General features: G+C 46.2%; 56 protein-coding genes and 1 riboswitch (2 of these 57 only partly in view). Of the genes, 29 read left to right on the top strand and 27 right to left on the bottom strand.

Going from position 1 to position 57339, the window contains the following annotated elements; translation table 11 throughout:
• The 3 genes from leuC to ACF8OV_RS09355 all read left to right on the top strand — a co-directional run.
• Positions 1-1366 carry the 3' portion of a 3-isopropylmalate dehydratase large subunit gene (gene leuC / locus ACF8OV_RS09345; RefSeq protein ID WP_005459505.1) on the top strand. 50 nt of this gene lie to the left of the window's left edge, so the window shows 1366 of its 1416 coding nt (coding positions 51-1416); its start codon lies off the left edge, out of view; its stop codon occupies positions 1364-1366.
• A gap of 11 nt (positions 1367-1377) precedes the next feature.
• On the top strand, positions 1378-1980 hold the full coding sequence (gene leuD, locus ACF8OV_RS09350) for a 3-isopropylmalate dehydratase small subunit (RefSeq protein ID WP_005480538.1): 603 nt from the start codon (positions 1378-1380) through the stop codon (positions 1978-1980).
• Between the two features lie 132 nt (positions 1981-2112).
• Positions 2113-2895: a DUF547 domain-containing protein gene (locus ACF8OV_RS09355; RefSeq protein ID WP_031815902.1), complete on the top strand. Its 783-nt coding sequence runs from the start codon at positions 2113-2115 to the stop codon at positions 2893-2895.
• Between the two features lie 110 nt (positions 2896-3005).
• On the opposite strand, the gene djlA is transcribed toward ACF8OV_RS09355, so the two are convergent.
• On the bottom strand, positions 3006-3860 hold the full coding sequence (gene djlA, locus ACF8OV_RS09360; protein WP_023584992.1) for a co-chaperone DjlA: 855 nt from the start codon (positions 3858-3860) through the stop codon (positions 3006-3008).
• Between the two features lie 267 nt (positions 3861-4127).
• On the opposite strand from djlA, the gene lptD reads away from it, so the two are divergent.
• The 6 genes from lptD to apaH all read left to right on the top strand — a co-directional run bounded on the left by lptD (position 4128) and on the right by apaH (position 10881).
• Positions 4128-6473 (top strand): LPS assembly protein LptD, encoded by a 2346-nt coding sequence (gene lptD / locus ACF8OV_RS09365; protein ID WP_005459627.1) that lies wholly within the window; start codon positions 4128-4130, stop codon positions 6471-6473.
• A gap of 61 nt (positions 6474-6534) precedes the next feature.
• The gene (gene surA, locus ACF8OV_RS09370; RefSeq protein ID WP_005459625.1) at positions 6535-7818 is read left to right on the top strand and encodes a peptidylprolyl isomerase SurA; all 1284 of its coding nucleotides are present in this window, start codon (positions 6535-6537) and stop codon (positions 7816-7818) included.
• On the top strand, positions 7808-8806 hold the full coding sequence (gene pdxA / locus ACF8OV_RS09375; RefSeq protein ID WP_005488414.1) for a 4-hydroxythreonine-4-phosphate dehydrogenase PdxA: 999 nt from the start codon (positions 7808-7810) through the stop codon (positions 8804-8806). The genes surA and pdxA overlap by 11 nt, the downstream gene beginning before the upstream one ends.
• A complete protein-coding gene (gene rsmA / locus ACF8OV_RS09380) occupies positions 8803-9612 on the top strand; it encodes a 16S rRNA (adenine(1518)-N(6)/adenine(1519)-N(6))-dimethyltransferase RsmA (protein ID WP_005459622.1) in 810 nt (269 codons plus the stop codon). The genes pdxA and rsmA overlap by 4 nt, the downstream gene beginning before the upstream one ends.
• A 65-nt stretch (positions 9613-9677) precedes the next feature.
• Positions 9678-10058, top strand: a complete 381-nt coding sequence (apaG, locus tag ACF8OV_RS09385; protein ID WP_005459620.1) for a Co2+/Mg2+ efflux protein ApaG — start codon at positions 9678-9680, stop codon at positions 10056-10058.
• A 16-nt stretch (positions 10059-10074) separates the two neighbouring features.
• Positions 10075-10881, top strand: coding sequence for a bis(5'-nucleosyl)-tetraphosphatase (symmetrical) ApaH (gene apaH, locus ACF8OV_RS09390; protein WP_005480531.1), 807 nt, complete (start codon positions 10075-10077; stop codon positions 10879-10881).
• Between the two features lie 80 nt (positions 10882-10961).
• Here apaH and folA read toward each other — a convergent pair whose 3' ends face one another.
• The 6 genes from folA to rplU form a co-directional block, all read right to left on the bottom strand.
• The gene (folA, locus tag ACF8OV_RS09395; RefSeq protein WP_203504600.1) at positions 10962-11444 is read right to left on the bottom strand and encodes a type 3 dihydrofolate reductase; all 483 of its coding nucleotides are present in this window, start codon (positions 11442-11444) and stop codon (positions 10962-10964) included.
• A gap of 9 nt (positions 11445-11453) precedes the next feature.
• Positions 11454-11927: a threonine/serine exporter family protein gene (locus tag ACF8OV_RS09400; RefSeq protein WP_005459611.1), complete on the bottom strand. Its 474-nt coding sequence runs from the start codon at positions 11925-11927 to the stop codon at positions 11454-11456.
• The gene (locus tag ACF8OV_RS09405; protein WP_021487175.1) at positions 11927-12727 is read right to left on the bottom strand and encodes a threonine/serine exporter family protein; all 801 of its coding nucleotides are present in this window, start codon (positions 12725-12727) and stop codon (positions 11927-11929) included. The genes ACF8OV_RS09400 and ACF8OV_RS09405 overlap by 1 nt, the downstream gene beginning before the upstream one ends.
• A 192-nt stretch (positions 12728-12919) precedes the next feature.
• Positions 12920-14092, bottom strand: coding sequence for an Obg family GTPase CgtA (cgtA, locus tag ACF8OV_RS09410; protein ID WP_005489537.1), 1173 nt, complete (start codon positions 14090-14092; stop codon positions 12920-12922).
• 210 nt (positions 14093-14302) lie between these two features.
• Entirely contained in the window at positions 14303-14560 is a 258-nt protein-coding gene (gene rpmA / locus ACF8OV_RS09415) for a 50S ribosomal protein L27 (protein WP_005383095.1), read from the bottom strand.
• A gap of 20 nt (positions 14561-14580) precedes the next feature.
• Positions 14581-14892, bottom strand: a complete 312-nt coding sequence (gene rplU, locus ACF8OV_RS09420; protein WP_005383096.1) for a 50S ribosomal protein L21 — start codon at positions 14890-14892, stop codon at positions 14581-14583.
• Between the two features lie 257 nt (positions 14893-15149).
• Between rplU and ispB the strand changes: the two genes are divergently transcribed.
• Positions 15150-16121: an octaprenyl diphosphate synthase gene (gene ispB, locus ACF8OV_RS09425; RefSeq protein ID WP_005479642.1), complete on the top strand. Its 972-nt coding sequence runs from the start codon at positions 15150-15152 to the stop codon at positions 16119-16121.
• A gap of 91 nt (positions 16122-16212) precedes the next feature.
• On the opposite strand, the gene ACF8OV_RS09430 is transcribed toward ispB, so the two are convergent.
• Both ACF8OV_RS09430 and mdh read right to left on the bottom strand, forming a co-directional pair.
• The gene (locus tag ACF8OV_RS09430; RefSeq protein ID WP_005479653.1) at positions 16213-16404 is read right to left on the bottom strand and encodes a hypothetical protein; all 192 of its coding nucleotides are present in this window, start codon (positions 16402-16404) and stop codon (positions 16213-16215) included.
• 114 nt (positions 16405-16518) lie between these two features.
• On the bottom strand, positions 16519-17454 hold the full coding sequence (gene mdh, locus ACF8OV_RS09435) for a malate dehydrogenase (protein ID WP_005454639.1): 936 nt from the start codon (positions 17452-17454) through the stop codon (positions 16519-16521).
• Between the two features lie 358 nt (positions 17455-17812).
• On the opposite strand from mdh, the gene argR reads away from it, so the two are divergent.
• The 4 genes from argR (at position 17813) to ACF8OV_RS09455 (ending at position 23016) form a co-directional block, all read left to right on the top strand.
• The gene (gene argR, locus ACF8OV_RS09440; protein ID WP_005430583.1) at positions 17813-18283 is read left to right on the top strand and encodes a transcriptional regulator ArgR; all 471 of its coding nucleotides are present in this window, start codon (positions 17813-17815) and stop codon (positions 18281-18283) included.
• A 405-nt stretch (positions 18284-18688) separates the two neighbouring features.
• Entirely contained in the window at positions 18689-19657 is a 969-nt protein-coding gene (locus ACF8OV_RS09445; protein WP_203504598.1) for a TAXI family TRAP transporter solute-binding subunit, read from the top strand.
• Positions 19658-19954: 297 nt separating this feature from the next.
• Positions 19955-22534, top strand: coding sequence for a TRAP transporter permease (locus tag ACF8OV_RS09450; protein WP_005496973.1), 2580 nt, complete (start codon positions 19955-19957; stop codon positions 22532-22534).
• 44 nt (positions 22535-22578) lie between these two features.
• On the top strand, positions 22579-23016 hold the full coding sequence (locus tag ACF8OV_RS09455) for a universal stress protein (RefSeq protein ID WP_005454686.1): 438 nt from the start codon (positions 22579-22581) through the stop codon (positions 23014-23016).
• 63 nt (positions 23017-23079) lie between these two features.
• Here ACF8OV_RS09455 and thiQ read toward each other — a convergent pair whose 3' ends face one another.
• The 5 genes from thiQ to mpl form a co-directional block, all read right to left on the bottom strand.
• Positions 23080-23784, bottom strand: a complete 705-nt coding sequence (gene thiQ, locus ACF8OV_RS09460) for a thiamine ABC transporter ATP-binding protein (protein ID WP_021450139.1) — start codon at positions 23782-23784, stop codon at positions 23080-23082.
• On the bottom strand, positions 23784-25370 hold the full coding sequence (thiP, locus tag ACF8OV_RS09465) for a thiamine/thiamine pyrophosphate ABC transporter permease ThiP (RefSeq protein ID WP_203504596.1): 1587 nt from the start codon (positions 25368-25370) through the stop codon (positions 23784-23786). The genes thiQ and thiP overlap by 1 nt, the downstream gene beginning before the upstream one ends.
• Before the next feature lie 41 nt (positions 25371-25411).
• Entirely contained in the window at positions 25412-26404 is a 993-nt protein-coding gene (gene thiB / locus ACF8OV_RS09470; protein WP_029844444.1) for a thiamine ABC transporter substrate binding subunit, read from the bottom strand.
• A 72-nt stretch (positions 26405-26476) separates the two neighbouring features.
• Positions 26477-26613: riboswitch (TPP riboswitch) on the bottom strand.
• A gap of 37 nt (positions 26614-26650) precedes the next feature.
• On the bottom strand, positions 26651-27286 hold the full coding sequence (locus tag ACF8OV_RS09475; protein WP_005392319.1) for a flavin prenyltransferase UbiX: 636 nt from the start codon (positions 27284-27286) through the stop codon (positions 26651-26653).
• Positions 27287-27290: 4 nt separating this feature from the next.
• The gene (gene mpl / locus ACF8OV_RS09480; RefSeq protein WP_203504594.1) at positions 27291-28649 is read right to left on the bottom strand and encodes a UDP-N-acetylmuramate:L-alanyl-gamma-D-glutamyl-meso-diaminopimelate ligase; all 1359 of its coding nucleotides are present in this window, start codon (positions 28647-28649) and stop codon (positions 27291-27293) included.
• A 312-nt stretch (positions 28650-28961) separates the two neighbouring features.
• Here mpl and fbp point away from each other — a divergent pair, with 312 nt between their 5' ends.
• Both fbp and ppa read left to right on the top strand, forming a co-directional pair.
• On the top strand, positions 28962-29978 hold the full coding sequence (gene fbp, locus ACF8OV_RS09485) for a class 1 fructose-bisphosphatase (RefSeq protein WP_005454699.1): 1017 nt from the start codon (positions 28962-28964) through the stop codon (positions 29976-29978).
• Between the two features lie 127 nt (positions 29979-30105).
• Entirely contained in the window at positions 30106-30636 is a 531-nt protein-coding gene (ppa, locus tag ACF8OV_RS09490; RefSeq protein ID WP_005454643.1) for an inorganic diphosphatase, read from the top strand.
• Positions 30637-30710: 74 nt separating this feature from the next.
• Here the strand turns inward: ppa and ACF8OV_RS09495 are convergent, their stop codons facing one another.
• The 4 genes from ACF8OV_RS09495 to ACF8OV_RS09510 form a co-directional block, all read right to left on the bottom strand.
• Positions 30711-31073 carry a DUF2799 domain-containing protein gene (locus tag ACF8OV_RS09495; RefSeq protein ID WP_015296185.1) on the bottom strand — a complete coding sequence of 121 codons (363 nt, stop codon included), beginning with the start codon at positions 31071-31073 and terminating at the stop codon, positions 30711-30713.
• Positions 31074-31169: 96 nt separating this feature from the next.
• Positions 31170-31517 carry a gamma-glutamylcyclotransferase gene (locus tag ACF8OV_RS09500; protein WP_005454676.1) on the bottom strand — a complete coding sequence of 116 codons (348 nt, stop codon included), beginning with the start codon at positions 31515-31517 and terminating at the stop codon, positions 31170-31172.
• Between the two features lie 44 nt (positions 31518-31561).
• Positions 31562-35329, bottom strand: coding sequence for a translocation/assembly module TamB domain-containing protein (locus ACF8OV_RS09505; RefSeq protein ID WP_392404343.1), 3768 nt, complete (start codon positions 35327-35329; stop codon positions 31562-31564).
• On the bottom strand, positions 35326-37038 hold the full coding sequence (locus tag ACF8OV_RS09510; RefSeq protein WP_005489530.1) for an autotransporter assembly complex family protein: 1713 nt from the start codon (positions 37036-37038) through the stop codon (positions 35326-35328). The genes ACF8OV_RS09505 and ACF8OV_RS09510 overlap by 4 nt, the downstream gene beginning before the upstream one ends.
• Positions 37039-37205: 167 nt before the next feature.
• Between ACF8OV_RS09510 and msrA the strand changes: the two genes are divergently transcribed.
• Entirely contained in the window at positions 37206-37844 is a 639-nt protein-coding gene (gene msrA / locus ACF8OV_RS09515; RefSeq protein ID WP_025629301.1) for a peptide-methionine (S)-S-oxide reductase MsrA, read from the top strand.
• A gap of 83 nt (positions 37845-37927) precedes the next feature.
• Here msrA and ACF8OV_RS09520 read toward each other — a convergent pair whose 3' ends face one another.
• Positions 37928-38128 carry a DUF1107 domain-containing protein gene (locus ACF8OV_RS09520; RefSeq protein WP_005454667.1) on the bottom strand — a complete coding sequence of 67 codons (201 nt, stop codon included), beginning with the start codon at positions 38126-38128 and terminating at the stop codon, positions 37928-37930.
• Between the two features lie 212 nt (positions 38129-38340).
• Here ACF8OV_RS09520 and ACF8OV_RS09525 point away from each other — a divergent pair, with 212 nt between their 5' ends.
• The 7 genes from ACF8OV_RS09525 to ACF8OV_RS09555 all read left to right on the top strand — a co-directional run bounded on the left by ACF8OV_RS09525 (position 38341) and on the right by ACF8OV_RS09555 (position 43877).
• On the top strand, positions 38341-38892 hold the full coding sequence (locus ACF8OV_RS09525) for a YtfJ family protein (RefSeq protein ID WP_005454650.1): 552 nt from the start codon (positions 38341-38343) through the stop codon (positions 38890-38892).
• Between the two features lie 159 nt (positions 38893-39051).
• Positions 39052-39351: a DUF2607 domain-containing protein gene (locus ACF8OV_RS09530; RefSeq protein ID WP_005454649.1), complete on the top strand. Its 300-nt coding sequence runs from the start codon at positions 39052-39054 to the stop codon at positions 39349-39351.
• A 128-nt stretch (positions 39352-39479) separates the two neighbouring features.
• The gene (locus ACF8OV_RS09535; RefSeq protein WP_203504589.1) at positions 39480-40109 is read left to right on the top strand and encodes a DUF2796 domain-containing protein; all 630 of its coding nucleotides are present in this window, start codon (positions 39480-39482) and stop codon (positions 40107-40109) included.
• A 63-nt stretch (positions 40110-40172) separates the two neighbouring features.
• A complete protein-coding gene (locus ACF8OV_RS09540; protein WP_020840014.1) occupies positions 40173-40901 on the top strand; it encodes an ABC transporter ATP-binding protein in 729 nt (242 codons plus the stop codon).
• The gene (locus tag ACF8OV_RS09545) at positions 40898-42157 is read left to right on the top strand and encodes an ABC transporter permease (protein ID WP_005454685.1); all 1260 of its coding nucleotides are present in this window, start codon (positions 40898-40900) and stop codon (positions 42155-42157) included. Before ACF8OV_RS09540 ends, ACF8OV_RS09545 begins: the two co-directional genes overlap by 4 nt.
• Before the next feature lie 2 nt (positions 42158-42159).
• Entirely contained in the window at positions 42160-42654 is a 495-nt protein-coding gene (locus ACF8OV_RS09550) for a DUF3299 domain-containing protein (RefSeq protein WP_029864355.1), read from the top strand.
• 317 nt (positions 42655-42971) lie between these two features.
• Complete coding sequence (locus ACF8OV_RS09555; protein ID WP_005454670.1) at positions 42972-43877, top strand: TIGR03899 family protein; 906 nt, start codon at positions 42972-42974, stop codon at positions 43875-43877.
• Between the two features lie 90 nt (positions 43878-43967).
• On the opposite strand, the gene cysC is transcribed toward ACF8OV_RS09555, so the two are convergent.
• The 5 genes from cysC to cobA all read right to left on the bottom strand — a co-directional run bounded on the left by cysC (position 43968) and on the right by cobA (position 49858).
• Entirely contained in the window at positions 43968-44585 is a 618-nt protein-coding gene (gene cysC / locus ACF8OV_RS09560) for an adenylyl-sulfate kinase (protein WP_005454655.1), read from the bottom strand.
• Between the two features lie 24 nt (positions 44586-44609).
• Complete coding sequence (locus ACF8OV_RS09565) at positions 44610-46334, bottom strand: SLC13 family permease (RefSeq protein ID WP_005454668.1); 1725 nt, start codon at positions 46332-46334, stop codon at positions 44610-44612.
• 231 nt (positions 46335-46565) lie between these two features.
• A complete protein-coding gene (cysN, locus tag ACF8OV_RS09570) occupies positions 46566-47996 on the bottom strand; it encodes a sulfate adenylyltransferase subunit CysN (RefSeq protein WP_005454657.1) in 1431 nt (476 codons plus the stop codon).
• Positions 47997-48014: 18 nt separating this feature from the next.
• Positions 48015-48923 carry a sulfate adenylyltransferase subunit CysD gene (gene cysD / locus ACF8OV_RS09575; protein WP_140352348.1) on the bottom strand — a complete coding sequence of 303 codons (909 nt, stop codon included), beginning with the start codon at positions 48921-48923 and terminating at the stop codon, positions 48015-48017.
• Positions 48924-48982: 59 nt separating this feature from the next.
• Positions 48983-49858, bottom strand: coding sequence for a uroporphyrinogen-III C-methyltransferase (gene cobA, locus ACF8OV_RS09580; RefSeq protein WP_031792278.1), 876 nt, complete (start codon positions 49856-49858; stop codon positions 48983-48985).
• Between the two features lie 266 nt (positions 49859-50124).
• Between cobA and cpdB the strand changes: the two genes are divergently transcribed.
• Positions 50125-52086, top strand: a complete 1962-nt coding sequence (cpdB, locus tag ACF8OV_RS09585) for a 2',3'-cyclic-nucleotide 2'-phosphodiesterase (protein WP_029833776.1) — start codon at positions 50125-50127, stop codon at positions 52084-52086.
• Positions 52087-52194: 108 nt separating this feature from the next.
• Positions 52195-52767: a Crp/Fnr family transcriptional regulator gene (locus ACF8OV_RS09590; protein WP_086677543.1), complete on the top strand. Its 573-nt coding sequence runs from the start codon at positions 52195-52197 to the stop codon at positions 52765-52767.
• A gap of 57 nt (positions 52768-52824) precedes the next feature.
• Here ACF8OV_RS09590 and dbpA read toward each other — a convergent pair whose 3' ends face one another.
• Positions 52825-54204, bottom strand: coding sequence for an ATP-dependent RNA helicase DbpA (gene dbpA / locus ACF8OV_RS09595; protein WP_005454697.1), 1380 nt, complete (start codon positions 54202-54204; stop codon positions 52825-52827).
• A gap of 146 nt (positions 54205-54350) precedes the next feature.
• Here dbpA and ACF8OV_RS09600 point away from each other — a divergent pair, with 146 nt between their 5' ends.
• Positions 54351-54812 (top strand): GNAT family N-acetyltransferase, encoded by a 462-nt coding sequence (locus ACF8OV_RS09600; protein WP_017449007.1) that lies wholly within the window; start codon positions 54351-54353, stop codon positions 54810-54812.
• 65 nt (positions 54813-54877) lie between these two features.
• Here ACF8OV_RS09600 and ACF8OV_RS09605 read toward each other — a convergent pair whose 3' ends face one another.
• Complete coding sequence (locus ACF8OV_RS09605; RefSeq protein WP_020904298.1) at positions 54878-55477, bottom strand: LysM-like peptidoglycan-binding domain-containing protein; 600 nt, start codon at positions 55475-55477, stop codon at positions 54878-54880.
• A gap of 232 nt (positions 55478-55709) precedes the next feature.
• Here ACF8OV_RS09605 and ACF8OV_RS09610 point away from each other — a divergent pair, with 232 nt between their 5' ends.
• Complete coding sequence (locus ACF8OV_RS09610) at positions 55710-56330, top strand: FKBP-type peptidyl-prolyl cis-trans isomerase (protein ID WP_005496936.1); 621 nt, start codon at positions 55710-55712, stop codon at positions 56328-56330.
• A 138-nt stretch (positions 56331-56468) separates the two neighbouring features.
• Positions 56469-56948 carry a DUF2780 domain-containing protein gene (locus ACF8OV_RS09615; RefSeq protein ID WP_031828272.1) on the top strand — a complete coding sequence of 160 codons (480 nt, stop codon included), beginning with the start codon at positions 56469-56471 and terminating at the stop codon, positions 56946-56948.
• A 138-nt stretch (positions 56949-57086) separates the two neighbouring features.
• Here ACF8OV_RS09615 and rplQ read toward each other — a convergent pair whose 3' ends face one another.
• On the bottom strand, positions 57087-57339 hold the 3' portion of the coding sequence (gene rplQ, locus ACF8OV_RS09620) for a 50S ribosomal protein L17 (protein WP_005383141.1). Its footprint extends 128 nt past the window's final position; the window shows 253 of its 381 coding nt (coding positions 129-381); its start codon lies beyond the right edge, outside the window — the gene reads right to left on this strand; the stop codon is at positions 57087-57089.

Consider the following 57339-nt stretch of genomic DNA (forward strand, 5'->3'; position numbering starts at 1 on the left):
GGCAGAAGGGGAAACCCCTATTCTTTATATTGATCGTCACTTGGTACACGAAGTGACCTCTCCACAAGCCTTTGATGGCTTGCGTGAAAAAGGTCGTAAAGTTCGTCAGGTTAGCAAAACGTTCGCCACGATGGATCACAACGTATCGACCACAACCAAAGACATCAACGCCTCTGGCGAGATGGCGCGTATCCAAATGGAAACGCTATCGAAAAACTGCGAAGAGTTCGGTGTTACCCTTTACGACCTAAACCACAAATATCAGGGCATCGTCCATGTTATGGGCCCAGAGCTAGGCATTACTCTACCGGGTATGACCATCGTTTGTGGTGACTCTCATACCGCAACACACGGGGCATTTGGCTCACTGGCTTTCGGTATCGGCACCTCTGAAGTTGAACACGTATTAGCGACTCAAACGCTAAAACAAGCACGTGCGAAAACAATGAAAATCGAAGTGAAAGGTAAAGTCGCACCGGGTATTACCGCGAAAGATATCGTTCTAGCGATCATCGGCAAAACAACGGCTGCGGGCGGTACTGGTTATGTGGTTGAATTCTGCGGTGAAGCGATTACTGACCTTTCTATGGAAGGCCGTATGACGGTATGTAATATGGCCATTGAATTGGGCGCAAAAGCAGGCCTAATTGCACCAGATGAAACCACGTTTGAATACATCAAAGGTCGTAAGTTCTCACCGCAAGGCGCAGATTTTGATGCCGCAGTAGAGTACTGGAAGACGTTAAAGACTGACGCAGATGCCGAATTTGATGCCGTTGTTACACTGAACGCTGCTGACATCAAACCACAAGTAACTTGGGGCACAAACCCAGGTCAGGTCATTGCCGTTGACCAACCGATTCCAGCACCAGAAAGCTTCACTGATCCAATCGAAAAAGCGTCTGCTGAAAAAGCATTGGCTTACATGGGCTTAGAAGCAGGCAAATCATTGTCTGATTACCAAGTAGATAAAGTGTTTGTTGGCTCTTGTACTAACTCTCGCATCGAAGACATGCGCGCTGCCGCCGTCGTGGCGAAAGGCCGTAAGGTCGCATCGCACGTTCAAGCATTGATTGTCCCGGGCTCAGAACAGGTGAAAGCACAAGCAGAAGCCGAAGGCTTGGATGTCATCTTTAAAGAAGCGGGCTTTGAATGGCGTCTACCAGGTTGTTCAATGTGTTTAGCAATGAACAATGACCGTTTGGGACCTCACGAGCGTTGTGCATCAACATCAAACCGTAACTTTGAAGGTCGTCAAGGCCGTGATGGTCGTACCCACTTGGTTAGCCCTGCAATGGCAGCCGCGGCAGCTATCGCTGGTCACTTTGTTGACATTCGTGAATTAACTTTTGATAAACAGGATTAGGGAGAACAATCATGTCAGGTTTTAAACAACATACTGGTTTGGTTGTGCCTCTAGATGCCGCCAACGTTGACACGGATGCCATTATTCCAAAGCAGTTTTTACAAAAAGTTTCTCGCCTAGGTTTCGGTAAGCATCTTTTCCATGACTGGCGCTTCCTTGATGATGCAGGCGAGCGACCAAACCCTGAGTTTGTAATGAATGCGCCACGTTACCAAGGCGCTTCTATCCTACTTGCGCGTGAAAACTTCGGCTGTGGCTCATCTCGTGAACACGCACCTTGGGCTTTGGCTGATTACGGCATTAAAGCGATGATCGCACCTAGTTTTGCGGACATTTTCTACGGCAACTCCATCAACAACCAAATGGTTCCGGTTCGTCTGACTGAGCAAGAAGTGGATGAACTGTTCCAATTCGTTGAAGCCAATGAAGGTGCGCAAATTGAAGTGGATCTGGAAGCCCTAAAAGTGCGCGCAAACGGCAAGGAGTATGACTTTGAAATCGACGAGTTTCGTCGTCACTGCCTGCTTAATGGCTTAGATAACATCGGTTTGACGCTTCAGCACGAAGACAAAATCGCTGAGTATGAAGCCAATATCCCGAGCTTCCTGCGTTAAAACGCATCCTTGAATACACAAATAACAGGCTGACCATTGTCAGCCTGTTTTGTTTTTATGCGTAGATTAAAGAAAGAAAACAACAACTAGACGGGTCTACACTAACAATCAAGTCTCACTAAAGGTATCTCTATGAAGCGTTTCTTATTGCTACTGTGTGCCCTACTCTCCTTTTCCGCTCTGGCCGCACCAAAAGCCGACTTATGGCCTTATTGGCAGCAGTCCAACGGGGTCAACCAAACCTCAATCTCTCATCTGGAGTGGCAACAGTTACTCGACAGCTATCTAGTTACCCGAGGTGACAACACTCTATTTCGTTACAACCAAGTCTCGTTCGCCGATAAAACAAAGTTAAAGCAGTACATTCAACGTCTCGCTAGTTTAAATCCATTGCAATACCGCCAAGCCGAGCAATACGCATATTGGGTAAACCTGTACAACGCGTTGACGGTTGACCTAATTTTGGATAACTACCCGATAACGTCGATCACCAAGTTAGGCGGGCTGTTTAGCTTTGGCCCATGGGATCAAGATGTCATCACCATTAACGGAAAAAGTCTGACCTTAAATGATATTGAGCACCGAATTTTACGACCAATCTGGCAAGACCCAAGAACGCACTACGCTGTCAATTGTGCAAGCCTAGGCTGCCCAAATCTTCAAACTCAAGCTTTTACCGCTGAGAATACTCAAACCTTGTTAGAGAGTGCCGCAAAGACCTTTATCAACAGCAAAAAAGGCGTCTCTATTGAAGGTAACACGGCGAAAATATCTTCAATTTATGAGTGGTTTGCCGTTGATTTTGGTGGTGAGAAAGAGGTGTTTAACCACATCAGAAAGTACGCGCCACAATACAACCATTTTTCAGGTCGGGTGAAGTACGACTACGATTGGAACTTGAACCAAGCCGACTGATTTATTCAGCTTTGTTCAGCTTGAGATGCTTTTAGCCACCGATAACCCAAAAGCTAAAAAAGGGCACCAAGTGCCCTTTTTACTTTCTAGTTTGCTTGCTAGATTTTGGCTTACTTAAAGCCTTTTACCTTTTTAATTAAATCGTAAGCGTTTTGAATTTCTTGCGATTTTTCTTTTGCGACGTTCATCATTTCTGGCGGTAAACCTTTGGCCATCAACTTATCAGGGTGGTGCTCATTCATTAACTTACGGTAAGCTCGTTTAACGGTTTTACCGTCCGCCTCTGGTGACACATCCAAAATTTTGTACGCATCGGCCAATTGATCCGCCTGTGAGGCTTGCTGCCAACCTGACGACTGGTATTGACCTTGTTGCTGGCCATGGAAACCACCTTGATGTTGGAAACGGAACGCCGCTTCTTGCATTTGCAGGCGACGCTCTAGTTGCTCAGATGAGAAACCTAAACCACGAGCAATTTTGTGCAGCACATTACGTTCGCTTGGATGGATAGCTCCATCAGCAAAGGCCGCGGAAATTTGCAGTTCAAGGAAGAATTGCAGCAAATCAAAACGGCCAGCGGTCGAGATTTTTACACGCACCAGCACATCTTCTAATGGGAAATCACTCTCTTTCCCTTCGCGGAACGCATCTTGCGCCGCACGGCGTTGTTCGCCATGCAAATTCATACGATCCATCATGGCAGTCGCAAGTTGGATCTCTTCTTTAGTGACCTGCCCTTTGGCTTTTGCCACGTGTCCCATTACTGCAAACGCCGATTTAAAGAATTCTTCCTGACGCTGTGCCTGACTTGGTCCTTTTCCAAAGCCGCCTGTAGAGAACCCAGCTTGACTTAAACGTCGGGCTTTATCGAATTGGTGACCAATAAATAAACCAAACAGCAAACCGAATGGACCACCCAGTAACAAGCCAAAAAAGGCACCCAGAATTTTGCCAAAAATATGCATTATGTGTTCTCTATCAATGAATTTTTATCGACGACGACGGTCTTATAGTGCCGGATGGAACGATTTCCTTTATGATAATGGAATTAGTTTTATTTCGGCTAGGCCATTTCGCCTGCTTATCTTTGCAGCTATTTTTGTCGTCATTATGCCATAGCAAATCAATACGCTGGGACAATTGCGACTATAGTTGATTCATTTGGCTATGACGCTAGGGTACAACAAGCCCTATAGCCATCGAGTAGTAGTGACACAGGAAAGTTCAATTCAATGCAACATTTCTCCCGCACATTTATAGCGGCCTCTATCAGCACCGCCTTGTTTGTACCCACCACTCAAGCTGAAGCGAATATAAATGATAGTGTGCAGGAAATGCCCGCCACAGATCAATGTTTGGTCGAAACAAGTGGCGAGGAGGACGCTCTTAATACCCCAGTAGTGGTAGAAGCGGACAACCTGCAAGCCATTAATGGTGACAAAGCACAATACTCTGGAAACGTCCAAGTAACGCAAGGTCCGAAGAAAATCACCGCAGATAGCGTAACACTGCACCAACAAGACAACGTGGTGGTGGCAGAAGGCAACGTGACCTTCAATGACGGACAAGTTAAAGCCCGCTCAGATCGTGTTACCAACGACATCAACCAAGATACCTTCTCGCTTGAAAACACCGAATACCAATTTCTTTGCCAACAAGGTCGTGGTACTGCTGCTTACATTGCGCGTACAGGTCAGTCTGTCTATGAACTAGAAGATGGCTCAATCACATCATGTCCGGAAGGCGATAATTCATGGCGTTTGGTTGCGTCTGGTATTGACGTAGACCAAGACGAAGAGACCGCCACGCTGCACCACCCTCGTTTTGAGATCATGGATGTGCCCGTGTTTTACGTGCCATACATGACTATGCCTATTGGCAATACGCGTAAAACCGGTTTCCTATTCCCTTCTCTTTCTTACGGTTCTAGTGACGGTATGGAAGTGGAAGTGCCATTTTACTGGAACATCGCACCTCAATACGACATGACACTCACTGCACTCTACATGCAGCAACGTGGCACCAAACTCGACACCGATTTCCGTTACCTAACCGATGGTTGGGGTGAAGGTAAACTGAAAGGCGAATACCTCAACAGCGATAAAAAATATCAAGATGATTCTCGCTGGGGTTACCAAGTTAAGCACGATGGTATTATCAATAAACAGTGGATTGTTAAAGTTGATTACTCACAAGTCAGTGACATTGATTACTTCCTAGATTTGGACTCTGACATCGGTAACCGTGAAGACGGCCAGTTAGTCCAAGAAGGACATGTGCAGTACCGTTCAGATTTCTGGGATGCGTCTTTAACCGTTCGAGATTTCCAAATCCTCTTGAAAGAAGAAAACCGTCCATATCGTTTGCTTCCTCAATTAGATTTGAACTACTACACGCCGTTGTGGGGTGATCACCTTAACTTCGACGTAAAAAGCCAAGTCAGCCGTTTTGACACTAGTGATACCGCTCGACCAAACGCGACTCGCGTTCACATAGAGCCGGGGCTAACCATGCCGCTGTCAAACTCTTGGGCCACTTGGACAACGGAAGCGCGCGTACTTTCAACTTACTACTCTCAAGACCTTACTGGCTTGACAGACGTGGACTTGAAAAACCAGCTTGATGAACAAGTTTCTCGTGTTATTCCTGAGTTCCGAACCCATGCTCAGATTTACTTAGAGCGTGACACCAGTTGGATCAAAGGCTACACACAAACGCTAGAACCACAGCTTCAGTACCTTTACGTACCAGAAGAAGATCAAACCAACATCTACAACTACGATACAACGCTGCTGCAAACAGACTATTACGGTCTATTCCGCAGTCGTAAGTACAGTGGTATTGATAAGATCGCATCGGCTAACCAGCTGAGCTACGGTGCAAGTACGCGCTTCTTTGATGATGACTACAAAGAACGTTTGAACGTGTCGTTTGGTCAGATCTACTACTTCGATAAGAAGACGAAAATCAGCAATAGCCCGAACATTCCAGACGAGACAACCAACTACTCTTCATGGGCAGTTGAAGCTGATTTCAACTACAACGACTACCTGTTCTATCACGGTGGCGTTCAGTACGACATCGACTTAAGCTCAATGCAGCTTGCCAACAGTACGTTGGAATATCAGTTTAACGGCGGCTTTATTCAAGGTAACTACCGCTATGTCACTCGCGAATACATCGAAGATACGATCATTCTCGAAAACCTCGACACCATTACTCGTAAAGGTATTTCACAAGCAGGTATCGTAGCGGCATACGAGTTCAACCGTAACTGGTCTGCAAGCGGTCAGTACTACTATGACCTAAATGAAAATACCGATATGGAATGGCTAGCAAGCCTGCGTTACCAATCTGATTGTTGGTACATTGGTTTGACATACTCTAACCAATTACTCGGTTGGGAAAATCAAGCCATCGGCAGTACGGGCTCCTCTCCTGAATACGAAAACAACTTTAGTGTTAACTTCGGTATTCAAGGCTTTGCGACAAATCAAAGCACCGGTACAGCAGTCAAAGAACTGGATGGTTCCGACAACGCGATTAAATACGGTCGCCCATTCTATTTGAACAATTAATCGAATTAAGCGTCTTACTCTAAATAAGACGCTTCTTCAAAAAATACTGACGGAATTTTAAATGAAAATTTGGAAATCAATCTTATTCACGACCCTACTCTCTTGTGGAGCAGTAGCAGCACCGGTAGAGCTTGATAAGGTTGCTGTCATCGTTAACGACGGTGTCATTCTACAAAGCGACATCAATACTGCGATGAAAACCCTACAAGCCAATGCTCGTCAAAGCGGAAAAAGTCTACCTTCGGCAAGCGTGCTCAAAGAGCAAGTGGTAGAAAAACTGATCATCGATACGCTGCAAGGCCAAGAAGCTGACCGTATTGGTGTACGCATCGACGATAACCGTCTAAACCAAGCCATCGCAGAAATCGCACGCAACAATAACCAAAGCGTGGAAGAACTGGCAGCATCCGTGCAAGCAGAAGGCCTAAGCTACCCAGAGTTCCGCGAGCAAATCCGTAAAGAAATTGCAGCGTCAGAAGCTCGTAATGCGCTAGTTCGTCGCCGAATCAATATCCTTCCAGCAGAAGTTGATAGCCTTGCAGACCAGCTAGCGAAAGAAACCAACGCAACCGTGCAATACAAAATCGGTCATATCCAACTGCGTTTCACCGACGGTCAAGATAAATCAGAAGTAGAAGCACAAGCGAAAGCCCTGGTTAAAAAACTGAATGACGGCGCAGACTTCACCGAAATGGCTTACACCTACTCTAAAGGTCCGAAAGCTCTCCAAGGTGGTGATTGGGGTTGGATGCGTAAAGAAGAAATGCCAACCATCTTTGCTGATCAAATCAAGATGCAGAACAAAGGCAGTATCATTGGTCCATTCCGTAGTGGCGTTGGTTTCCACATCCTAAAAATTGAAGATGTGAAGGGGCTAGAAACCGTTGCGGTGACGGAAGTTAACGCTCGCCATATTCTGATCAAACCAACCGTGATTCTTAGTGATGAAGGCGCTAAAAAGCAGTTAAATGAATTCGTTCGTCGCATCAAAGCTGGCGAAGCGACCTTTGCTCAATTGGCCTCACAATACAGCCAAGACCCAGGCTCTGCGGCTCAAGATGGTGAACTTGGTTACCAAACACCGGATCTTTATGTTCCTGAATTTAAACACCAAGTTGAAACACTACCAGTTGGCTCAATCAGTGAACCATTCAAAACGGTTCATGGCTGGCACATTGTTGAAGTGTTAGACCGACGCCAAGTCGACCGCACAGATTCGGCAATGAAGAATAAAGCTTACCGCATTCTATTCAATCGTAAGTTTAATGAAGAAGCAGGCGCATGGATGCAAGAGCTGCGTGCAAGTGCGTTTGTTGAAATCGTGGATGACAACAATGACAACTAATTCAATTCGCAGAATTGTCGTAACCGCAGGGGAACCTGCGGGCATCGGCCCTGACTTAGTGCTGGCTCTATCAAAAGAAGATTGGGCACACCAGATTGTCGTCTGCGCAGATAAAAACATGTTGCTGGAACGTGCCAAAATGCTTGGCATTGATGTCCAACTCTTTGATTACAATCCTGAAGAAGCACCTAAGGCGCAAAAAGCGGGCACACTTATCGTTGACCACGTTGAAATTTCGGAAAACGCGATTGCTGGTCAACTTAATGAAGCCAACGGCCACTACGTATTGAAAACGCTAGAAAGAGCCGCTTTGGGCTGTATGAATGATGAATTTGATGCTATTGTCACCGGCCCTGTTCACAAGGGGGTGATCAATCGCGCAGGTGTTGCATTTAGTGGTCATACTGAATTCTTTGCCGAGAAATCAAATACACCGTTAGTGGTGATGATGTTGGCAACAGAAGGACTGCGTGTCGCATTGGTTACCACACATATTCCATTGGCGTATGTGTCAAAAGCGGTCACCGAAGAGCGACTAGAGAAGATCATCGATATTCTTCATAAAGACCTCGTAGAAAAATTTGCCATCGCAGAGCCAAACATCTATGTTTGCGGGCTTAATCCTCATGCAGGTGAAGATGGCTGTTTAGGTCGTGAAGAGATCGAAACCATCACTCCGACACTGGAAAAGATTCAAAAAGAAAAAGGTATCAAGCTGATCGGCCCACTGCCGGCAGATACCATTTTCAATGAAAAATATTTAAACGATGCAGATGCTGTTTTAGGCATGTACCACGACCAAGTATTGCCAGTATTAAAATACAAAGGCTTTGGGCGTTCAGTAAACATTACTCTTGGTCTACCTTTTATTAGAACCTCGGTAGATCACGGTACTGCATTAGAACTGGCAGGGACAGGTCAAGCGGATACAGGGAGCTTCCGAACAGCGCTCACGCATGCGATAGAATTGGTAGAGAAGAAACAATGAGAAATGATGTCCATTTAGGACACAAAGCGCGTAAACGTTTTGGTCAAAACTTCCTGAACGATCCATACATTATTGATGGCATCGTATCAGCAATTAACCCAAAGCCAGGTCAGAATCTGGTTGAGATCGGCCCGGGTCTTGGTGCAATCACAGAACCCGTTGGCCGTGAAGTAGATAAGTTCACCGTCATCGAACTGGACCGTGACTTAGCCGAGCGTTTACGTAACCACCCTGATTTAGCAGACAAACTAACGATTCATGAAGGCGATGCCATGCGCTTTGACTTCACTCAGTTAGTGAAGCCAAACAACAAGCTGCGTATCTTCGGTAACTTGCCGTACAACATCTCTACACCTTTGATGTTCCACCTATTTGAATTCCATAAAGACATTCAAGACATGCACTTTATGCTTCAAAAAGAAGTGGTGAATCGCTTGGCAGCTGGCCCGGGCAGTAAAGCTTACGGTCGTCTAACGGTAATGGCGCAGTACTACTGTAAAGTTGTACCTGTACTAGAAGTGCCACCAACCGCATTTGTTCCGCCACCGAAAGTAGACTCCGCTGTTGTTCGCCTAGTACCTTATGAAGAGCTACCATGCCCAGCGAAAGATCTACGTTTACTCGATCGCGTTTGTCGTGAAGGCTTTAACCAACGCCGTAAAACCGTGCGTAACTGCTACAAATCTCTGTTGAGCGCAGAAGTTCTGGAAGAGCTAGGTGTAAACCCAAGCATGCGTCCAGAAAACCTAACGCTACAACAATTCGTCGCGATGGCGAACTGGCTAGCGGACAACCCGCAGCACTAATAACTCAAACAATAAGCCAAACCCTTGCCGGTTTGGCTTATTATTAAGTTTATCAAGGAGTGCACATGGACGTCATTCAACCCTGCATCAAGATTCAAGTTCACACCAAATACATCGAAGAGCAATCCAATCCAGAGCTACAACGCTTTGTTTTCGCCTACGTCATTACCATTAAAAACCTCAGCCAGCAGACAGTGCAGCTCATAAGTCGCCGATGGTTGATTACCGATTCCAACGGTAAACAAATGACGGTAGAGGGAGAAGGTGTTGTTGGGCAGCAGCCGTTTATTCCAAGCAACGATGAATACACTTACAGCAGTGGTACCGCGTTAGAAACGCCTGTTGGTGTCATGCAAGGACACTACAAAATGCTGGATGAAAAAGGCCAGGAATTCATCACTGAAATTGAGCCATTTCGTTTAGCAATTCCGAACGTTTTAAATTAATAAGATTGGAGATTTAGTGGCTACCTATATCGTTGGTGACATCCAAGGCTGTTTTGACGAACTACAGCAGCTACTCAAGCGCGTCAACTTTTCCACTCAACATGACCAACTTTGGCTCGCAGGAGATTTGGTGGCTCGCGGCCCGAAATCACTCGAAACACTGCGCTTCGTAAAGTCACTCGGTGACAGCGCAAAAGTCGTACTCGGCAATCATGACTTACATTTACTGGCAGTATCTTACGGCCTGAAAAAGCGAAAAGACAAAGATAAAACGACCCCAATTTTCCTCGCTAAAGACCGCGAAGAACTGCTCTCTTGGCTAGCTAAACAACCTCTTCTGGCAGAGCACGACGAGTTTGTGATGTGTCATGCGGGTATCTCTCCGCAATGGGATTTAGAAACAGCCAGACAATGCGCTCGCGAAGTAGAACGTATTATCCAAGGCGAAGAGTTGCCGTGGTTGCTAAAAAACATGTACAGCAACTTACCAGATCTTTGGGATGACTCACTGGAAGGTCTGGATCGCTATCGCTATATCATCAATGCCTTTACAAGAATGCGTTTCTGCTTTTCTGATGGTCGTTTAGATATGGACTGCAAACTACCTCCGCAAGAAGTCACAGGTGACCAATTGGTACCTTGGTTTGAACTGCCGCACCGCATACCGTTAGAAAAAACAGTGTTATTCGGCCACTGGGCAGCATTGCAGGGCTATATCGATGAAAAAGTCATTGGACTCGATACAGGTTGTGTCTGGGGTGGTTCGCTGACAATGATCCGTTGGGAAGACAAACAACTCTTTACCCAAGACGCTCTCGATTAATCACTAGATCGTTACTCCAAAAACAAAAAGCACCGTGGTTACGGTGCTTTTTTCTATTCTGCTTCGAGAGACTTTTCTAACTATTGCTTTTCTAAAATCGTAAAACGCATGTTGTAAGCGTTTTTCTCATCCGCTTGGTAGGTTTCAGAATATGTCTCTTTGAACTCATTACCCCAGTCTGGGAACTGGGTGTCACCTTCAACTACAACATCAATATGTGTGACGTACAGTTTATTTGCCATCGCTAAACAAGAAGCATAGATAGCACCGCCACCAATGATCATTACTTCTTCAACATCACCTGCAGCCTCTAACGCTTTTTCAACTGAAGTCACCGTCGTAACGCCTTCAATACTCAATGATTCATCTCGGCTAATGACAATATTCAAACGTCCTGGCAAAGGGCGACCAATTGAATCGTAAGTCTTTCTTCCCATTACGACGGGCTTCCCCATCGTACAACGTTTAAACCAAGCAAAATCCGCAGGAAGATGCCAAGGCATTTGATTATCTTTGCCAATAACGCGGTTGTCTGCCATCGCGGCAATCATACTAATGATCATGTCGGGTCCTTATACTATCGGTCTGCGGCGGTAGAATAACAGCCCAGGAACTGCGAGGCCAACTGCTAGACCAGCAATAATAAACATGGCTTTAAGAAAGTTCTCCATGCAGGTCGCAATTAACTCTGGCGAGTAACCCAAATGGTTAATCTCCACCATCGCAATCATCGCTTTGTAAGCAAAAACTCCCGGCACCATAGGTATCAATGCAGCGACAGTAAACACTTTTGGATGAGCCAAAAAGCGGTGAGACCAATGAACCCCTATCATGCCAACCAAGGTGGCAGCGAAGAAGGTCGCCCACTCAATCGGTACTCCAAACTGCATCATCAAGTAACGACTTCCGTGACCAATCGCACCACCTACCGCGCAATAGATCAAAGCTCGCTGTGGCACATTAAACACCAACGCAAAGCCGACTGCAGGGATGGCTGCAAAAAACATGTCATTGAGCAAACCGAGCGTTAAATCAAAAATATTCATTAAATTGCCCACCCCCAAATACCAGTTACACTCATTGCCGCCACAATGCCCAAACACGTTGCTAACGTCAGCAAACTGGCCATTACAAACCGAGCAATACCCATGTTAATGTGACCTTTTAGCATGTCTGCTACCGAATTAATCAGTGGAAAACCAGGTACCAACATCAATACCGACGATGCCATCGCTACGGTTGGTAAATTGCCAATTTGGTAAATTTCAGCTTGAGCAGAAATCAACGTGGTTACAAATGCGGTAGCAGAAAAGTTAAGTAATGGATTGAAGTGACGATGGCCAATCTCTTGGCGCACGATCATGCCACCAGCCGAGGCCAAGAAGGTCATAATAAATACGCCCCAATCGCCACCCGCTAAATGGCTGAATGCCGCGCATGATAAGCCAATCATAAGCACCACTAGCCAGCGGTTGTACCGTTCTGGGCTGATGGTATTCAGTTTTTTTTGCGCCATGGCAGCATCGAGTAACCCGCGCTCCATCATGATACAGATGCGTTGAATTTGCGTAATAACGCGCATGTTGATGCCACGATCGGCACAGCTTCGAGTAGTGGTGATGCAGTGTCCATCCATTACGGTCGTGACAACCAAGGCATTGGCTGAGAGGGCTACAGCCACTTCATGCACGCCACAAGCTAAGCCAATACGACGCATGATATCGCACACAAGCGTACTTTCTGCGCCATGGGCCAACAGCATTTGTCCGGCTTGAGCGACAAGTCGAGAAATGGAGCGTTGGTTAGATACCGTCAACTCTCCAGACGGTATGGTTTCTAGATTCATAGATAGGTCTAAGTCCTTTTAGGGTGTTGCTTACTCTCACGTGAAGGAGGTCAAACAGTCCCGAATTATCACGCGAAGCCACTATTGTGCCGCAAATCACATCATCTAAATATGATTTAGATACAAAAAAAGCCGCAATAGATTTTGCGGCTTTATTAAATTTTCTAGCAAGACATCGCTTGGAGAGAACAATTAGTCACGAACGTAGACAACGTGACCGTCATCTTCTTCGTCATCCCAATCATCCCAGTCGTCGTCATCTTCAGTAACAACGTCTTTTCCTGCCATTGCATCTTTATGGTAATCATCCCACATGAAGTTAACTTTATCTTCTTCAGCCACTTCTTCCTCTTCGCGAGGTAGGTTTTCCATAAAGTCAGCAAGTTTGTAGCAAAGCTCTTTGGTGCCAGAACGGTTGATCGCAGAGATCTTGAAGTACTCGTCTTCCCAACCTAGCGCATCCAAGATCTCTTGGATCTTTTCATTCGCTTCTTCTTCAGGCATCAGATCAACTTTGTTGAACACCAACCAGCGAGGTTTGCTTGCCAGTTTTTCACTGTACTGCTCTAGCTCATCAATGATGGTTAGTGCATTTTGTACAGGATCAGACTGATCAATCGGCATGATATCAATCATGTGCAGCAACACTCGGCAACGTTCTAGGTGTTTCAAGAAACGAATACCTAAACCCGCACCATCAGCAGCCCCTTCGATAAGCCCCGGGATGTCAGCAACCACAAAGCTCTTTTCAGGAACAACACTCACCACACCCAAGCTTGGGATTAACGTGGTAAACGGGTAGTCTGCTACTTTTGGTTTTGCCGCTGATACCGCGCGAATAAACGTCGATTTACCTGCGTTTGGCAAGCCAAGCATACCAACGTCCGCCAACAGCAGTAGCTCAAGACGGATTTCACGAATTTCACCTTTCGTACCTAGCGTTCTTTGACGAGGCGCTCGGTTTACTGAAGATTTGAAACGCGTGTTACCAAGACCGTGCCAACCGCCTTTCGCGACCATCACTTTCTTACCGTGCTCAGCAACTTCTGCAACAATTTCGTTAGTGTGGATATCCACTGCGCGAGTACCCACTGGTACGCGAAGAACAATGTCTTTACCACGTTTACCAGTACAGTTACCACCGCGACCGTTTTCACCACGCTCCGCTTCGTAGAAGCGTTGGAAACGGTAATCAATTAGGGTATTTAGGTTTTCATCAGCTTGGATGTAAACATCACCGCCGTCACCACCATCACCGCCGTCAGGGCCGCCTTTAGTGATGAATTTTTCACGCCAGAAACTGACAACGCCGCTACCGCCATCACCAGCCTGAACTTTTACTACCGCTTCATCTACGAACTTCATCTTTTACTCCGACTACTTCGTGCGTGGATTAAATCTACTGTGTCATCCGACAATTTTAGCAGATGACAGATCTAAGCTCCCAGATTCAAATCGCCTCGGATTCTAACGAGAAACTTCGATATATCGACTGCCATAAATAAAAAACCCCGCCGATTCGGCAGGGCTTTTGAATTCAGCTTAAAGCTATTAAGTAACTTGGTAAAAACCTAATTACTCAGCTTCGATGCTTACAAACTTACGGTTCTTAGGACCTTTCACTTCGAACTTCACTTTACCTTCAGTAAGAGCGAATAGAGTGTGGTCTTTACCGATACCTACGTTGTTACCAGCGTGGAACTTAGTACCACGTTGACGAACGATGATGTTACCTGCAAGTACAGATTCACCACCGAAACGCTTAACACCTAGACGTTTGCTTTCTGAATCGCGGCCGTTACGAGTAGAACCACCAGCTTTTTTGTGTGCCATTGTTAAACTCTCCTAATAGATTAAGCGTTGATACCAGTGATCTTCACTTCAGTGAACCACTGACGGTGACCCTGTTGCTTACGAGAGTGCTTACGACGACGGAACTTAACGATTTTAACTTTATCGCCACGACCGTGTTGTACAACTTCAGCAACAATTTTGCCGCCCTCTACAAGAGGAGCACCAACTTTGATGTCTTCGCCGTTAGCAACAAGAAGAACTTTATCAAATTCTACAGTTGCACCAGTTTCAACGTCTAATTTCTCTAAACGAAGAGTTTGACCTTCGCTTACACGGTGTTGTTTACCACCAGATTGGAAAACAGCGTACATATTTTACTCCGCTTTTTCCGCACAGCCTTTTCATGAGGGTGTGCGCTAAACTAATCATCAATAGGGCGCAGATTCTACAGAAGAGATGCCCCTATGACAAGCCATATTTTGAAAAAATTGGCGAAAAGCTAATCGCCAAAGAAAAGTGCGGCAATCATGCCCTTTAGTAATGTATTAATCAACGTTTTTTAGTGTATTATTCGACAATTATATAAATCGAATAAGCCTTGCAGGGTCTAACTTCAGCCGGATATACGATGGATTTTAAAACTATCCAAGCGCTTACTGCCGATGACATGGCAAAAGTGAATGAAACAATTCAAGCCCAACTAAATTCTGATGTCTCTTTAATCAACCAGCTCGGTTTCTATATCGTGAGTGGTGGAGGCAAACGTCTACGACCGTTACTGGCAATATTGTCAGCACGTGCATTGGGGTACCAAGGCACTGGCCATACGATGGCAGCGGCGTTTATCGAGTTCATCCATACAGCAACTTTGCTGCACGATGATGTCGTGGACGAATCAGATATGCGCCGTGGAAAAGCGACAGCGAATGCTGCGTTTGGTAATGCCGCGAGCGTACTTGTTGGGGACTTTATTTACACTCGCTCATTTCAGATGATGACTGAGCTAGGATCCATGAAGATCCTTCAACTAATGAGTAATGCAGTAAATGTGATCGCCGAAGGTGAAGTTCAACAGTTGATGAACTGTAACGATCCTGACACGACCGAAGAAAGCTACATGCAAGTCATCTACTCAAAGACTGCACGCTTGTTCGAGTCTGCAACGCAAATTGGCGCGATCTTAAATGATGCTCCAGAACACGTTGAATTGGCTCTGCAGAATTATGGTAAATACCTAGGCACTGCATTCCAGCTTATTGATGATGTAATGGACTACACATCCGATGGCGAAGACATGGGCAAAAACGTTGGTGATGATTTGGCTGAAGGAAAACCGACTCTGCCTCTGTTGCATGCAATGCGTAATACGACGCCAGAAAATGCGCTGATGATTCGCGAAGCGATTGAAAAAGCCAATGGCATGGAACGCTTAGATGAAATCCTAGCCGTTATGAAAGAGGCCGGTTCGTTAGAATACACTACGCAGAAAGCGTTAGAAGAAGCAGATAAGGCGATCGCTGAACTGGAAGTACTACCAGAATCAGAATACAAAGAAGCGCTTATCACGCTAGCTCATGTTGCGGTAAAACGCACCCGCTAGCACCATCAGACCCTTTAGCAAGAAACACAAAAGGAAGAGCATTTCGCTCTTCCTTTTTCGTCTCAGATCTAGACAATTTCAACGGCTCTGACTAATAGTATCTTTCGCTGCCACCGTGCAGCTGTGGATCGTCCTCTATCTCATCAAAACTCACTGCTATCTGTTGATCTGAGCCTTGCTTGGATAACAAAACGGTCTCTGCTTCACGGTCGACAACCAAAATCGTACCGACGCCTTCTTGGCACTCAACAACCATGCCTTTTCGGATTCGACTTGCTTCCATCATCTTCTCCTTAACAATGTTGTTTTGGTTCGCTTGTGATACGTAATTCAGAGCAAAAAAGATCAAAAAAGCCGATCCTAAGATCGGCTTTCTTCTTAATTCGCGTTATAGAGATTATTTAGCGAATTCAACACCAATGTTGATGTCGCCATTTAACGTTTCTAGCATTCCATCTAGCGCCGCTTTTTCGAAGTCGCTCAATTCGCCGTAGCTTAGTACTTCTTCTACGCCTTCTTTACCCAACTTCACTGGTTGTGCAAAGTAAGGTGCGTGCTCGCTATCACCTTCAACGTAAGCACACTCAACAACGCCTTCTTCACCTTGAAGAGCTCGTACAAGTGCTAGACCGAAACGACAAGCCGCTTGGCCCATAGAAAGTGTCGCACTACCGCCACCCGCTTTTGCTTCAACAACTTCTGTGCCCGCGTTTTGAATACGCTTAGTCAGAGCTTCTACTTCTTCAGCTGTAAACTCCACACCTTCTACTTGAGAAAGAAGAGGAAGAATTGTCACGCCAGAGTGACCACCGATAACTGGTACACGAATATCGCTAGGATCTTTGCCTTTGAGCTCAGCAACAAACGTTTCTGAACGGATCACGTCTAGTGTGGTAATACCGAATAGGCGACGCTTGTCGTAAACGCCCGCTTTCTTCAGAACTTCAGCAGCGATTGGCACTGTTGTGTTCACTGGGTTAGTGATGATACCTACACATGCTTTAGGACAAACAACCGCAATCTTTTCAGCGAGTGATTTCACAATACCAGCGTTTACATTGAACAGATCCGCACGATCCATGCCCGGCTTACGAGCAACACCCGCAGAGATAAGAACTACATCTGCACCTTCTAGCGCAGGAGTTGGATCTTCACCAGCGTAACCTTTGATCGATACTGGTGTTGGGATGTGGCTAAGATCTGCTGCTACGCCAGGCGTAACTGGAGCAATATCGTATAGGGCTAAATCAGAACCAGCAGGAAGACGGTTCTTAAGCAGAAGGGCAAGGGCTTGACCGATGCCACCAGCGGCACCAATAACGGCTACTTTCATGTAGTTCTCCTTGAGAGTATTTCTCTTATAAACGTATTCGTAGGGTAGTTTGTAACCAACTGAAATAAGCTATCGGAATCACAACTTGATTACAATCAATTAACGCCAGCTTTGCGACCTCGCGCAACTCGCTGTTGTCGTGCTACAAATGAAGGTTGGATTATTCTTTTATTCTGTTGAAATGACAAGAAATTCAATAGGACAAAACGAGACTGATTGAATAATCTTAAAGAATCCTGTTCTGTTTATGGTTTACAGTGATGCAACTAACAGAATGCCGGGACTTTTTGGCACTGCATGAATATATATGCGAGAATATGCAAAATTGCTGACACGTACTAAGAGAATCATAATGACTATGCGCAATTCAGAGAAACAAGATAACCTAGTCCGCGCCTTTAAAGCCCTGCTAAAAGAAGAGAGCTTTGGCTCACAGGGTGAAATTGTTGACGCACTCAAGCAGCAAGGCTTTGAAAGCATTAACCAATCTAAAGTTTCACGTATGCTGACCAAGTTTGGTGCTGTTCGTACTCGTAACGCAAAAATGGAAATGGTGTACTGCCTACCAGCTGAGCTGGGCGTACCAACAGTAAGCAGCTCTCTACGTGAACTGGTTTTAGACATCGATCACAATGCGGCATTGGTTGTCATTCACACAGGTCCTGGCGCAGCACAGCTTATTGCTCGCCTACTCGACTCGTTAGGTAAATCCGAGGGTATTCTTGGCGTAGTAGCGGGTGACGATACCATTTTTATTACCCCTACAATGCCAGTATCAACTGAACAATTGTTCAAGTCTGTATGTGAGCTATTCGAGTACACAGGCTGAGACCGACGAACATTGGTTTAAGTAACTCTTTGTGGGCTATGAAAGAAGTACTATTTTGTAGCCCATTATTTATGTAAACAAATTGCTTCATGCGACTACTTTTCACTCACCACTTTTGTGATTAATATCACGCAATTGATCTTTTTCAACATCTTGCCTTAATCATACCTAACTAGCTGTTATAAAAAGAATTAAACCGAAGATCAATCACTACACCTTGTCGCAAGCTTTAGACTTATTCGCTATAACATTTAACATTCGGATAATTTTCTGCCAATTTTTTGTTATGATTTGCTCGCTTTTTCAAACAATTGGATTGGAAAAGATGCCGTTTCCAAATAGGAAACTCCAGAAGTGATTTATGGTTATTTCCGGGTAAATAATGAATATAAGGAAGGGAAATTCATGGCATTTAACAAACTTCTCAAAGTAGGCGCTATCGCTGCAGTTGTAATGGGCGCAGGCGCGGTTAACGCTCAAGAGTTTATTACTATCGGTACTGGCTCTGTAACTGGTGTTTACTACCCTACTGGTGGTGCTATCTGTAAGTTGGTAAATAAAGGTCGTAAAGACCACAACATCCGTTGTTCAGTAGAATCAACTGGTGGCTCAATTTACAACGTTAACACTATCCGTGCAGGCGAATTAGATTTTGGTATCGTGCAATCGGATTGGCAGTACCACGGCTACAACGGTACGAGCAAGTTTGCGGAACAAGGCCCGTACAAAAAACTGCGTGCAATGTTCTCTCTTCATACTGAACCTTTCAACATCATCGCACGTGCTGACTCTGGCATCGAAAACGTTCAAGACCTAGCTGGTAAGCGTGTCAACATCGGTAACCCAGGTTCTGGTGACCGCGCGACAATGGGTGTAGTAATGGATGCAATGGGCTGGACAAATGACAGCTTCAAACTTGCTTCAGAGCTAAAAGGCTCAGAGCGTTCTCAAGCCCTTTGTGACAACAAAATTGATGCGTTCATCTACATGGTTGGCCATCCAAACGGTTCAATCAAAGAAGCAACAACATCATGTGATGCGAAGCTAGTGCCTGCAACTGGTCCTAAGATCGACAAGATCGTCGCAGACAACCCGTACTACGCATTCAGCACAGTGCCGGCTGGTATGTACCGTGGTACAGATAAAGACGTGAAGAGCTTTGGTGTTGCAGCAACAATGGTAACAACAGCTGATGTTTCTGATGAAGTTGCATACAACGTTGCTAAAGCCGTGTTCGAGAACTTCGACACCTTCAAACGTCTGCATCCAGCTTTTGCTAACCTGAAAAAAGAAGACATGGTGAAAGCAGGTATTTCTATCCCTCTTCACCCAGGTGCAGAAAAATACTACAAAGAAGTGGGTCTAATTAAGTAAGCACTCACTTATTTCAATCTCAGGCAGAAAAAGATGGTTTTCTGCCTGATTGAGTATGCTGGTTGTAGCACGTTGAACCAGCATGCTTTGTTCATTTGCCAGTTTTTCTTAGAACTGCGCACTCAATACCCAAGAAAACACTTTAACGCCGCCAACAAAGCACTCGGTACTCTTGCTTTGTGATTCGGCAGCGGAATACTCGAAAGCAAACTTCGCTCCATTCACTACACTGATAAAGGCGAAGTGTGGTTCTCGATAGAAGAACGGACAGGACCATCAATAATAAGGAAAAAGTACATGGCGACGAATAAGACTCCGTCTCAAGATGTGCAAGAAATGGTGGCTCAAGCAGACACGGGCGCACGTAACCCTTCGGGAGTGCAAGGACGAATCCTTTGGTTAGTCCCTCTGTGTTGGTCACTATTTCAATTATGGTACGCCTCCCCGCTACCATTTATTTTCAATTTTGGCGTACTGAATGACACTGAAGCGCGAGCGATTCACCTCACTTTCGCGATATTTTTGGCCTTCACTGCTTATCCAGCAATGAAGAACTCTCCGCGTGATCACATTCCTCTTGTGGATTGGATTCTCGCGTTATCGGGTAGCTTTTCAGCTGCCTATATCTACCTTTTCTACACCGAACTCGCAGGACGTTCCGGCGCTCCCACCACTGCCGATATTGTGGTTGCGGTCGTTGGCATGATATTGCTACTTGAAGCGACTCGTCGTGCATTAGGGCCTCCGCTAATGGTTGTGGCCGCCGTGTTCCTGACTTACACGTTTGCTGGCCCATACATGCCAGATGTCATAGCCCACAAAGGCGCAAGCTTAGGTAAAGCGATGTCGCATCTGTGGCTAACCACCGAAGGGGTATTTGGTGTTGCGTTAGGTGTATCCACTTCTTTCGTATTCTTGTTTGTACTGTTTGGCGCGATGCTAGAGCGTGCGGGTGCGGGTGCTTACTTCATTAAAGTCGCATTTTCTCTACTTGGTCACATGAAAGGTGGCCCAGCTAAAGCCGCCGTTGTCGCATCTGGTCTATCGGGTCTGGTTTCAGGCTCATCGATCGCAAACGTCGTAACCACGGGTACTTTTACCATTCCATTGATGAAACGAGTCGGCTTCCCGGGCACAAAAGCGGGAGCCGTTGAAGTGGCAGCGTCAACCAATGGTCAGCTCACCCCGCCAATCATGGGCGCAGCAGCGTTTTTGATGGTGGAATACGTTGGGATTTCTTACGTAGAGGTTATCAAAGCGGCATTACTTCCAGCGCTGATTTCCTACATTGCGTTGATTTACATCGTTCACCTTGAAGCATGTAAAGCGGGTATGACTGGCTTACCTCGTCGTCATAATCCAACGTTACTGCAAAGCCTACTTTCATTCACAGCTACCATTTTAGGTCTGTGTGTAATCAGCGCTTTGGTGTACTACGGTGTAGGTTGGACGAAAGATGTCTTTGGCGACGCAGCGACTACGATAGTAACGATCGCGCTACTCATCGCCTACGTCGGCCTCGTAAAAATTTCTGCGAACCACATGAAAGATGGCGCAATTGAGATTGATGCGGAGCTGACTGAAGTGCCAGATCCGGGGCCTACAGTGAAGTCTGGCTTACACTACCTGCTACCTATCGTGGTACTGGTTTGGTGTTTAACAGTAGAGCGCTTCTCACCTGGCTTATCAGCGTTTTGGGCGACCGTCTTTATGGTCTTCATTTTGCTAACACAACGCCCTCTGATGGCGTTACTTGCGAAAGAAGGCGACCTAGTACAGCAAACCAAAGAGGGTTTTGTTGATCTTGCTGAAAGCTTGGTGGCTGGTGCTCGCAACATGATCGGTATCGGTGTCGCAACAGCGGCGGCAGGTACGGTTGTTGGCGTTGTGACACTAACTGGTATCGGCTTGGTGATGACGGACTTTGTTGAGTTTATCTCTGGCGGTAGTGTCATCCTAATGCTGTTGTTTACTGCGGTTATCAGTCTGATTCTCGGTATGGGCCTGCCTACCACAGCAAACTACATTGTAGTATCAACGCTAATGGCGCCAGTTATCGTAACGCTCGGTGCAGCGCACGGTCTTATCATTCCACTGATTGCGGTGCACTTGTTCGTGTTCTATTTCGGTATTCTCGCCGATGATACACCACCGGTCGGTCTGGCTGCCTTTGCCGCTGCAGCAATCGCGAAGTCCGATCCAATTCGTACCGGTATCCAAGGTTTTACCTACGATATTCGAACCGCCATTCTGCCATTCATGTTTGTTTTCAATACCCAATTATTGTTGATGGGTATCGATTCTTGGTGGCATTTAGCACTCACGGTAATCTCTTCCATCATTGCGATGCTGATCTTCTCTGCCGCTACGCAGGGATGGTGGCTGACTCGTAACAAGTGGTGGGAAACCGTCCTATTATTAGTATTAACTTTCTCATTCTTCCGACCTGGTTTTTGGTGGGACATGTTATACCCAGCGAAAGTTCTTTCTCCTGGGGTTGAGATAGCTCAAATCACGGAAAACCTAAATGTAGGAGAATCCATTGAGTTACGTGTTGCCGGACAAAACCTCGAAGGCGAATACGTCGAGAAAACGGTACGTCTGCCATTCGAAGACAGAGCAACGACAGCTGAAGAGCGTATCTCTTCAATGGGTCTGATGCTGACTGAGAACGACGGCAAAATGGTCGTCGACATGGTTGAATTTGGTAGCCCTGCGGAGTCATCTGGTATCGACTTTGATTGGGAAATCAAATGGGTCGTTCAAGACGCAGATCGTCCAATGAAAGAATGGGTATTTGTACCTTGCTTGATTCTTCTGCTGGTACTTGCCATGAACCAAAAACGTCGTGCTCGCAAGGAACAACTGAGCGCATAACCGATTTGGCCCCGCGGATCTGGGGCCTTAGTGAGAGACATTGAATGTATAAACAAATTCTTGTTCCGGTTGATCTAAATGACCAAGGCTTCTCAGACCGAGCGGTTGAACTGGCGGTGTGGCAAGCAAAACAAGCAAACGCAGAAATCCACCTGCTCACTGTTTTGCCAGGTATTCACATGTCGATGGTCGCCACTTACTTCCCAAAAGACGCAGCGGCGAAAATGAAGCAAGATGTGAAGCAGCAGCTAAAAGCATTTGCCAGCGAGCACATTGATGATGAAGTGATTTACAAAGTGCACGTTGCCGAAGGCAAAGCTTACGCAACAATTCTTGATTACGCCGAACGTTTGGGCGCAGACCTTATTATCATGCCAAGTCACAAGCGTTCGAAAATCAACAAAGTGATGCTTGGTTCTGTTGCAAGTAAAGTTGTGGAATATTCTCCAATCAACGTGATGGTAGTGAAGCCGCAAGGTTAAGCTTACGGCCACGCAAGAAAAAAAGGTTGATGCTCGCATCAACCTTTTTTGTATCTCTCATCATTATCCAGCAGCACGAACGAAGGCCTGTAGGGTCTTGCTGGGATGCTCGGCAGTCAGGGCATCAATCTCACCCACCGCTTCTACTTTTCCGTTAGCAACAAAGGCAAAGTGACTCGCAATCGCTTTGGCATCACTAAGATGATGCGTAACCATCAACACGGTAATTCCGCGCTCCGCAGCCAGTTTTTTTACCAAGCTCAGCATCTCTTCACGCAACACTGGATCAAGTGCCGAGAAAGGCTCATCCAACAGCCACATGGAATGAGGCTGAACAAAACAACGCGCTAAGGCAACACGTTGACGCTGCCCTCCAGAAAGGTGCTCAGGCAAACGGTCGAGGTACTCTGCAACGCCAACTTGCTGAGCAGCTTGTTCAACCTGACGTTTTTGGTCTACCGTGAGCTTTAGTCCCGGGTGTAAACCTAAGCCAATGTTGTCACGCACCGACAAGTGAGAAAACAAGTTATGCTCTTGGAACAGCATGGAGAAAGGACGCTGATAAGGCTCTTTGCGCACAATCGACTCACCATCAACCCGAATGTCACCTTGATCAGGATGGATAAATCCTGCGGCCAGAGCCAGCAAGGTTGATTTCCCTGCCCCACTCGGCCCCATCAACGATACAATCTGACCACGTTCAATGCTCAACTCAAAACGAAACAGTTCACGTTGGTAGGTGTACTGCACATCATCCAACACTAGCATTATGCTTTCTCCTTCGCTTTCAATACTTTCTCTATCAAGGCAAAACAGCCCACACTCAACAACAATAGCGTCACGGACACCACCGCAGCGGCGTCCATCTGATAACTGCCAAGCAACTGGAACAAATACAGAGGTAAGGTACGAAATTCTTGTCCACCAAACAGCGCTATCGCGCTTAAATCCCCTATTGCAAACATAAAGCTGATCGCAAACGCATGTGCAAACGGCTTGCGCAGCGCCTGCCACTCCACCACTTTAAATCGTTGCCAGCCACGCATGCCTAAGCTGGCACAGACATACTGATACTGTTGCTCAATGTGCAGCATCGGTTGCGCTAGCGTTTTGATCACGTAAGGCAAAGCCATCAAACCATTCACCAAAATCACGACAAAAAACGCCAAGCTAAAAACATCGGTAAATGATCGCAGTAGTAAGAATAGGCCAGTGCTAATCACCAGCCCCGGCGTCACTAGAATAATGGTACCGATTAACTCTATCTGATCAGCTCGCGGGTTTTTATACTGCAAACGCCAACGACGGCTGGTCAACAATATAGACACTCCCGCAGCGACCGCAAGCGCACTGGCTAACCCTGCAACTTTGAGCGAGTTAGATAACGCAGACCAAAAACGTTCATCGGTTAACACCGTCCAAACTTGTTGGTTGATACCACTCAGTAACACCATCAGTAACGGCGGTATCACCAGTAAAAAGGCACCTATGATCCAAAAGCTATCCCAAGCTTTTGACCACCCATGATCCTTCGTTAAAAATTGCTGTACCGATGTGCTGCCAGCACTGATAGCAACAGGCTTTGTTAACTTCTGTACTCCGATCGCAAGTAGCCCACACAACAGCATCTGCCACAACGCTAATAACGCACCAGCTTGCAAATCAAAATCAAACTTAATCGCTTGATAGATTGCCAGCTCAATAGTGGTGGATTTGGGCCCACCTCCCAGCGCCATCACAGTGGCAAAACTGGTGAAGCACAACATAAATACCAAGCCACAAACGTGGGGAAGTTGCTGCCTTAAACGCGGCCATTCCACCCAGCGAAACTTATCCCAATGGCTCATACCAAGATGCGCGCACAGCTTGTGTTGCTCAGCAGGAATAGACTCCAAGGCTTGCAGCAGCAAGCGTGCCGCGTAAGGTAAATTAAAGAACACATGAGCAAGTAAGATGCCATTCAAACCATAAATAGAAAATGGAATTTTGGTGTCGAAACCTTGCAGCCACTGCGCTAACAAACCGCTGTTGCCATAAATCGCTAATAGCCCAAAAACACCAACCAAAACCGGCAAAACCAGTGTCGATGCAAATAGCTTAAGCAGTAATGATTTACCCCAAAATTGGCGACGCGAAAGCGCGTGCGCAACTGGAATGGCAAAACCAATACTGAGCAGTGTGGAAAGAAAAGCTTGGTAAAAGCTGAACTTGGTGACATGTTGATAATACGGGTCGTCCCATACCACAGACACATCAAGTGAAGGGGCTTGAACAATCAAAGCACCTAGGGCAGAAATAACAAAGGTCGCGATGATCATCGCGACCCCTAAACCTATTTTTGGAACAGAATTCAAAGGTAAAACCTATCTCATTCAGATGAGGGTGGAAACGTCAGCTAAAACGTCAGTGCGCTTTGCCATTCGCGAATCCAAGACTTACGCATTTTTGCCACTTCATCAGCACTAAAGCTCAACGAATTGCTTGGAACATTCAAGGTTTCAAAACCTTTAGGTAACTCAACGTCAGTAACTGGGTACATCCAGTTGCCCGTTGGCATCGCTGATTGGAACTCATCACTTAAAATGAAATTCATAAACTGATCAGCAAGTTCTGAATTTTTTGACCCTTTCACTTTGGCGGCTACTTCAACTTGCATGTAGTGGCCTTCAGCAAAATTCGCCGTCGCAAACTTTGAGTCGTTTTCTGCAATTAAGTGGTACGCTGGTGACGTGGTGTAAGAAAGCACTAAGTCCGACTCGCCGTTAAGGAACATAGAATACGCCTCAGACCAACCTTTCGTGACCGTTACGGTTTTGCTTGCTAGCTTCTGCCATGCTTGCGTCACATCGTCGCCATAAATGGATTTCATCCACAGCATCAAGCCTTGGCCCGGCGTTGACGTACGCGGATCTTGATAAATCACTTTCAAATCGTCGCGCGTTTCCACCAGCTCTTTCATGCTTTTCGGCGGATTAGCCAGTTTCTCTTTGTTGTACACAAACGCGAAGTAGCCGTAATCGTACGGTACAAACGTCGTATCGCTCCAACCGTTTGGTAACACTGTGTTGGCCGTATCCACATTGTGCTCGGTAAGCAGACCGGTTTTCTTCGCTTCAGCCATCAGGTTGTTATCCAAACCTAACACGATGTCGGCTTTGCTATTACCGCCTTCAAGACGAAGACGATTCAGGATCGACACACCATCGTCTAATGCCACGAAGTTAACGTCACAGCCACATTTTGCTTCAAAAGCTTGCTCGATTTTAGGACCCGGCCCCCAATCTGCGGCAAAAGAGTCGTAGGTATAGATGGTTAATGTGTTTTCAGCGGCAAACGCTGAAGTAGAGGTGATTGCAGCTAAGGCAATCAGATTTAGAGTGGTTTTCACTGCTCGCTCTCCATGAGTATTTCAGAGAAATAAGTTGAGCGGCACAGGGTTTGAGGCGGCTATTAAGGATTTCCAATATCCAGACTCAATTCCTACGCCAGCATTATCTGGTTCAGGTAATACGGGTCCCTAGTAAAGCACTTAGGTCTCAGCGCCCAAATGCATTGATTGACTCAATGCAAAATGGGTTTGCTCCCCGATGAGTTGGATGGATTGTAAAGGTATTTGAGTGGTTACACAATCAGCTCACGAGCGCTGGTCATAGCCCCAACGAGGCACTAAACCTTGCTCAATACCCAAGTGGTCGAGAATTCTCGCCACCATAAAATCCACTAAGTCTTCAATGCTCTTTGGCTGATGGTAGAAGCCCGGAGCCGCTGGCATGATGGTGACGCCCATTTGCGATAGCTTGTGCATGTTCTCAAGATGCAGCGTTGAAAATGGCGTTTCACGAACCACGAGCAACAGTTGCCCGCGTTCTTTCATTACCACATCAGCCGCCCGTTCGATCAAGTTGTCCGACATACCATGCGCGATCGCCGCAACACTTCCTGCTGAACATGGGCAAACCACCATTTGCTTTGGTGCCGCTGAGCCAGACGCTACCGGTGAGAACCAGTCATCTTTACCACAAACAGTGATGTTATTTGGATCACAGTTGAGATGTTCCACCAGCGCTTGCTTTGCGGCGTCTGGCCCACTTGGCAGCTTAAGGTTGTGTTCGGTTGCCATCACAACGCGAGCCGCCGAGGAGATCAGAACGTAGACATGATAATCCGCCGCGACCAAACATTCTAAAAGTCGCAGACCATAGGGCGCACCAGATGCTCCAGTTAACGCTAAAGTGATGGCTTTTTCTGCTTGCTGCTGTTTGTTTTGCATAAAATCAGGCTTTTTGTTTAAGTTGCTCGAGGATCTTGCCGTGAATACCGCCAAAGCCACCATTACTCATCACGAGGATTTGGTCACCTGGCTGCGCACGTTCAACGATTTTCGCTACAAAGTTATCGATGTCAGCGTCAAAAAAAGCAGGTTGCTGACATTGTTCCGCGATATCTTGCACCGACCATTCGATGTTGTCTGGTTGGAATAAGAACACTTCATCCGCGCTGTGTAGTGAATCCGCGAGTGTGTTTTTGTGCACGCCGCGCTTCATAGTGGCAGAACGAGGTTCCAACACAGCAAGAATGCGTTTTTCGCCTACCTTGTTACGCAAACCACCGACGGTGAGTTCAATTGCCGTTGGGTGATGCGCAAAATCATCGTAAACCGTCACACCTTGCTCTTCACCTTTTAACTCAAGACGGCGCTTGGTGTTAATGAAACGGCCCAGAGCCTGACACGCGAGCTCCGGCGTTACGCCAACGTGTCGTGCAGCAGCGATCGCCATTAACGCATTATCAACGTTATGATCGCCCACCAAATCCCATTCGACGGTACCGACCTTCTCGCCTTGCAGAGCAACTTCAAACTTTGAGCCATCAAGCACTAACTTGTGCGCTTGCCAGTCGCCATCAACACCTGAAAACTGCTTTTCTGTCCAGCAACCACGCTCTAATACATCCGCCAAAGCTTGGTCTTGCTTCGGAGCTAAGATTAAACCATTACCGGGAACCGTCCGTACTAAATGATGAAATTGGCGCTTGATCGCCTCTAGATCATCGAAGATGTCAGCATGATCAAACTCAAGGTTGTTCATGATTAAGGTTCGAGGATGGTAGTGCACAAACTTAGAACGCTTATCGAAAAAAGCACTGTCATATTCGTCCGCTTCAACGACAAAAAACATGCTTTCGCCCAAACGAGCCGACACACCGAAGTTACCCAACACGCCACCAACGAGGAAACCAGGTTGGTAACCACAATCTTCGAGTATCCACGCCAGCATGCTCGAAGTGGTCGTTTTGCCGTGTGTGCCGGAGACAGCCAGCACCCAACGGTCATGCAGTAAAAATTCGTTCAGCCATTGTGGTCCTGAGGTGTAACGCATGTTGCTATTAAGTACATGCTCAACACACGGATTGCCACGGCTCATCGCGTTACCAATCACCACAAGGTCAGGTTGAGGATCGAGTTGAGACGGGTCGAAGCCTTCAATAATTTCAATACCTTGAGACTCTAGCAATGTGCTCATCGGTGGGTAAACATTGGCATCAGAACCCGTCACTTTATGCCCTAATTGACGCGCTAAAATTGCTGCGCCGCCCATAAACGTGCCACAGATACCCAAGATATGAATGTGCATAAACTAAACCTTGTAATGCGTTCTTTGATGCCTTCATTATCGCGATAACGACCAGAAAAGCGAGTGACTTTAGCCTTCTTCTTGCAGTCCCTTTCACAAATATGACAAGGTTGAACAGAGACTGTACAGCGCTCTGACCTGCGAATGAATCCCTGATTTGAGCAGACAAATAAATTGAGATCTCAGACAGTTACTTCATTACCATTAAAAAGATCCACGACTTAAAATTACATCTGGCGCAAACGTTTAACATCCATAAAGAGATGCCCGTTGCGCAACACCCCCAATGAAATGTAAATGTAAGGATTAACCATGTCAGGAATGCGCACCCTAGGCGAATTCATTGTTGAAAAACAAGCGGATTTCCCCCACGCTAGCGGTGATCTCTCATCTCTTTTAGCATCCATTCGTTTAGCTGCAAAAATCGTTAACCGTGAAATCAACGCAGCAGGTCTTGGTGATATCACTGGCGCTGTCGGCACGGAAAATGTCCAAGGCGAAGCACAGCAAAAGCTAGACGTGTACGCGAACGACAAATTTAAAGCGGCGCTTGAAGCTCGTGACCAAGTTTGTGGCGTTGCCAGTGAAGAAGAAGATGAAGCGGTTGCGTTCAACAAAGAACTCAACCAAAACGCAAAGTATGTTGTATTGATGGACCCACTTGATGGTTCTTCAAATATCGACGTAAACGTGTCTGTCGGTACCATCTTCTCTATTTATCGCCGTGTTTCGCCTATTGGCACACCCGCAACAGAAGAAGATTTCCTTCAGCCAGGTCATAAGCAAGTTGCAGCAGGTTACGTAATTTACGGTTCATCAACTATGTTGGTGTACACCACAGGTAACGGCGTAAACGGCTTTACTTACGACCCATCCATCGGCAGCTTCTGCCTATCTCATGAAAACATGATGATTCCTGAAGATGGTAAGATCTACTCCATCAACGAAGGTAACTACATTCGTTTCCCACAAGGTGTGAAAAAGTACATCAAATACTGCCAAGAGAATGTGCCTGAAGACGGTCGTCCATACACCTCTCGCTACATTGGTTCTTTGGTGGCGGATTTCCATCGCAACCTGCTTAAAGGTGGCATCTACCTTTACCCAAGTACGCAAAGTCACCCACAAGGCAAACTTCGCCTGCTTTACGAATGCAACCCAATGGCATTTCTCATCGAACAAGCGGGCGGCATTGCATCAGATGGCGTGAATCGCATCATGGACATCAAACCGACTGAGCTACACCAGCGTGTACCTTTCTTTGTGGGTTCGAAGAACATGGTTCGCAAAGTTGAAGAGTTCCTTGAACTGCACCGCGACGAAGAATAATCTCAGACCTTTGTCCAACGCGGCAGGTGTTTACCTGCCGCGTTTTTGTCGCTAAAGTGAAATGCGAATTAATCATAGATGAGGGCGATCTTCTGGCTACTCATCCTCAATGAAAAGGAATATTCAAATGAGCCTAAACCATGTACCAGCAGGTAAATCGCTACCTGAAGATATTTACGTCGTTATCGAAATCCCTGCCAATGCAGACCCTATCAAATACGAAGTAGATAAAGACTCTGGTGCTGTATTTGTCGACCGTTTCATGTCTGCGCCAATGTTTTATCCATGTAACTACGGTTACGTGAACAACACTCTTTCGCTTGATGGTGATCCAGTAGATGTCCTTGTCCCAACGCCATACCCACTCATGCCAGGTTCTGTTATTCGTTGCCGACCTGTTGGCGTTTTGAAGATGACGGATGAATCGGGCGAAGATGCAAAAGTCGTTGCCGTACCGCACTCTAAAATCTCTAAAGAGTATGAACACATTCAAGATGTGGGCGACATTCCTGAGTTGCTAAAAGCGCAGATCACGCATTTCTTTGAGCGCTACAAAGAGTTGGAATCAGGAAAGTGGGTGAAAGTTGATGGCTGGGCAGATGTAGAAGCGGCAAAAGCAGAGATTCTACAATCTTACGAGCGTGCGCAAAACAAATAAGCGTAAACGCCAACTCCAAATACAAAAAGAGCTGCAAAGTGCAGCTCTTTTGCTTTCTAACCTAAACGCTTTCCTTAGATAGGAGCTCCCGCGGAGGACATACGACCAGCGTCATAATCGTGTTGGAAGAACGGGTCAACGTCATCGCAGATTCCGAAATACGGTCGTCCAACCACACCCAGCATATAGGCACTTTGCTCACAATACTCTTGCTTACCTTCTTGATAACCGTTTTGGTAGGCCATGATCAGTTCTGGCGTTGCATGGTTTGTGCCATCCAACTTAGCTATCCGCTCTTTTGACAACTCTCGTAATCCATCTAAGGCAGACTGTTTCCCGAACGCTTGCCAATCAGTCACACTGGTTGAAGCTGGTAAGGTGGTTTGCGCACAAGCAGACAGAAGCATCATCATCGCGCCAATTATTAACACTCTCATCATCACTCCTTACTTTTCTGACTTGTCGTTTTCTAACGTGTTTAGAAACGTTTTTAAATCTCGACAACGTTCCTACGATGGTTACTTAAGTATAGTTCACACCCTTTGACACCAATCGCCAGACGCTATCTCTTCCGTAAGCTGCTCCGTGTCTTGATACAAGTAAATCCACGCTTGGCCAAATGGCGTTGCAATGCTCTCTCTACGATATTCGACAGGTACGTCTTCAAGCTTATCGAGCGCCACCAAAGTATCATCATCAATCAGATAAACTTCGCCTTGGATTGAGCGCTGCCCTTCTGACAGCGCTGGGTACGAGCCTACATCGTAGAGCGAAAATTGGGCGTCCGTTTCATGTAAACCAAGAAATTGAGCCGAGCTCAAATAATGATGGTTGTACTCTCCCTTACGTAACGTCCCGTAGACAAAAATCAAATGCTGCATAACCACTCCTTAGCTATGAGTTCTGTGTGGTTAGGACGTGCGCCCTAATCAAATTCAAATTGATAGAGTAGGTCAACTGCGCTATCTACACCAGATACCGCCTCTAAATACAGGTCTTGCATCAATCGGTAACGCACCGTGAACTCACCCAGCGAGTTGAAGATACCGACACCATACTTAACCTGTAGACCTGGCAAAATGTAACCACTCACCGTCACTTGAGAGTCATCACCCGAGCCTGCCGTATCAAGCTGTAAATCTTGTACGCCAAAGGCTTCACCGATTTCTCCAACAACACGACCGCTTTTCGCCAAACTCAGACCAATTAATGTGGTCGTCATCGCGTTACCACCCGACTCACCATCAATATCTTGACCACGAAGCAGGTAAGACAACGCGTTGGCTTGTGGCATCGCAGGCTCCGAGAAAATTTCCACACTCGGATCGGAAGCTGGGCCAGTCACACGCACACCTGCGATCACATCGTCTTGAGTATTGTCAGGGTTACGAATCGCTTTGATCGATACATACGGTTGATCCGCTGGACCGTTCATTAAGATCTTACCTTCTTCGATCACCAAATCTTGACCAAATGAACGGTAAGAACCGTCAACGATGTTTACCTCACCAACGATGAATGGTCCTTTGTCTTTTTGTGTCACGTTAAGGCTACCTTTCAAGCCGCCCTTCAAGCCAAACGCCGCAAGTTGGAAGTCGTCACCAATCTTGATGTTGATGTCCGTTTCGACGTTGAATGGCATAGCCGTCACTTCATCAACTGGCTGTAAATCCTTGTTTAAAATCACGGTATCACTCGACACACCAACCGCACTTGGTGGCAGTTCCTCAATGACGATACGTCCCCACGGCAGATTGATATTACCTTCCACCTTCGCCAACTGCGGCGTGACATCAATGGTCATGTCCGGCTCAACTTTGATTTTGACCATCGGCGGCATATCAACTTTCAGCTCTTTTGCAAACACGCGGGCACGAGTTCGCCAGTCTTGCAGGTCACGCCAGTCAGCATCACCGGTGATTTCTAGCTTACCGTCAGGCGTAATGATCCCAGCATCCAAATCCGCTTGGTGACCTTTAAAGTTGATCACGACTTGTCCGGAGTTGATGTCGATTGGCGTCACTTCGCCTTGCAACTTCATTTGATCGATAAGGAACTGACCATTCACTTTTGGATGCATTACATCACCAGACAAGGCCAAATCAGTATTCATATTCGCCTTGAACAAGCTGTATTCCCCGATCAACGGAGCCAAGAAGTCCAAATGGAACGTAGAAAGCGCAACCTTACCGTCAATAGTTGGCTTCTCAGATGAGACATTCAGTAAAGAAACCTTACCAGACAAGTCACCGTTATCTTTCACATCAAATAACCACTCAGCATCAAGCTTGTCTTTCGCTAATGCCGCTTTAAAGCTGAAGCTGTCCCAGCCCACTTTAATTGGCTGCTCTAGTGCTTGTTCAACTTGACCTTTTGGCATGTTGACACTCAAGGTAACTTCAGGCTTTTTCTCTGGAGCCCATTTAGCAAAAGCCTGTGCATTAACTGAACCTTGCAGCTTGGTTTCTGGCGGCAGGAATTGTTTGATTTGGTCAAAATTAAAATCATTGATCGCTAACTTCGCTTGGCCACTCTTACCGACACTAATATCTTCGGTTAGACACACACTCGACTTCGCTTGCAACCAACAATGGGCTTGAACATTCGCGATCTGTTTGTCGATATTGACTTTCACCGCAGTCGATTTTTGCAGTGACCAAGGACCTTGTTGCGAGCTCAGCGTCAAGCGGCGCAGCGCCCCATCCCAAATCATTTCAGGCTTCTGCTTAAACGTCCCTTCGATTTCCAAACTGGTCGAAACCAGATCAGACACCACATCAAGCGTCAGTTGATGCAGTTTTTCATCTCCAGAGACTTCAAGATCCGCGCTATCAACTTTAATGTCGTCGTAGGTAATGTTATTCGCAATAAGACTTAAGTTCGCTTTTGGTGCTGGCAGAGGCGTCACATCACCCTTTAAGGTGATCGTTTCTACATTCGCCTGTTGCTGCCAGTTGATCTGATTTAAAGCGAGATCAAGATTGATGTCAGGCTCTTTCAAACTACCACGTAGCGCTACTTTACCTTGCATCTTACCCGCAAGATCCGGAACACTTTTCGCAAAGTCAGGGAAGTTAACCTCAACATCCATCAAGATTTGTTTGTCGATCTTGCCCTTCGCACTCAGTTGGTTCGGGCCATGAGAAAGCGCTAAACCTTGAGTGGTTAGTTGGATGTCTTCACCTTTGCCATTCTTATCAGACGCTTCAAGTTGCCCTTCGACATTCAATGGATAACCTCGCAAAATGCCGTCGATGTCTAACTTAGGCAAACTGACTTGCCAACCACCTTGTTCCGTTAACGATCCCGAAGTCGAGAGACTACCACTGATATCCCCTTCTGCTTCTTTCCACTGCAATCCTGGTTGAATGTTCTTCAGGTTCAGGTCGGCTTGCCAGTTGATTGGCGCCGCCCAATTCGCCATAACTTTCCCGGAAAGTTCGCCCCCCAAAGTTTTCACTACAAGGCTTTCGAGATCGATTTGCTCCAGCGTACCTTTGCCGTTCAGCGCAACATCAACGGCAGGAATGTCTTTGCCTGACGCTTTGGTTTCTAATGCGACTTCGTAACCATCAAGTGAACCTTTTGCCGCCAAACTTGGTACAGAAACCTGATAATCACTTTGCCCAAATAGCGGCCATTGCGCTTGAACATTTTTGATCGATACATCAAACGGCAACTGCGTTTTAAGCGGTTGGATGTCACCTTTGATCTCCGCTTGTACAAGCTCGGAAAGCGTAGCATTTAACGATAAATCCCCAACCGAACCAGAGGCCGAAAGCGACAGTTTTTGTCCCTTCGCATCCGCTTGCTTCACTAACGCGTCCAATTGCGCTTTGATTGGGTAATCAGCAGAAAGGGTCACTTGTGTGCTTAACTTGCCTTCCACTTCTGGCATGTCGAGCTCTAACGTTTTGACATCAACACGCTCACCACCCGCTCTTGCAACCAAACCAAGATGATTGACGATCACTGGCGTTTCACCTGCCAGTTTAAAATTGTGAATATCCAGACGGCGCGCTTCTACCGTCAGTGGAATCCATACTTCTGGTAACACAATATCTTGCGGCGTAGCGTCAGTTTCTTTCGGCTCCTCGGCAGCCGCTTCAGATTCAGCTTCACTTGGTGCGAGCGCAACATTGATGTCTTTCAACGCGGTTGGTGCGATCACCAAACGATCGCCCTGCATCGACAAAGCGGTCGAGAACGTTTGCCAATCAATCTGATTGCCTAACACATTGACGTTGATGTCATTAAAGCTGACTTTATTGACAAAAATTGGCACTGGCGTGCTGATAGAACGCAGCGGTGGTGTTTCTTCTTCAGGCTCTTCACTGGCAGGTGGCAATTCTGGCATTTGGAAGTTAACACCTTGCAGCGCCAGTTCATCAACACACACTTTTGGGTCAAAGAAACAGCGGAAGTTAATCGCCAACGCAAGGTGCTCGACTTTCGCATCAATATGTAAAGACTCATCAACAAAGCTGACATTTTTCAGTGCAAAACGAGGGAATAGCGAACCTTGAATGCTCTCGACTTTGAGCTGAGGTAAGGCTTTCTCTGCGCCCCAAATCGCCAACTTCAATCCCGGATGGGTAAACAGTACCGTTGCGACAAAAATAGTGATTAACAACAGCAGACCAATCAAACTTAGTGATAACCACTTGGTCCACTTAAACATCTTTTTGATCATAGCTCAGGCCCCAAAGAGAAGTGGATGCGGAATTCGTTGTTTGGCTTTTCATCCAGCCCCCACGCAAAGTCGAAGCTTACCGGTCCCACAGGTGAAGCCCATCGAATACCAACCCCGGCACCAGATTTCCATTCAGGTGTGTCATTAAACGCATCACCAATATCGTAGAACGTTGCGGCCCACCAGTTGCCGTAAACACGATATTGATACTCTAAGGTGCTGCTTAAGATGTATTTCGCACCCGTTAATGCGCCACTTTCATCGACAGGTGAGATGGATTCATAGCCATAACCACGGATGTTGTTGTCACCACCAGCAAAGAAACGCAACGATGGCGAAAGCTTTTCAAATTCCTCCGTGATGTTAGCCCCCCCTTCGAGACGGAACAAACCACGATGGTTTTCGCCGATGCCACGAATCCACGAAGATCGCCCAAGCAGACGCAATACGCGCGTTTCAGATAGTAGCGCCGGATCGCCGTATTCAACCGTTACGCTTTGCTTATCGCCCCACATTGGCATACTGCCACCACGGACACGAGTACGCGAAAAGGTTGCGCCAGGAAGCACAAACTGCACGCCATCATCTTGCAAACCTTGCGAGAAGTTTTCGTACAAGTGACGAACGTACACGGTTTTGTGCCAACCACCGTCCGTTAACCAGTGTCTTTCTACCGCAAGGTTTGATTCCAAACTCTCAGTATCACGGTTGTCCAAATGCTTCAGACCAAATTGCAATTGATAGTACTCACGTAAGACGTCGTCTAATGGAATTTTGTAGCCGGCGGTGATGGTTTGTTCTGGTTTGGAGAGAGAAAGCGCCGTATTAAAGCTATGGCCGCGTGCACTTACCCATGGTTTTTTCCATTTTAAAGTGCCGCGCACACCCGTATCGGTGGAGTAACCAATACCGGTTTCAATTTGGTTTTTCGCAGCAGGCGCTAACGAGACTTTAATCGGCAACTCGCGCCCATCTTCAAGCTTGCTTAAGTCGGGCTCAACAAACACGGAGGAGAACCAATCGGTGTTAGAGAGGTTTTGGTTGTATTCACCCACATCAGAGACAAGGTAAGGTTCGCCAATTTCAAAAGGTCGCATCGACTCAACACGGTTTTCCCAGATCTGGCTTCCCGTAATTTCTACCGGACCAAAGTGATAGCGAATACCGCTGTCGTAGTGCAAACGCACATTGGCTTCATTCAATTCAGGGATCACTTCCAGCTTGTTAAGCTTAAAGTCACCATTGAAGTAACCACGTTGCAAAGCCAGATTGCGAATCCCTGATTTAAGGCTGTCATACTCACCCTGATTTAAAATCCGCCCAACTTTTAAAGGCGATTTGGCGATGAGATTCGCAAATTCTTCATCCTCTTTCGCTTCACCGCTGATCACGACATCCATTACTTTGATCTTAACTGGTAAGCCTTTGTGGATGTTAACGATCAGCTCGTCATTCCCTTCGGAAATAGAGTATGAAATTTTTGCATGATAATAGCCAAGCGCATTAAGCGCTTCGGTGATACTTTGATCCAATCGCGCCTGAAAGCGCAGCGAAGTGGAGTAATCCTTCTCTGGAATCGAAGACAGGTACGCTTTCACGTTATCTTCCAGTGCGCCATCGATGCCTTTAAGCTTTAAAGAAACATCCGCATACGCGCTCTGAGAAACAACCAACAAGCCAACAATGATGGGGAGAGCTTTTTTTATCATGCTTTTTTAGCTGAATGAGGTTAAATAAACGTAAATAATGATAACGCCAATTAAAGGCTAAGTCTGTAATATTAATAGGTTTACCGCGGTCTATGTCATAACAACATCAGATACAGACGAAATGAAAAAGTTCGCAAATTTAAGACACGTATTAAAGGACAAATACCATGCTCAACAAACAGACATTAATCAGTATAGAAGATGCCCTGCCTGGTAGAGAACAACCAATGCAGATTGAAGATTGTCATTTTGTAAATCAATCGAGTCTAACGGCACCATTAGCCCATCATCAGCAACAGATTTTGTTAGGCATGGGGTGCTTTTGGGGCGCTGAGCGTCTCTTTTGGCAATTAGATGGCGTGGTTTCAACATCTGTGGGTTATGCGGGTGGGTTTACACCAAATCCAACCTACGAAGAAGTGTGTACGGGTAAAACCGGTCATACTGAGGTTGTGAGAGTCGTGTTTGATGAGCGTGTTATCTCACTAGCGCAACTCCTTGCGGTATTTTGGGAAAAACACGACCCGACTCAAGGCATGCGCCAAGGTAACGATCTCGGCACACAATATCGATCTGCGATTTACACGTACTCTCAAGATCAGCAAGAAATTGCTGAAAAATCAAAGCTTCAGTATCAACAAGCATTAGAAGCTGAGCTTCGCTCAACGATTACTACTGAGATCGTCCCAGCAGGGCCTTACTATTTTGCAGAAACCTACCATCAACAGTATCTTGCAAAGAATCCGGATGGCTACTGTGGCATAGGCGGCACAGGTGTTTGCTTCCCACCAAGCTTGCAAGGCTAATCAAACTGCACTGAAACGAGAAAGAGCGACCAAGGTCGCTCTTTTTAATCTTTCGTTTTTTGGGTTAACACGCCATGAATGGTTTAGGCGGATAATGATGAAATTGCTTGGTTTACTTCTTTAAAGACAGCCAGTCGCTTTTGATCTTTCACATCCGGAAGCAGCACTTTGCCATTATCAAAGCAGAAACTTCCCACTCCGACAATGAAGAATTGCCCTTTAAACAACGTCTTTACGAAACGGGCCACTTGTAGTGGTCGATATACAGCAAACTCACGTAGCATAATTCACCTCAATTCCTTTGAGAAAACCCCGATTGCTTATTCTCTGCAACCTTAATGCGCATTTTGCGACGGAGTTCAGTGTAGCAAATTCTAACTACAACGCAACATTACACCACTGCATACGTTAAATAAATGTTATCAACAATTCTACAAATTTGCCGGGACTGGATATATACTGGCTTAACTCCCAAACCCAAACGGAATATAACAATATGAAAACTAAGACTCTCCTACCTCTACTGCTTGCTCTTTCTCCAAGTTTGGCTTTCGCACATAACTTGTCGGTTGGTGAAACCGTTCCACCAGCACAAGTTGGCGCATACGGTGAAATTGTTTTACAAGGTGAAGGTGTGGCTTACCAGCCTTGGGCAACACAGCATATGTTAGGTAAAGTCCGCGTAATTCAAGCGATTGCTGGTCGCAGCAGTTCAAAAGAGATGAACGCACCGCTGATGACTGCAATTACCGCCGCTAAATTCCCAGAAGATAGCTACCAGACCACCACCATCATCAACCAAGATGATGCGATTTGGGGCACTGGCTCATTTGTGAAATCTTCAGCACAAGACAGTAAAAAAGAGTTTCCTTGGTCATCAATGGTATTGGATGAAAATGGCTTGGTGGCGAACACTTGGGGGCTAAAAGAAGAAAGCTCTGCGATCATCGTACAAGACAAACAAGGCAAAGTACTGTTTGTAAAAGAAGGCGCATTGACGCAAGACGAGATTACACAGGTGATTGGCCTTATCAAGCAAAGTATTTAGTTCGAGATGACGGCTCCTGACTCGGCATCAATCAGGAGCCTCAATCACACGGTATCCCACTAATATGCTGTGTTAAATTTTCCTCACCAGACAAAAGAGTGAACTTTTGCCAATAATGAGTGTTATATTATAACACCCGTTAGGATTTCAGGCGTTCAGATGTACTTTTCTTGGCAAACCATTTTCAGATCTTGGCATCGCACTGTTGTACTTTTCAGTGTTGCTTTGCTGATCATCTGGAATTTTGCTTCGATCTTTCATCAAGTCGACCTCACACCAGAGCATCATACTCATCATCACTGCCAACTCTTTGCTGGCGCGCAACATGGTCTCGCTAAAGCACAACCAGCAATCCCAGTGCCGTCATACACACGGGCCCATTATGATGATGTCTCAGAGCGCTCGCATCATGTAGAAGAAGTATTCAGCGCTGCGCGTGCACCGCCTTATTTTGCGTAAACACTCAAACACAACCCAATTACGTTATTTCCAACGTGTATAGACGCGTTTCAATAACAGAACGTCAAATGAGTACTAATCTGAAATCAACCAGATCTCGGATTTATCAGCAAAATTAGGAAAGTAAAATGCCATCTAAACAGGTTTTAGCGATCGTTATCGGTTTGTCTCTATCGACAGTCGCAACAGCAGAAGAATACCGCCAACACAGTGCGCACGTTCATGGTCATGTTGAATTTAATATTGCCCAAGACGGCAGTGACTTGCTGCTCGAAATCACAGCTCCTGGTGCAGATGTAGTCGGCTTTGAACACGCACCAGAAAATGCAGAGCAAGAGAAAACACTGCAACACGCAGTCGCAACGCTAGAAGATAGCAACGCACTGGTTGCGATTAACCCACAAGCACAATGCGAAATTGAAGAAGTTCATGTTGAACACTCGCTTGGGGGGCAACATGAAGAACATGAGCACCATGATCATGAAGGCCATGACCATGATGAACACGCCCATCACGATCACGACAAACATGATCACGACGGTCATGAAGGTCACGACCATTCAGAGCACAGCGACCACGGTGAATTTACCGCGCAATATCGCTTTCATTGTGCCCAAGTCGGCGAACTTAGCCGTATTCAAACTGATTGGTTTAACCAATTCCCAAGTACTGAATCGGTAAATGTAAACCTATTCACAGATACGACTCAATCAGCCATTAGCTTAACCAAAAGCAACACTCAAATCGCAATCAAATAGCCCTAATAGCGTGTAAGTACCCACTTACACGCTGTGTTTTTTAATTCGCTTTGGTGATTTACTATGACTGATTCAGCATCAAACGTGGTTGAGCTCAAACAGGCTCAGTTTGTCTGGCCCGGTTCAGAGACCGCGGTGATCAATATTCCTGATTTGCAGATAGCGACGGGTGAGCATGTCTTTATCAAAGGGCCAAGTGGCTGTGGAAAATCCACACTTTTAGCTTTGCTCACCGGAATCAATACGTTAAGTTCGGGCTCGTTATCAGTACTCAATACGAACTTAGCGACGCTGAGTTCAAGCCGCAGAGATAGATTCCGCGCCGACCACATTGGTTATATCTTCCAGCAATTCAACTTGCTGCCGTATTTGAATGTCATCGACAACGTATTACTTCCTTGCCAATTCAGTAAAGTGAGACGAGATCGCGTGACACCAAACGCCTCCAAAGCCGAGCTTTTATCACAAGCGACAACCTTGTTGGAGCGGCTTCATTTACCGACAAATTTACACTCTCGCCCAGTGTCAGAGCTGAGTATTGGACAACAACAGCGAGTGGCTGCAGCTCGTGCGCTAATAGGGCATCCTGCGTTAGTCATTGCTGACGAGCCGACATCTGCACTCGATCATGATAATCGCATGGCGTTCATCGAGCTGCTGATGGAACAGGCTAATCAAGCCAACGCGACATTAATCTTTGTCAGCCATGATCCAACTCTGGAAAGCTTGTTCGATCGCACCATTAATCTGCCAGAAATAAACCAAAGCCGTAACATGGAGGTGCTATCGTGAGTGCTGTAATCAAACTCGCTTGGAAAAGCTTGATGAACCGCAAAGCGACAGCGGTGTTGACGATCATGACGGTAGCAATATCGGTAATCTTGCTGCTTGGCGTAGAACGTATCCGCACTCAAGCAAAAGACAGCTTTGCGAACACCATTTCAGGAACGGACCTAATTGTCGGCGGACGCTCAGGCCAAGTGAACTTACTGTTGTATTCAGTCTTTCGTATCGGTAATGCCACCAATAATATCGATTGGAAAAGCTACCAAGAATTCAGCCAGCATCGCGCGGTTGATTGGGCAATTCCCATTTCGCTCGGAGACTCTCACAAAGGCTTTCGAGTGATGGGGACCAATCATAGTTACTTTGAGCATTATAAGTACGGAAGTAAGCAACCACTTACTTTCTCAAAAGGGAAAGAGTTCAATGGATTATTTGAAACCGTACTCGGATCGGACGTCGCCAAACAATTGGGTTACCAGATAGGCAGTGAAATCATCATTGCCCATGGTATCAGTGATGTTGGCTTCAGCCGTCACGATAAACTGCCATTCAAAGTTGTTGGTATTTTAGCTCCAACTGGCACACCAGTAGATAAGACGGTTCACGTCTCGTTAGAGGCGATCGAAGCCATTCATGTCGGTTGGGAAAGTGGTGCACGCTTGGGTCCAACACCGGATGCGAAGGTATTACAAGAAAGGGATTTTCAACCAAAACAGATCACTGCCATGCTTGTGGGCTTGAAATCGCGCATTCAAACTTTTGCGTTGCAAAGGCAGATCAACAACTACCCGAAAGAGCCTCTCAGTGCAATTATGCCCGGTGTCGCGCTACACGAATTATGGGGCATGATGTCTGTCGCAGAACAGGCCTTGATGGCGGTTTCTGGTTTTGTGGTTATCGCGGGTTTACTCGGCATGTTAAGCAGCCTACTGACCAGCTTACAAGAACGACGTCGAGAAATGGCCATTTTACGCGCTATGGGAGCACGCCCGCGCCACGTTTTTTCTCTGCTCATTAGTGAAGCGAGTTTACTCACAGCAGCAGGTATCGTCACTGGCGTTTTGGGGCTGTATGCGATACTCGCCCTACTTCAGCCTCTAATTCAACAACACTACGGTATAAATCTCACGTTAAGCACGCTTTCTGCGTACGAATGGATGCTGCTTAGCTTTGTACAATGCGCCGGTATTGTGATTGGTTTTATTCCAGCCTTCCGCGCCTACAGACAGTCACTCAGTGACGGAATGACTATAAGGATCTAACGATGTGGAAAAAAGTTTTAGCCAGTTGCTTACTCGCGATTGCATTTGCGACGCCGGTCATGGCGAGTGATGAGCCATTAACGCTCGACTGGATCGATCTGGTTCCTGAAGCGGAACGTAAGCTGTTCGACAGCGTGGGGATGCCCGCATCTGATCACAGTGGTGGCGCGGCGCAGCAATCAAAAATCGGTAACGTCAGACCAGAGCTCAATGGCAGTCAGGTCAAAATCCCTGGCTTCGTGATTCCTCTTGAGGGAGATGCCAACACGGTGACGGAATTTTTGTTGGTGCCGTATTTTGGGGCGTGTATCCACGTACCACCACCACCACCAAACCAAATCATTTACGTGAAATTTCCGAAAGGCGCACCAGTACAGGAACTTTGGGATGTCATTTACGTGGTGGGAACGTTAAAAACCGAAACCATTAACCATGAACTGGCAGAAACAGCGTATGTGATTGAAGGTTCAAAAATCGAAGCCTACGACGATATGTAGTCGTCGATTTCAAGGTACACCAAAGGCGTCGCATCGGCGCCTTTGTCATCTTTAAATGTTAAACAATGTAGCGCGATAAGTACGCTAACACGCCCACATAAAGAATCAAAAGAAACGCTATCGACAGGTGCTTTTTCAGTTTACTTGCTTCCGAGAACTTCATCGCCCCTCCAAAATAACGATAACAATTTTAACAACTCATTATCATTTTGGATAGACCTATTCCTTCAAAATCTGAGACGCTCTCTCTGGTCGCCTCGCGGATTAAGGTGTAAATTGAGGCAAGCGTCAAACGCAAGCTCTTGGTAGGAAAATACATGGCAGAACCAACGAAACAACCTGTAGTGATTGAACACCAGCCTAATACGCAGAAAAACGGTCACCACGACAAGAAAACGGGTTACATCAAAGACAGTGCGAGCAGAATTAAAAACATCGCTCAATCTCATGGCCTCGACGCTCTGTTGCAAACTGACCCTCCTGCCAAATCCGCATTAGAAAGAGCACAACTGCGAGACCAACGACGCCAAGAGCAAAGACAAAAAAACCTTGAGCAAATCCTAAAACTCGCGCACAGCGCTTGCCGCGATGAAACCGCAGGTGAACCCGATCAAGATTGGTTGTATCGATTTTTTGATATGGCCCAAGACATCCACAACAGTTCAATGCAGAAGTTGTGGGCGCAAGTAATGAAGCGTGAAGTGACCAACCCAGGTTCCACGTCGATGAAAGCGCTGAAAGTCCTTAAGGATATGTCCCCAAAAGAAGCGCAAACACTACAAAGAGCAGCCTCTTTGGCGTGCAGTTTTGGCGGCGATAACAGTAAAAAGTTATTGATAGGCTATAAGGCACATGGCGGAATATTCAACTTTGGTAAACGAGATACCACCAGCAATCTGAATATGGGCAGCTTTCAATTGCCGTACTCAAGTCTATTAGTATTGATTGAATTGGGGTTACTGCATAGCACAGAACTGGAATCAGGAGAGATCGGCATTGAAACGCCATTGATACTGGCATATCAAGGCAAGAATTTGTCTCTGCAAGTGAATACGAAGGGCATCCGTCTGCTGTACTACCGTTTCACGCCGACGGGTAACGAACTGTGCAAACTGCTTGGCAACAAGCCAAATTCCCAGTACTACGATCAAATGCTCGCCTTGTTAAATCAAAAGTTTAGCGTAAGCACCGAAGCAAGCAGCAGCGTGAACTATACCGTTTAGTTTCGCTCTAGGAGCTTTAGGTCACCTATGATCTAAAAGCTCCTCAAGCATTACACGAGGCTTTTTTCCACCCATGTTCCAAAAGCTGAGTTAGCTGATCACACGACGCTGTTTAAGCTCATTCAAACACAACTCAACCAACTCTTCGACGCTCTTCTCGCCTGCTGGCAAATCAATTTCTGGATTGATTGGCGCTTGATATTCTGAATCAATACCCGTGAAATTTGGGATCTCACCTGCTCGCGCTTTTTTGTATAAACCTTTTGGATCTCGGCCTTCGCACACTTCGAGAGATGCATTCACAAACACTTCAATGAACTCACCTTCGGGCAGTAAATCGCGAACGAGTTGACGCTCAGCACGGTGAGGAGAAATGAACGCGGACAACACAATCAAACCCGCATCTGCCATCAGTTTCGCCAACTCGCCAATACGACGAATATTTTCACGACGATCTTGTTCAGAAAAGCCTAGATCACTACACAGGCCATGACGAACATTGTCACCGTCCAACAAATAAGTGTGGTAGCCCAACTCAGCTAAACGATTCTCCAGCGCGCCCGCGACGGTTGACTTACCTGCGCCAGATAAACCAGTAAACCAAAGCACTGCTGGTTTCTGTTTTTTCAGCTCAGCACGAAACTGTTTATCAACCGTGTGCTGATGCCAGACAATGTTTTCATCTTTTACCGGTGTTTCAGCGGTCATAACGAATCCTTGTATTTATCGGAATTAAAACGGAAAGAAGACCGGAATTAATGTCAGTACCAATACGGAATACACAATCGAAATCGGCACACCAATTCGCACATAGTCGGTCAATTTGTAATTACCTACACTGTAAACCAACAAGTTGGTTTGATACCCGTAGGGAGAAATAAAGCTCGCGCTTGCGCCAAACAATACCGCCATAATAAATGGCATCGGATCCACTCCGTACCCGACAGCCATACTATAGCCAATCGGAAATGCTAACGCGGCAGCGGCATTGTTGGTCACCAATTCAGTCAGCACCAAGGTCATGATGTATGTGGCCACCAGCGCACCAAATACGCCCCAGCCGTTAAACGCTTCGATAAACATTTCGCCCATCCTGACGGACAAGCCCGATGAAATCATCAGCTGCGCAATAGAGAGCGCAGAACCCACAATCACCACAATATCAATGGGAAAACGGCGACGAAGCTCAGAGATTTGCACTATGCCAAACGCAATGAGTGCAATGATGTATACCGCGAGCCCTTTAATGATCGGCACAAGTTCTAGTAGTGCACAGGCGATAACCGCAGCAAAACCAATCAACACAATCGTCGATTTATTGGAGTCTAAACGTGCGCTGGAATCTAAGTCGTGCACTAACACAAATTCTTTACGGTGCGCTCGACGCTCAGATTCGAAACGCTTGCCCGGCACCAACACTAAAGTATCGCCCGGAGCTAAGGTAATACTGCCCAACCCACCTTCCAAACGCTCATGCCCACGACGAATGGCGACAACAACCGCATCAAAACGATCGCGGAAGCGGCTTTCTTTCAAAGTCTTATGGCAGAAGGTTGCAGAGGAGCTGACCACCACTTCAATAAAGTTTTGACCATTCAAATGCTGTTGCCCAAATAGCGTCAGCCCCGGAATTTCTTGCAAGGTCGCCACACTTTCGACATCGCCACAAAACAACAGACGATCTTTCGCTTTCAGCACGAAGTCGGGGCCTACTGACGATACCGTCACGCCATCACGAACCACCTCTGCAAGAAACAACTTACGCAGCGCACGCAGATTGTTTTCACTGATGGTACGGCCAACCAAAGGGGAACCTGGTTCAACACGAGATTCAAGGAAATACGGTAAGTCTTCTTGGTTTTGGTCATCGTAACTTGGCAGCAAATAGCTCAGCGGAATAAGAATTAAAAGACCACCCGCTAAGACAGCCAAGCCAATCATCGTCGGAGTAAAAAAGCTCAGACTCGGTAGCCCTGCATCTTCCACAAAGCTATTAATAATAAGGTTGGTCGAAGTACCGATAAGCGTTAATGTGCCGCCAAATATCGCCGCGTAAGAAAGTGGAATCAGTAGCTTAGAAGGCGCGTGCTGTTGATTGCGTTTAATCGCACCAATCAAAGACACAACAACGGCCGTATTGTTGGTAAAGGAAGACAGTAAGGCGGTCGATAACCCAAGCTTGGCGATCACACTGCCTAAATGACCTTCTGAAATACTACGGCTCACCCAACTGATCAGTAACGTTTTTTCTAATGCACAAGAAGCGAGAATCAACAGGACCAAAGTTAACAATGATGAGTTGGTAAAGTTCGCAGCAATGGTCGTGGAATCCATCATTCCCGCCATGAAAGCAATAAAGGCTGCACCAGCAAAAACGTAGCTCGGCTTAATCTTAGTCACAAGCAAACAAGTGATAATGCCAAGCAAAATCGCTAATACAAATCCTTGTTCCCACATAGCCTTTCCTTACCAAAAAGCTCGAAACGAGCGAAACAAACCGCAACACAACGACAGTGTGTAGAGCGATAAAACAAGTAACCAGAGCAAAGCAAAGCGAAAAAGAGTGCCAGAATGCTCAGTTTTCTTGGGCTTCACTGAACATTCCGGTGTTAGAGGCAGCCTAACCGCATTTCGCACTCGGTTAGGCTGTGAACCTAGACACTAATAACGTCCCTAGGTTTACTGCCATTACTTCTTGAGTAACTGGCTTAGGTCTTTAGCTTCCCAATGCGGGAAGTGTTTGCGAACAAGGGCGTTCAACTCAAGTTCAAAGGCAGATACATCAGCCAAACCGCGCTCAAGCTCTGTTAAGCTTTCTTTCACCATGCCAGCGCCAACGGTCACATTAGTTAGGCGATCGATGATGATGAAACCACCGGTATCTGCGCAGTCTTGGTAATTGTCCAAAGCTACTGATTCATTGAGCGACCACTCACACAAACCAATGCCATTTAGAGGCAGTTCCGCAGCGCCATGCGTCGACAAGTTATTGATGTCGTATTGGTGACGAATCGACTCTACGTGACCAACGGTCTTCTTACCTGCAATCTTGATGTCGTAATCACGACCAGGTTGCAACGGCTGCTCAGTCATCCACACCACATCGGCAAGCAAATGGTTGGTGGTTTGCACTTGCGCGTTCTCAAGCACGATCAAATCACCACGGCTGATGTCAATTTCATCATTCAGAGTCAGCGTAACGGCTAGACCAGCTTGCGCTTCTTCAATGTCGCCATCAAAGGTCACAATGCGAGCGACAGTCGACGTTTTACCGGACGGCAATGCTTTGATGGCATCACCGACTTTCACAGAGCCAGACGACACCGTGCCCGCAAAGCCACGGAAATCAAGGTTAGGACGATTCACGTACTGAACAGGGAAACGGAATTCACCCGCACCTTTTTCGTAGTCCACATCCACCGTTTCTAGCAACTCAAGCAACGATGGACCTTCAAACCAGTTCAGGTTCTGTCCTTTATCCACTACGTTGTCGCCTTCCAGCGCTGAAATCGGGATAATTTGAATATCAATATCGCCAGTTAGATTTTCAGAAAACTTCAGGTATTCATCACGAATTTCTTCGAAGCGCGCTTGTGAGTAATCCACCAAATCCATCTTGTTGATTGCGACAACAAAATGTTTCAAGCCCAATAGGTTTGAAATGAAAGAGTGACGACGCGTCTGATCCAAAATGCCTTTACGGGCATCGACCAAGATCACCGCTAAATCACACGTCGATGCGCCTGTCGCCATGTTGCGCGTGTACTGCTCATGTCCAGGGGTATCAGCAATGATGAACTTACGCTTTTGCGTCGAGAAATAACGGTAAGCAACATCGATTGTGATGCCTTGTTCACGCTCAGCCTGCAGACCATCGACAAGCAACGCCAAATCTGGCTTTTCACCCGTCGTACCAACGCGTTGGCTATCTGAGTGAACCGCTGCTAGTTGGTCTTCATAAATTTGTTTTGAATCATGGAGTAAGCGACCAATCAGGGTGCTTTTCCCATCATCCACAGAACCACAAGTCAGAAATCTAAGCAGAGACTTGTACTGATGTTGTTTTAAATAGCCTTCGATACCAAGCTCGGCTAATTGAGCTTCAACTGCACTGTTCATTCTCTTTCCTTAGATCTTTTAGAAGTAACCTTGACGTTTCTTGAGTTCCATCGATCCTGACTGATCGTGGTCGATCGCTCGGCCTTGACGCTCACTTGAGGTCGCCACCAACATCTCTTCAATGATGCCCGTCAGCGTATTCGCTTCAGATTCAATCGCACCTGTCAGTGGATAACAGCCCAACGTACGGAAACGCACGCTTTTCTCTTCAATTACTTCACCCGGTTGAAGCTCCATACGGTCATCATCCACCATGATCAGCATGTCATCGCGTTCGACAACCGGACGCTTATCAGCAAGATAAAGCGGGACAATTTCGATGTTCTCTAGGTAGATGTATTGCCAGATATCAAGCTCAGTCCAGTTAGAAAGTGGGAACACTCGAATGCTCTCACCTTTATTCACTTGACCGTTGTAGGTTTTCCAAAGTTCTGGACGCTGGTTTTTCGGATCCCAGGTATGGTTCTTGTCACGGAACGAATACACTCGCTCTTTTGCGCGTGATTTTTCTTCATCACGACGAGCGCCACCAAAAGCAGCATCGAAGCCATATTTGTTTAGCGCCTGCTTAAGACCTTGCGTTTTCATGATGTCCGTATGCTTTGACGAGCCATGAACAAACGGGCTACATCCCATTGCGATGCCTTCTGGATTCTTATGAACCAAAAGCTCAAAACCGTATTTTTCCGCAGTACGATCGCGGAATTCGATCATTTCGCGAAATTTCCAATCGGTATCCACATGCAGCAGCGGAAATGGGATCTTACCCGGGTAAAACGCCTTACGCGCCAAATGCAGCATCACTGATGAATCTTTACCAATCGAATACATCATGACTGGGTTATCAAACTCAGCAGCAACTTCGCGGATGATATGAATACTCTCCGCTTCGAGTTGTTTAAGGTGAGTTAAACGTTGTTGGTCCATGTTTTGTATTTCCTTTTTAAGCTTGAAGGCGCGTTACGTCTCTAATCTTTGGACTGAAATTATATGGAGTTGGCAATAGCACTTTTGTTGAAATCAGTACTAGACAAAAACCAATCTAACTTTTGAGACAATCGCACTACCTCTCCTACGACAATCAAAGATGGCGCCTGAGCTTCCTTCGATAAATCAGATAGTTGGGAAAGCTCTCCCGTAAAAACTTTTTGCTGAATTTGCGTACCGCGCTCGATAATAGCAATCGGAGTTGAAGCCGCTCTTCCGTGCTGAATGAGTTGATTCTGAATATAGTGTGATTTCATGAGTCCCATGTAGATCACTAAAGTCTGATTACCACGAGCCAGTGTTGACCAATCCATCTCATCACTTTCTTCTTTCAAGTGACCAGTAACAAAAATGGCCGATTGAGCATAATCACGGTGCGTCAACGGAATGCCAGCATATGCTGTCGCTCCTGCTGCGGCAGTAATACCAGGCACCACTTGAAAACGAATGCCAGCATCAGCCAACACTTCTAGCTCTTCTCCACCGCGACCAAATACGAAAGGATCACCGCCTTTTACTCGTACTACTCGGTATCCTTGCTTAGCAAAATCAACCAAAAGTTGATTTGTCTTTTCTTGCGGTACACTGTGGTGCCCTGCACGCTTGCCAACACAAACTAAAATCGTATCGCTTGGGATCAGCGCCATGATCTCTTCAGACACCAAATAGTCGTACAAGACCACATCCGCCTGTTGTAAACAGTTCAGTGCTTTAATGGTGAGAAGTTCAGGGTCGCCAGGGCCAGCACCAACCAATGCCACTTCGCCTGGTTTGAGTGACTGCTTTGCAAAACGAGTGACGCCAGACACTTGGTTTTCAGAAACCAACCTCGGCTTTTGTACAGGTAAAGTAGTGACTGAATCGTTCGTTGCCATGTGCTTGCTCATCGTCCATTGATATTGTGATGCCAGCATTATGGCGGGGTGTTTTTATTACCTGAAATTCTAAAATTTCATTTTTTATTCAAAAATCTGCTAAGAAGTTTTTGTTTGGTCTCATTCAAAATCGTGAAAAAGTCGGCGTTTAATATGAAAAGGGTTCAGTAAAATGTCGTTGATTCACAGTTTTCTGCACCTTAATCATTAAGTTGCATTAAAATTCGTTACACTCGACTTCCTATCCCATTAAATTGGAGCACCTCATGAAAATGGCAGTTAATCCTATTTCCGTCGCAGTTTTGAGTGGTATGTTGACGCTTGCAGGGCCAGCAATGGCAGACACGATCAAGCTTCGTATTATTGAAACCACTGACATCCACACCAACGTGATGGATTACGATTACTACAAAGACCAACCATCACAACAAATTGGTTTGAGCCGCGCAGCCACATTAGTTAAGCAGGCAAAATCCGAAGTGGAAAACAGCGTGTTGGTCGACAACGGCGACTTAATTCAAGGTAGCCCGATGGGTGACTACATGGCAGCAAAAGGCATACAGACTGGGGAAGTTCATCCTGTGTACAAAGCCATGAACCAATTGCACTATGATGTGGGGAACATTGGTAACCATGAATTCAACTATGGTTTGGACTTCCTACAAAAGACGCTAGCCGGCGCGAACTTCCCCTACATCAACGCCAATGTGTTTGATAAGAAAACTGGCGAGCATTACTTCCAACCTTACCTGATCAAAACACACAGTTTTAAAGATACCGATGGCGAAATTCATCAAGTAAAAGTGGGTTACATCGGGTTTGTTCCACCGCAAATCATGGTTTGGGATAAGAAAAATCTTGAAGGCAACGTGGTTGCCAAAGACATCAAAGAAACTGCAGAGAAGCTGATTCCGCAGATGAAGAAGGAAGGTGCGGACATTATTGTCGCGATTCCGCATTCAGGGGTTTCAACCGATCCATATAAACTAGGTGCGGAGAACTCGGTGTACTATTTAACGCAAGTGAAAGGCATTGATGCCATTGCGTTTGGTCACTCTCACGCGGTCTTCCCAGGCAAAGGATTTGAGAATCTACAAGGCGTAGACAACAACAAAGGCACCATCAACGGTGTCACTGCCGTCATGCCTGGCCGTTGGGGTAGCCACGTGGGAGTCATGGATCTAGTCATCGAGCAAAAAGACGGCCAATGGCAAGTAGTGGAAGGACAATCTGAAGCTCGACCAATTTTCGACAAAGCGACTAAGAAATCGCTTGCAGAAGCAGACCAAGGCATCATTAAAGCACTCGAAGACGATCACAAAGGCACTCGCGAATTCGTTAACCAACCAATTGGTAAAGCGAATGACGTGATGTACAGCTTCTTGGCTTTGGTGCAAGACGACCCAACAATCCAAATCGTTAACCTTGCACAAAAAGACTACGTTGAACGTTTCATTCAAGGCGATCCAGACCTTGCTGACATTCCAGTTTTGAGCGCGGCAGCGCCGTTTAAAGTGGGCGGACGTAAAGATGATCCGAACGGCTTCACTGAGGTTGAATCTGGCCAACTGACTTTCCGCAATGCCGCCGACTTGTACCTATACCCAAATACGCTCGTCGCAATGAAGGTGAAAGGCAAAGAAGTACATGAATGGCTAGAGTGCAGCGCGGGCCAATTCAAGCATATTGATGTCAATACGACTCAGCCACAATCGTTAGTTGATTGGGATAACTTTCGTACGTACAACTTTGACGTGATTGATGGTGTGGAATACCAAATCGACATCACTCAACCACCGAAGTACGACGCGAGTTGTAAAGTCATTAATCCGGACTCCCAACGTATCGTGAATCTAACTTTCAATGGCAAACCAGTTGATCCGAAACAAGATTTCATCATTGCGACTAACAATTACCGCGCGTACAGCAATACCTTCCCTGGCACGGGTCCGGACTTCATTGCATTTGACTCTCCAGACGAAAACCGTTCTGTGGTTGCTGCGTACATTTCTCGCGTCAGTGAGGAAAAAGGCGAAGTCACGCCAAGCGCTGACAATAACTGGTCGTTCGCACCAATTAAGTCAGACAAAAAACTGGATATTCGCTTTGAAACCTCACCGAGCGAAAAAGCTTCGAAGTTTATCCAAGACAAAGGCCAATACCCGATGAAACGCGTCACAACTGACGAAGTGGGCTTTGCCATTTATCAGATCGATTTAAACAAATAAGCGACTCGATGTTCAAACTAGCGGCTCCTCAGTGAGCCGCTTTTTGTTGCTGCACAAAGCAGTTAAGATAGTTCAAATGCGCTAACCCTTTCACTGCAGATAACCTTCATGCAAAACGACGTATTTTTCGATCTCACTCAACATGGCTTTTCAGAAGACGAAGCCTCACAACTCATGGTCCATGGACAAGAGTTAGAGTTACCCACTAGACACATTCTTAGCCATCAAGGTGAATTTAGTTCACACATCTACTTCATTCTGAAGGGGTTATGTCACGCAAGCTATCTCACAGAGAAAGGCAAAGAATTCAGCAAAGAGTTTTATTGGGAAAAGGACTGGGTGATCGGCTTTGAAAGCGTGATAAAAGATCAACCTTCACCGTACTTATTGGAAACGCTGACCGCATGTCATTTATTCTGTCTGCCTATCGAGGCATTGCATCAATGGCGCGCCGAAAAGCACTCTATTTACCTAAAATTGCTCGAAACGCAGTTGATGAACAAAGAGAATAAAGAACGTTTTATGCTGTTGTATTCGCCTGAAGAACGTTATCAGTTATTTTGCCGCCACTACCCAGATTTAGAACAACGTATTACCGATAGCCAAATTGCGGCTTACCTCGGCATTACCGCTATCAGCTTAAGCCGTATTAAAGCGCGTTTAGCAAAAGACAGTGAATAAGAGACACACCAAACAAAAAAGGCTCTTCCAACGAAGAGCCTTTGTTCAATCTAATGACTATTTAAGAAGACGCGCTCGGAACTGACGCCCTTTCATCTTACCCGTACTGATAATTTGCAATGCTTTCTTCGCGGCAGACTTTTCTACAGCAACGTAAGAACGCACAGGGAACAAATGAATCTTGCCCACTTGCGCACCTGGGATGCCATTTTTGCCAGTCAAACAACCAAGAATATCGCCAGGACGAACTTTTTGCTTCTTGCCGCCATCAATGTTGATGGTCACCATCTTCGCTTGGTATGGCTGCTGATTTGATTTCGCTGGCAAGGTCGCGGGTACCACATCCATCTCTAAGTACTCTTCGATACGAGCAACACGTAGACCGTCTTTTTCACCAAAGAAGCTGAACGCCAAACCTTTACTGCCTGCTCGGCCAGTACGGCCAATACGGTGCACGTGCACTTCTGGGTCACGAGACAGCTCAAAGTTGAACACAGCATCAAGATTGTCCACATCCAAACCTCGTGCCGCCACGTCCGTTGCCACAAGAATAGAAACGCTCTTGTTCGCAAATTGCACCAGTGCTTGATCACGTTCACGCTGTTCAAGATCACCGTGAATATCGATCACGCTAAAGCCGCGATGGTGTAATTCATCCGCGACATTTTGCACTTCTTTCTTCGTATTACAAAACACCACCGCCGACTCTGGTTGGTAAGTCAAAAGAAGATTCGCTAGCGCCTCATCACGCGCTTCAGTTCCTTCTACTTTGTAGAAGTATTGAGCAATGCTGGAAGTATCGTGAGTCGATTCAACCTTGATCATCTCTGGCGATTTCATAATACGCTGAGCGATTTTCTCGATCTTCTCTGGGAATGTTGCGCTAAACAGCAATGTCTGACGCTGTTTAGGCGCCGCATTAATAATTGCATCTAAAGCATCTTGGAAGCCCATTTCTAGCATACGATCGGCTTCATCCAGCACCAATGTATTCAACTCTTCCAAGTTAATACGGCCTTTCTCAAGGTGATCCAGAATACGCCCCGGAGTACCAACAAGGATATGTGCACCATGCTCTAACGAACCAATTTGCGGTCCCATCGGCATACCGCCGCACAACGTAAGTACTTTAATGTTATGGATACCACGCCCTAGCGTTCGAATTTCTTTAGCAACTTGATCCGCCAGTTCGCGAGTCGGACACAGCACCAAAGCCTGCACGCGAAATCGTTTTACGTTTAGATTTGATAGCACGCCAAGACCAAACGCAGCTGTTTTACCCGAGCCCGTTTTACCCTGACCAATTACGTCACGCTGATTCAAAATCGCCGGTAAGCTTAACGCTTGAATTGGCGTCATATGGGTGTAGTTCAATGAATCCAGCGTTTCTAGTAGCGCTGGGTTCAGGCCTACTTGGTCAAAAGTTTGTTTGCTCACAGGGAAATATCCTCAGGTGGGATGAAAAAGAGGGCATATTATCGCCAGATTTTCTGGGAAGACCAGTGAAAATTAACCATTGTTAATGAGTATTGAAACAAAAGCGAGTACATTCAGGCACTCTACTATCATTATGGACGACGGACATGACCACTTGGATCACTTTGCCTTTTGCTCAACTAACTACCTTACAACTGTATGAGATGCTGCGCTTACGCGTCGATGTGTTCGTCGTCGAGCAAACTTGCCCGTACCCGGAGCTAGATGGTAAGGATATTATTGACGGCGTTCATCACCTACTCGGCTACCACAATGATGAATTAGTTGCCTGCGCTCGGCTTCTACCAGCTGGAACCACTTACGATAACGTCAGTATTGGCCGAGTCGTAACCAAACAAACAGCCCGAGGTGGTGGCTTAGGCCATCGGCTAATCACACAAGCCATCCAAGCATGTTCTACGTTATGGCCCGAAAAAACCATAGACATTGGTGCACAAGAACATCTTATCGATTTTTATGCTCACCATGGATTTGAAGTTATGTCTGACAGTTACTTAGAAGATGGAATTCCACACGTAGACATGCGCAGGAAGCATTCGACTCAATAAACCTCTACAAAACTGCAATAAAAAAGACGCGAGATGATCGCGTCTTTTTAAATCTACAACGGAAACTATTTGTTTCTGCCGAAGCTGCCATCCGATAGACGGAAGAACATAACCGAATGATCGCTCTTTTCCAGTTGCAACATATCTAACTGGCCGTTTTCTGAGAGTTTAAAACGGATGAGTTGCCCCTGCTTGATATGGCTCAGTGGCTTATCGCTTCCTTCTATTTTTACTAAGGCGCTAAGGTCAGCCATAGAAAGCTGATTGTTGCGAAAAACTTGAGCTAACGTATCACCATTCTTCACATGGTACTCTTTCCAGTCTTCTGACTTAGGCCCCGAGTTTTGCGACGTACGTTGCTGACTCAGGCTTTGCGCATTTAACTGGATCGCGACACGCTGGCTATCCACTTCACCCTGCTGTTCGACTAACGCTTCCGTCTTTTTCGGTAACGGTACAATCAGAAGTAGAAGTAATAATGGCATTAACACCATCAAAGCTCGTTGATGGAATTTAGGTAAGCGCTGCCAAAATGCCTTGATTGGTTCTACACGTTCTAACCACTTACTTTTGTTGAACGGCTGCTTCCAGTTGATAGCAGCGAACTTTTGTTTGACCAACTCGACGTAGTCGACTTGCTGCTTTTTCTTTCTGCGACGATTCATGTTGATGTGTCCCTTAATACTTCTACTACCAGTATAAAAATACCAGCGCGGAGAGTATATGGTTTTGACTAAAGTAAAATGGAATTTGGTTTAAATTAGCAGAAATTTCACTTGGAGTAAGAGATAAGTCACACGCTGGATGGTCAGATAACGCAATCGCCAGCAATTATTTAAACCTAAGCTCGAAACTGATATCCTGTTGCCTTTATCACTCCTAATAAGAGCGACATTCATGTCTGAAATTAAATTTGAAACTGCAGAACAAAAAGCAAGCTACGGCATTGGTCTGCAAATGGGTCAGCAACTAGCTGGCTCTGGTCTTGAAGGCCTTAGCGTTGACGCTATCGCTGCGGGTATCGCAACAGCATTGACTGGCGAAATGCCATCAATCGAAATTGACGAAATCAACAATGCACTGCAAGAGCTACACACTCGCGCAGAAGCAGCTCGTCAAGAAGCAGCTAAAGCAGCAGCAGCTGATGGTGAAGCGTTCCTAAAAGACAACGCTCTACGTCCAGAAGTTAATGTTCTTGAATCTGGCCTACAGTACGAAATCATCAATGAAGGTACTGGCGAAATCCCAACAGCTGATAAATCTGTACGTGTTCACTACCACGGTGAACTAACAGACGGCACAGTATTCGACAGCTCTGTATCTCGCGGCCAACCAGCTGAGTTCCCAGTAACTGGCGTAATTAAAGGTTGGGTTGAAGCTCTACAACTAATGCCTGTAGGTTCTAAGTGGAAACTATACATCCCACAAGACCTTGCGTACGGTGAACGTGGCGCAGGCGCTGCAATCCCTCCATTCGCAGCACTAGTATTCGAAGTTGAGCTACTAGACATTCTATAATTGAGACTTTTCTCAATGACCTACATAAAGCGGCGCATTAGCGCCGCTTTTTTTATAAAATAATAGAAGTTATCACTCAGATGACCTAAAAAAATAAATACAACAAATAAGTTAAAACGCTCAACCGTCGGAGGTACTATGCGTAAAACTCTCCTAACTTTAGCTCTCCTATCAGTGAATATTGGCAGCGCACATGCGTTTTTGGACACTGTCGTAGATAAGAGCAGCCAAAATGGTCTTATGGATATGGTAAGCCAGGGCCTAAATGCAGAATCTTCACCTCTTACTGAGCTACTAACGAGTCAGCTACCAGTTTCGACAGAACAAGCTGCAGGTGGCAGCAGTGCCCTAATTGCACTTGCTCAAAGCCAACTGTCTCAACAAAACAGCACGGAATTGCAGTCATTGATCCCTGGATTATCCAATTTGAAAGGTGCACAAAGCCTGTTAGGTAACATCGAAAGCTTGAGTGCCGTACAAAGCGCATTTAATGCACTAGGACTAGACCCATCGATGATCAGCCAATTTGCACCAGTGATTTTAGGTTACCTAAATGAGCAAGGAGCAAGTGAGGGATTATTGAAGTCTTTAAGCGGTCTATGGACGAGCGGTAAGTAATTTCGCTTTAAGCGAAATCCCCACCGAAATAGAAGTAAAAAGAATGGGAGCATACAAATAGTAGGCTCCCATTTTTGAGAAAATTACAGATACAAAAAAGCCGAGCTAACGCTCGGCTTTCTCGTTCTTACGAACTGATTACTCAGCAGCTTCTTCAGCAGCTGGGCGATCTACAAGCTCAATGTAAGCCATTGGAGCTTTATCACCAGCACGGAAGCCAGCTTTTAGGATACGAGTGTAACCGCCCTGACGAGCAGCAAAACGTGGACCTAGTTCGTTAAATAGTTTTGCAACTACTTCGTTGTCACGAGTACGTGCAAATGCTAGACGACGGTTAGCAACACTGTCAGTCTTAGCTAGTGTAATCAAAGGCTCAACTACGCGACGTAGC

Origin of the sequence: Vibrio sp. GLN_1, assembly GCF_043106015.1 — a bacterium.
Taxonomy (GTDB): domain Bacteria; phylum Pseudomonadota; class Gammaproteobacteria; order Enterobacterales; family Vibrionaceae; genus Vibrio; species Vibrio parahaemolyticus.

What these genes read in the sequence shown, in the direction of transcription:
- ACF8OV_RS09540 (WP_020840014.1), top strand. Translation starts at nt 40,173, where the DNA reads ATGACTGATTCAGCATCAAACGTGGTTGAGCTCAAACAGGCTCAGTTT.
- ACF8OV_RS09510 (WP_005489530.1), bottom strand. Translation starts at nt 37,038, where the DNA reads ATGATAAAAAAAGCTCTCCCCATCATTGTTGGCTTGTTGGTTGTTTCT.
- folA (WP_203504600.1), bottom strand. Translation starts at nt 11,444, where the DNA reads ATGATCATTAGTATGATTGCCGCGATGGCAGACAACCGCGTTATTGGC.
- lptD (WP_005459627.1), top strand. Translation starts at nt 4,128, where the DNA reads ATGCAACATTTCTCCCGCACATTTATAGCGGCCTCTATCAGCACCGCC.
- ACF8OV_RS09525 (WP_005454650.1), top strand. Translation starts at nt 38,341, where the DNA reads ATGAAAACTAAGACTCTCCTACCTCTACTGCTTGCTCTTTCTCCAAGT.
- ACF8OV_RS09600 (WP_017449007.1), top strand. Translation starts at nt 54,351, where the DNA reads ATGACCACTTGGATCACTTTGCCTTTTGCTCAACTAACTACCTTACAA.
- cobA (WP_031792278.1), bottom strand. Translation starts at nt 49,858, where the DNA reads ATGGCAACGAACGATTCAGTCACTACTTTACCTGTACAAAAGCCGAGG.
- cysD (WP_140352348.1), bottom strand. Translation starts at nt 48,923, where the DNA reads ATGGACCAACAACGTTTAACTCACCTTAAACAACTCGAAGCGGAGAGT.
- argR (WP_005430583.1), top strand. Translation starts at nt 17,813, where the DNA reads ATGCGCAATTCAGAGAAACAAGATAACCTAGTCCGCGCCTTTAAAGCC.
- rplU (WP_005383096.1), bottom strand. Translation starts at nt 14,892, where the DNA reads ATGTACGCTGTTTTCCAATCTGGTGGTAAACAACACCGTGTAAGCGAA.
- ppa (WP_005454643.1), top strand. Translation starts at nt 30,106, where the DNA reads ATGAGCCTAAACCATGTACCAGCAGGTAAATCGCTACCTGAAGATATT.
- cysC (WP_005454655.1), bottom strand. Translation starts at nt 44,585, where the DNA reads ATGACCGCTGAAACACCGGTAAAAGATGAAAACATTGTCTGGCATCAG.
- ACF8OV_RS09475 (WP_005392319.1), bottom strand. Translation starts at nt 27,286, where the DNA reads ATGCAAAACAAACAGCAGCAAGCAGAAAAAGCCATCACTTTAGCGTTA.
- ACF8OV_RS09405 (WP_021487175.1), bottom strand. Translation starts at nt 12,727, where the DNA reads ATGAATCTAGAAACCATACCGTCTGGAGAGTTGACGGTATCTAACCAA.
- surA (WP_005459625.1), top strand. Translation starts at nt 6,535, where the DNA reads ATGAAAATTTGGAAATCAATCTTATTCACGACCCTACTCTCTTGTGGA.
- cgtA (WP_005489537.1), bottom strand. Translation starts at nt 14,092, where the DNA reads ATGAAGTTCGTAGATGAAGCGGTAGTAAAAGTTCAGGCTGGTGATGGC.
- rsmA (WP_005459622.1), top strand. Translation starts at nt 8,803, where the DNA reads ATGAGAAATGATGTCCATTTAGGACACAAAGCGCGTAAACGTTTTGGT.
- ACF8OV_RS09455 (WP_005454686.1), top strand. Translation starts at nt 22,579, where the DNA reads ATGTATAAACAAATTCTTGTTCCGGTTGATCTAAATGACCAAGGCTTC.
- ACF8OV_RS09355 (WP_031815902.1), top strand. Translation starts at nt 2,113, where the DNA reads ATGAAGCGTTTCTTATTGCTACTGTGTGCCCTACTCTCCTTTTCCGCT.
- rpmA (WP_005383095.1), bottom strand. Translation starts at nt 14,560, where the DNA reads ATGGCACACAAAAAAGCTGGTGGTTCTACTCGTAACGGCCGCGATTCA.
- cpdB (WP_029833776.1), top strand. Translation starts at nt 50,125, where the DNA reads ATGAAAATGGCAGTTAATCCTATTTCCGTCGCAGTTTTGAGTGGTATG.
- ACF8OV_RS09615 (WP_031828272.1), top strand. Translation starts at nt 56,469, where the DNA reads ATGCGTAAAACTCTCCTAACTTTAGCTCTCCTATCAGTGAATATTGGC.
- mdh (WP_005454639.1), bottom strand. Translation starts at nt 17,454, where the DNA reads ATGAAAGTAGCCGTTATTGGTGCCGCTGGTGGCATCGGTCAAGCCCTT.
- ispB (WP_005479642.1), top strand. Translation starts at nt 15,150, where the DNA reads ATGGATTTTAAAACTATCCAAGCGCTTACTGCCGATGACATGGCAAAA.
- ACF8OV_RS09430 (WP_005479653.1), bottom strand. Translation starts at nt 16,404, where the DNA reads ATGGAAGCAAGTCGAATCCGAAAAGGCATGGTTGTTGAGTGCCAAGAA.
- ACF8OV_RS09550 (WP_029864355.1), top strand. Translation starts at nt 42,160, where the DNA reads ATGTGGAAAAAAGTTTTAGCCAGTTGCTTACTCGCGATTGCATTTGCG.
- ACF8OV_RS09555 (WP_005454670.1), top strand. Translation starts at nt 42,972, where the DNA reads ATGGCAGAACCAACGAAACAACCTGTAGTGATTGAACACCAGCCTAAT.
- ACF8OV_RS09605 (WP_020904298.1), bottom strand. Translation starts at nt 55,477, where the DNA reads ATGAATCGTCGCAGAAAGAAAAAGCAGCAAGTCGACTACGTCGAGTTG.
- ACF8OV_RS09610 (WP_005496936.1), top strand. Translation starts at nt 55,710, where the DNA reads ATGTCTGAAATTAAATTTGAAACTGCAGAACAAAAAGCAAGCTACGGC.
- pdxA (WP_005488414.1), top strand. Translation starts at nt 7,808, where the DNA reads ATGACAACTAATTCAATTCGCAGAATTGTCGTAACCGCAGGGGAACCT.
- ACF8OV_RS09400 (WP_005459611.1), bottom strand. Translation starts at nt 11,927, where the DNA reads ATGAATATTTTTGATTTAACGCTCGGTTTGCTCAATGACATGTTTTTT.
- mpl (WP_203504594.1), bottom strand. Translation starts at nt 28,649, where the DNA reads ATGCACATTCATATCTTGGGTATCTGTGGCACGTTTATGGGCGGCGCA.
- ACF8OV_RS09495 (WP_015296185.1), bottom strand. Translation starts at nt 31,073, where the DNA reads ATGAGAGTGTTAATAATTGGCGCGATGATGATGCTTCTGTCTGCTTGT.
- msrA (WP_025629301.1), top strand. Translation starts at nt 37,206, where the DNA reads ATGCTCAACAAACAGACATTAATCAGTATAGAAGATGCCCTGCCTGGT.
- leuD (WP_005480538.1), top strand. Translation starts at nt 1,378, where the DNA reads ATGTCAGGTTTTAAACAACATACTGGTTTGGTTGTGCCTCTAGATGCC.
- djlA (WP_023584992.1), bottom strand. Translation starts at nt 3,860, where the DNA reads ATGCATATTTTTGGCAAAATTCTGGGTGCCTTTTTTGGCTTGTTACTG.
- apaG (WP_005459620.1), top strand. Translation starts at nt 9,678, where the DNA reads ATGGACGTCATTCAACCCTGCATCAAGATTCAAGTTCACACCAAATAC.
- cysN (WP_005454657.1), bottom strand. Translation starts at nt 47,996, where the DNA reads ATGAACAGTGCAGTTGAAGCTCAATTAGCCGAGCTTGGTATCGAAGGC.
- ACF8OV_RS09505 (WP_392404343.1), bottom strand. Translation starts at nt 35,329, where the DNA reads ATGATCAAAAAGATGTTTAAGTGGACCAAGTGGTTATCACTAAGTTTG.
- ACF8OV_RS09450 (WP_005496973.1), top strand. Translation starts at nt 19,955, where the DNA reads ATGGCGACGAATAAGACTCCGTCTCAAGATGTGCAAGAAATGGTGGCT.
- ACF8OV_RS09520 (WP_005454667.1), bottom strand. Translation starts at nt 38,128, where the DNA reads ATGCTACGTGAGTTTGCTGTATATCGACCACTACAAGTGGCCCGTTTC.
- ACF8OV_RS09535 (WP_203504589.1), top strand. Translation starts at nt 39,480, where the DNA reads ATGCCATCTAAACAGGTTTTAGCGATCGTTATCGGTTTGTCTCTATCG.
- ACF8OV_RS09530 (WP_005454649.1), top strand. Translation starts at nt 39,052, where the DNA reads ATGTACTTTTCTTGGCAAACCATTTTCAGATCTTGGCATCGCACTGTT.
- ACF8OV_RS09565 (WP_005454668.1), bottom strand. Translation starts at nt 46,334, where the DNA reads ATGTGGGAACAAGGATTTGTATTAGCGATTTTGCTTGGCATTATCACT.
- ACF8OV_RS09445 (WP_203504598.1), top strand. Translation starts at nt 18,689, where the DNA reads ATGGCATTTAACAAACTTCTCAAAGTAGGCGCTATCGCTGCAGTTGTA.
- thiQ (WP_021450139.1), bottom strand. Translation starts at nt 23,784, where the DNA reads ATGCTAGTGTTGGATGATGTGCAGTACACCTACCAACGTGAACTGTTT.
- ACF8OV_RS09590 (WP_086677543.1), top strand. Translation starts at nt 52,195, where the DNA reads ATGCAAAACGACGTATTTTTCGATCTCACTCAACATGGCTTTTCAGAA.
- fbp (WP_005454699.1), top strand. Translation starts at nt 28,962, where the DNA reads ATGTCAGGAATGCGCACCCTAGGCGAATTCATTGTTGAAAAACAAGCG.
- ACF8OV_RS09500 (WP_005454676.1), bottom strand. Translation starts at nt 31,517, where the DNA reads ATGCAGCATTTGATTTTTGTCTACGGGACGTTACGTAAGGGAGAGTAC.